The organism is Lysobacter terrae, from assembly GCF_054782215.1.
The window spans coordinates 1-57,238 of record NZ_BAAGSX010000002.1 but is presented as its reverse complement, the minus strand read 5'-3'; the positions used below and the strand labels follow the sequence as shown (position 1 = coordinate 57,238).

At 68.0% G+C, this 57,238-nt stretch carries 47 protein-coding genes, 1 pseudogene and 1 riboswitch; of the genes and pseudogenes, 22 read left to right on the top strand and 26 right to left on the bottom strand.

Translation table 11 applies throughout. From position 1 onward, the window contains the following. The first annotated feature begins 36 nt into the window (after positions 1 to 36). Complete coding sequence (gene groES / locus ACYVJ8_RS08200; protein WP_187713004.1) at positions 37 to 324, top strand: co-chaperone GroES; 288 nt, start codon at positions 37 to 39, stop codon at positions 322 to 324. Positions 325 to 382: 58 nt separating this feature from the next. Then, positions 383 to 2,023 carry a chaperonin GroEL gene (gene groL, locus ACYVJ8_RS08195; RefSeq protein ID WP_460711202.1) on the top strand — a complete coding sequence of 547 codons (1,641 nt, stop codon included), beginning with the start codon at positions 383 to 385 and terminating at the stop codon, positions 2,021 to 2,023. Positions 2,024 to 2,136: 113 nt separating this feature from the next. Here groL and ACYVJ8_RS08190 read toward each other — a convergent pair whose 3' ends face one another. Then, complete coding sequence (locus ACYVJ8_RS08190) at positions 2,137 to 3,237, bottom strand: TIGR03118 family protein (protein WP_460711200.1); 1,101 nt, start codon at positions 3,235 to 3,237, stop codon at positions 2,137 to 2,139. Between the two features lie 66 nt (positions 3,238 to 3,303). Between ACYVJ8_RS08190 and ACYVJ8_RS08185 the strand changes: the two genes are divergently transcribed. From ACYVJ8_RS08185 to ACYVJ8_RS08165, 5 genes are all read left to right on the top strand, one after another. Next, the gene (locus ACYVJ8_RS08185; RefSeq protein WP_460711198.1) at positions 3,304 to 4,077 is read left to right on the top strand and encodes an RNA polymerase sigma factor; all 774 of its coding nucleotides are present in this window, start codon (positions 3,304 to 3,306) and stop codon (positions 4,075 to 4,077) included. Next, positions 4,074 to 4,730 (top strand): zf-HC2 domain-containing protein, encoded by a 657-nt coding sequence (locus ACYVJ8_RS08180; RefSeq protein WP_460711196.1) that lies wholly within the window; start codon positions 4,074 to 4,076, stop codon positions 4,728 to 4,730. The genes ACYVJ8_RS08185 and ACYVJ8_RS08180 overlap by 4 nt, the downstream gene beginning before the upstream one ends. Further along, positions 4,727 to 5,974: a S8 family peptidase gene (locus ACYVJ8_RS08175; RefSeq protein ID WP_460711194.1), complete on the top strand. Its 1,248-nt coding sequence runs from the start codon at positions 4,727 to 4,729 to the stop codon at positions 5,972 to 5,974. Before ACYVJ8_RS08180 ends, ACYVJ8_RS08175 begins: the two co-directional genes overlap by 4 nt. A 69-nt stretch (positions 5,975 to 6,043) precedes the next feature. Further along, complete coding sequence (locus tag ACYVJ8_RS08170; protein WP_460711613.1) at positions 6,044 to 6,694, top strand: TorF family putative porin; 651 nt, start codon at positions 6,044 to 6,046, stop codon at positions 6,692 to 6,694. Between the two features lie 130 nt (positions 6,695 to 6,824). Next, positions 6,825 to 7,127: a hypothetical protein gene (locus ACYVJ8_RS08165; protein ID WP_460711192.1), complete on the top strand. Its 303-nt coding sequence runs from the start codon at positions 6,825 to 6,827 to the stop codon at positions 7,125 to 7,127. An 80-nt stretch (positions 7,128 to 7,207) separates the two neighbouring features. On the opposite strand, the gene mddA is transcribed toward ACYVJ8_RS08165, so the two are convergent. From mddA to ACYVJ8_RS08145, 4 genes are all read right to left on the bottom strand, one after another. After that, positions 7,208 to 7,996, bottom strand: a complete 789-nt coding sequence (gene mddA / locus ACYVJ8_RS08160) for a methanethiol S-methyltransferase (RefSeq protein WP_460711190.1) — start codon at positions 7,994 to 7,996, stop codon at positions 7,208 to 7,210. A gap of 19 nt (positions 7,997 to 8,015) precedes the next feature. Beyond that, entirely contained in the window at positions 8,016 to 8,288 is a 273-nt protein-coding gene (locus ACYVJ8_RS08155; RefSeq protein ID WP_460711188.1) for a DUF4242 domain-containing protein, read from the bottom strand. Between the two features lie 62 nt (positions 8,289 to 8,350). Then, a complete protein-coding gene (locus ACYVJ8_RS08150) occupies positions 8,351 to 8,713 on the bottom strand; it encodes a DUF4242 domain-containing protein (protein ID WP_460711186.1) in 363 nt (120 codons plus the stop codon). 106 nt (positions 8,714 to 8,819) lie between these two features. Next, complete coding sequence (locus ACYVJ8_RS08145) at positions 8,820 to 11,435, bottom strand: ATP-binding protein (protein ID WP_460711184.1); 2,616 nt, start codon at positions 11,433 to 11,435, stop codon at positions 8,820 to 8,822. Positions 11,436 to 12,344: 909 nt separating this feature from the next. Between ACYVJ8_RS08145 and ACYVJ8_RS08140 the strand changes: the two genes are divergently transcribed. Further along, complete coding sequence (locus ACYVJ8_RS08140) at positions 12,345 to 13,772, top strand: S8 family serine peptidase (protein ID WP_460711182.1); 1,428 nt, start codon at positions 12,345 to 12,347, stop codon at positions 13,770 to 13,772. A 105-nt stretch (positions 13,773 to 13,877) separates the two neighbouring features. Beyond that, positions 13,878 to 16,664: a bifunctional [glutamate--ammonia ligase]-adenylyl-L-tyrosine phosphorylase/[glutamate--ammonia-ligase] adenylyltransferase gene (gene glnE / locus ACYVJ8_RS08135; protein ID WP_460711180.1), complete on the top strand. Its 2,787-nt coding sequence runs from the start codon at positions 13,878 to 13,880 to the stop codon at positions 16,662 to 16,664. On the opposite strand, the gene ACYVJ8_RS08130 is transcribed toward glnE, so the two are convergent. Then, positions 16,661 to 17,644 (bottom strand): mitochondrial fission ELM1 family protein, encoded by a 984-nt coding sequence (locus ACYVJ8_RS08130; RefSeq protein ID WP_460711178.1) that lies wholly within the window; start codon positions 17,642 to 17,644, stop codon positions 16,661 to 16,663. The two genes, glnE and ACYVJ8_RS08130, sit on opposite strands and share 4 nt — an antisense overlap. Before the next feature lie 120 nt (positions 17,645 to 17,764). Here ACYVJ8_RS08130 and ACYVJ8_RS08125 point away from each other — a divergent pair, with 120 nt between their 5' ends. The 6 genes from ACYVJ8_RS08125 (at position 17,765) to ACYVJ8_RS08100 (ending at position 22,996) form a co-directional block, all read left to right on the top strand. Beyond that, positions 17,765 to 18,355 (top strand): malonic semialdehyde reductase, encoded by a 591-nt coding sequence (locus ACYVJ8_RS08125; protein WP_460711176.1) that lies wholly within the window; start codon positions 17,765 to 17,767, stop codon positions 18,353 to 18,355. 76 nt (positions 18,356 to 18,431) lie between these two features. Further along, positions 18,432 to 19,022: a YceI family protein gene (locus ACYVJ8_RS08120; RefSeq protein ID WP_460711174.1), complete on the top strand. Its 591-nt coding sequence runs from the start codon at positions 18,432 to 18,434 to the stop codon at positions 19,020 to 19,022. A gap of 16 nt (positions 19,023 to 19,038) precedes the next feature. Then, positions 19,039 to 19,740 carry a pirin family protein gene (locus tag ACYVJ8_RS08115; RefSeq protein WP_460711172.1) on the top strand — a complete coding sequence of 234 codons (702 nt, stop codon included), beginning with the start codon at positions 19,039 to 19,041 and terminating at the stop codon, positions 19,738 to 19,740. Between the two features lie 563 nt (positions 19,741 to 20,303). Then, positions 20,304 to 20,513: a zinc-finger domain-containing protein gene (locus ACYVJ8_RS08110; RefSeq protein ID WP_460711170.1), complete on the top strand. Its 210-nt coding sequence runs from the start codon at positions 20,304 to 20,306 to the stop codon at positions 20,511 to 20,513. A gap of 73 nt (positions 20,514 to 20,586) precedes the next feature. Beyond that, positions 20,587 to 21,696, top strand: coding sequence for a glycosyltransferase family 4 protein (locus ACYVJ8_RS08105; RefSeq protein ID WP_460711168.1), 1,110 nt, complete (start codon positions 20,587 to 20,589; stop codon positions 21,694 to 21,696). Next, positions 21,677 to 22,996, top strand: coding sequence for an O-antigen ligase family protein (locus tag ACYVJ8_RS08100; RefSeq protein WP_460711166.1), 1,320 nt, complete (start codon positions 21,677 to 21,679; stop codon positions 22,994 to 22,996). The genes ACYVJ8_RS08105 and ACYVJ8_RS08100 overlap by 20 nt, the downstream gene beginning before the upstream one ends. Before the next feature lie 37 nt (positions 22,997 to 23,033). On the opposite strand, the gene lpxL is transcribed toward ACYVJ8_RS08100, so the two are convergent. Next, on the bottom strand, positions 23,034 to 23,987 hold the full coding sequence (gene lpxL, locus ACYVJ8_RS08095) for an LpxL/LpxP family Kdo(2)-lipid IV(A) lauroyl/palmitoleoyl acyltransferase (protein ID WP_460711164.1): 954 nt from the start codon (positions 23,985 to 23,987) through the stop codon (positions 23,034 to 23,036). Between the two features lie 78 nt (positions 23,988 to 24,065). On the opposite strand from lpxL, the gene waaA reads away from it, so the two are divergent. Both waaA and ACYVJ8_RS08085 read left to right on the top strand, forming a co-directional pair. Continuing rightward, positions 24,066 to 25,370, top strand: coding sequence for a lipid IV(A) 3-deoxy-D-manno-octulosonic acid transferase (waaA, locus tag ACYVJ8_RS08090; protein WP_460711162.1), 1,305 nt, complete (start codon positions 24,066 to 24,068; stop codon positions 25,368 to 25,370). A 3-nt stretch (positions 25,371 to 25,373) separates the two neighbouring features. Then, entirely contained in the window at positions 25,374 to 25,883 is a 510-nt protein-coding gene (locus tag ACYVJ8_RS08085; protein WP_460711161.1) for an isopentenyl transferase family protein, read from the top strand. Positions 25,884 to 25,965: 82 nt separating this feature from the next. Here the strand turns inward: ACYVJ8_RS08085 and ACYVJ8_RS08080 are convergent, their stop codons facing one another. The 3 genes from ACYVJ8_RS08080 to ACYVJ8_RS08070 form a co-directional block, all read right to left on the bottom strand. Next, a complete protein-coding gene (locus ACYVJ8_RS08080) occupies positions 25,966 to 27,303 on the bottom strand; it encodes a TolC family outer membrane protein (protein WP_460711159.1) in 1,338 nt (445 codons plus the stop codon). A gap of 39 nt (positions 27,304 to 27,342) precedes the next feature. Next, positions 27,343 to 27,999, bottom strand: coding sequence for a protein-L-isoaspartate O-methyltransferase family protein (locus ACYVJ8_RS08075; protein ID WP_460711157.1), 657 nt, complete (start codon positions 27,997 to 27,999; stop codon positions 27,343 to 27,345). 138 nt (positions 28,000 to 28,137) lie between these two features. Beyond that, positions 28,138 to 28,803 (bottom strand): TetR/AcrR family transcriptional regulator, encoded by a 666-nt coding sequence (locus tag ACYVJ8_RS08070; RefSeq protein WP_460711155.1) that lies wholly within the window; start codon positions 28,801 to 28,803, stop codon positions 28,138 to 28,140. Positions 28,804 to 28,967: 164 nt separating this feature from the next. Here ACYVJ8_RS08070 and ACYVJ8_RS08065 point away from each other — a divergent pair, with 164 nt between their 5' ends. Together ACYVJ8_RS08065 and ACYVJ8_RS08060 are read left to right on the top strand one after the other, a co-directional pair. Next, positions 28,968 to 30,062, top strand: coding sequence for an efflux RND transporter periplasmic adaptor subunit (locus tag ACYVJ8_RS08065; protein ID WP_460711611.1), 1,095 nt, complete (start codon positions 28,968 to 28,970; stop codon positions 30,060 to 30,062). A 121-nt stretch (positions 30,063 to 30,183) separates the two neighbouring features. Further along, positions 30,184 to 33,351 (top strand): efflux RND transporter permease subunit, encoded by a 3,168-nt coding sequence (locus ACYVJ8_RS08060; protein WP_460711153.1) that lies wholly within the window; start codon positions 30,184 to 30,186, stop codon positions 33,349 to 33,351. Between the two features lie 78 nt (positions 33,352 to 33,429). Here the strand turns inward: ACYVJ8_RS08060 and thrC are convergent, their stop codons facing one another. The 16 genes and pseudogenes from thrC to ACYVJ8_RS07980 form a co-directional block, all read right to left on the bottom strand. Next, entirely contained in the window at positions 33,430 to 34,716 is a 1,287-nt protein-coding gene (thrC, locus tag ACYVJ8_RS08055; protein WP_460711151.1) for a threonine synthase, read from the bottom strand. Continuing rightward, a complete protein-coding gene (locus ACYVJ8_RS08050; RefSeq protein WP_460711149.1) occupies positions 34,713 to 35,645 on the bottom strand; it encodes a homoserine kinase in 933 nt (310 codons plus the stop codon). Before ACYVJ8_RS08050 ends, thrC begins: the two co-directional genes overlap by 4 nt. A 59-nt stretch (positions 35,646 to 35,704) precedes the next feature. Continuing rightward, a complete protein-coding gene (gene thrA, locus ACYVJ8_RS08045; RefSeq protein ID WP_460711147.1) occupies positions 35,705 to 38,215 on the bottom strand; it encodes a bifunctional aspartate kinase/homoserine dehydrogenase I in 2,511 nt (836 codons plus the stop codon). An 81-nt stretch (positions 38,216 to 38,296) separates the two neighbouring features. After that, positions 38,297 to 38,446, bottom strand: a complete 150-nt coding sequence (locus tag ACYVJ8_RS08040; RefSeq protein WP_460711145.1) for a hypothetical protein — start codon at positions 38,444 to 38,446, stop codon at positions 38,297 to 38,299. Positions 38,447 to 38,538: 92 nt separating this feature from the next. Further along, positions 38,539 to 39,627, bottom strand: a complete 1,089-nt coding sequence (leuB, locus tag ACYVJ8_RS08035; protein WP_460711143.1) for a 3-isopropylmalate dehydrogenase — start codon at positions 39,625 to 39,627, stop codon at positions 38,539 to 38,541. Next, positions 39,617 to 40,237: a 3-isopropylmalate dehydratase small subunit gene (gene leuD / locus ACYVJ8_RS08030; RefSeq protein WP_460711141.1), complete on the bottom strand. Its 621-nt coding sequence runs from the start codon at positions 40,235 to 40,237 to the stop codon at positions 39,617 to 39,619. The genes leuB and leuD overlap by 11 nt, the downstream gene beginning before the upstream one ends. Beyond that, positions 40,237 to 41,673, bottom strand: coding sequence for a 3-isopropylmalate dehydratase large subunit (gene leuC, locus ACYVJ8_RS08025; protein WP_460711139.1), 1,437 nt, complete (start codon positions 41,671 to 41,673; stop codon positions 40,237 to 40,239). Before leuC ends, leuD begins: the two co-directional genes overlap by 1 nt. 26 nt (positions 41,674 to 41,699) lie before the next feature. Beyond that, entirely contained in the window at positions 41,700 to 43,271 is a 1,572-nt protein-coding gene (locus ACYVJ8_RS08020) for a 2-isopropylmalate synthase (RefSeq protein WP_460711137.1), read from the bottom strand. 185 nt (positions 43,272 to 43,456) lie between these two features. Continuing rightward, positions 43,457 to 44,416, bottom strand: a pseudogene (locus tag ACYVJ8_RS08015) (threonine dehydratase); the annotation flags it as partial. A gap of 27 nt (positions 44,417 to 44,443) precedes the next feature. Then, positions 44,444 to 45,370, bottom strand: coding sequence for an aminotransferase class IV (locus ACYVJ8_RS08010; protein WP_460711135.1), 927 nt, complete (start codon positions 45,368 to 45,370; stop codon positions 44,444 to 44,446). Further along, positions 45,361 to 45,597, bottom strand: coding sequence for an ACT domain-containing protein (locus ACYVJ8_RS08005; protein ID WP_460711133.1), 237 nt, complete (start codon positions 45,595 to 45,597; stop codon positions 45,361 to 45,363). The genes ACYVJ8_RS08010 and ACYVJ8_RS08005 overlap by 10 nt, the downstream gene beginning before the upstream one ends. Next, positions 45,581 to 47,344 carry an acetolactate synthase 2 catalytic subunit gene (ilvG, locus tag ACYVJ8_RS08000; protein WP_460711131.1) on the bottom strand — a complete coding sequence of 588 codons (1,764 nt, stop codon included), beginning with the start codon at positions 47,342 to 47,344 and terminating at the stop codon, positions 45,581 to 45,583. Before ilvG ends, ACYVJ8_RS08005 begins: the two co-directional genes overlap by 17 nt. Beyond that, complete coding sequence (gene ilvC, locus ACYVJ8_RS07995) at positions 47,344 to 48,360, bottom strand: ketol-acid reductoisomerase (protein ID WP_460711129.1); 1,017 nt, start codon at positions 48,358 to 48,360, stop codon at positions 47,344 to 47,346. The genes ilvG and ilvC overlap by 1 nt, the downstream gene beginning before the upstream one ends. Positions 48,361 to 48,391: 31 nt before the next feature. Further along, the gene (gene ilvD, locus ACYVJ8_RS07990) at positions 48,392 to 50,170 is read right to left on the bottom strand and encodes a dihydroxy-acid dehydratase (protein ID WP_460711127.1); all 1,779 of its coding nucleotides are present in this window, start codon (positions 50,168 to 50,170) and stop codon (positions 48,392 to 48,394) included. A gap of 104 nt (positions 50,171 to 50,274) precedes the next feature. Next, the gene (locus tag ACYVJ8_RS07985) at positions 50,275 to 50,448 is read right to left on the bottom strand and encodes a hypothetical protein (RefSeq protein WP_460711125.1); all 174 of its coding nucleotides are present in this window, start codon (positions 50,446 to 50,448) and stop codon (positions 50,275 to 50,277) included. Positions 50,449 to 50,582: 134 nt separating this feature from the next. Further along, a complete protein-coding gene (locus tag ACYVJ8_RS07980; protein WP_460711123.1) occupies positions 50,583 to 51,326 on the bottom strand; it encodes a TylF/MycF/NovP-related O-methyltransferase in 744 nt (247 codons plus the stop codon). A gap of 61 nt (positions 51,327 to 51,387) precedes the next feature. Beyond that, a riboswitch (TPP riboswitch) is annotated at positions 51,388 to 51,483 on the top strand. Between the two features lie 56 nt (positions 51,484 to 51,539). On the opposite strand from ACYVJ8_RS07980, the gene thiC reads away from it, so the two are divergent. The 3 genes from thiC to ACYVJ8_RS07965 all read left to right on the top strand — a co-directional run bounded on the left by thiC (position 51,540) and on the right by ACYVJ8_RS07965 (position 56,992). After that, positions 51,540 to 53,417, top strand: coding sequence for a phosphomethylpyrimidine synthase ThiC (gene thiC, locus ACYVJ8_RS07975; RefSeq protein ID WP_460711121.1), 1,878 nt, complete (start codon positions 51,540 to 51,542; stop codon positions 53,415 to 53,417). A gap of 238 nt (positions 53,418 to 53,655) precedes the next feature. Then, complete coding sequence (locus tag ACYVJ8_RS07970; protein ID WP_460711119.1) at positions 53,656 to 55,920, top strand: winged helix-turn-helix domain-containing protein; 2,265 nt, start codon at positions 53,656 to 53,658, stop codon at positions 55,918 to 55,920. A 154-nt stretch (positions 55,921 to 56,074) separates the two neighbouring features. Then, positions 56,075 to 56,992 carry a helix-turn-helix domain-containing protein gene (locus tag ACYVJ8_RS07965; RefSeq protein ID WP_460711115.1) on the top strand — a complete coding sequence of 306 codons (918 nt, stop codon included), beginning with the start codon at positions 56,075 to 56,077 and terminating at the stop codon, positions 56,990 to 56,992. Positions 56,993 to 57,238 lie beyond the last annotated feature (246 nt).

Sequence of the window (57,238 nt, the reverse complement as noted above, 5' to 3'; positions counted from 1 at the left end):
TTTCCTAAACAATCAACCAGTTACGTGAGGGTTGCCATGAACATCAAGCCGCTGTTCGACCGCGTGGTCATCAAGCGCATGGAAGAAGAAAAGCTGTCCGCGGGCGGCATCGTGATCCCGGACTCCGCCACCGAGAAGCCGATCAAGGGCGAAGTCGTCGCTGTCGGCGACGGCAAGGTCTTCGACAACGGCAATGTCCGCGCCCCGAAGGTCAAGGTCGGCGACAAGGTCCTGTTCGGCAAGTACAGCGGCACCGAAGTGAAGCTCGACGGCACCGAATACCTGGTGGTGAAGGAAGACGACATCTTCGCGGTCATCGTCTGATCGCGCTCGCTTCCGCTTCTTACTTTTTTCGATTGAATTCTTTTTGAGGTAATCCGCAATGGCTGCCAAGGAAATTCGTTTCGGTGAGGACGCGCGCACCAAGATGCTGCGCGGCGTCAACGTGCTCGCCAATGCCGTCAAGGCCACCCTCGGCCCGAAGGGCCGCAACGTCGTGCTCGAGAAGAGCTACGGCGCTCCCACCATCACCAAGGACGGCGTGTCCGTCGCCAAGGAAATCGAACTGGCTGACAAGTTCGAGAACATGGGCGCGCAGATGGTGAAGGAAGTCGCTTCCAAGACCTCCGACAACGCCGGCGACGGCACCACCACCGCCACCGTGCTGGCGCAGGCGCTGATCCGCGAAGGCATGAAGGCCGTTGCGGCCGGCATGAACCCGATGGACCTCAAGCGCGGCATCGACAAGGCCGTGCACAGCGCCGTCGACGAACTGAAGAAGATCTCCAAGCCGTCGTCGACCAGCAAGGAAATCGCCCAGGTCGGCACCATCTCCGCGAACAGCGACGCCAACATCGGCGACCTGATCGCGCAGGCGATGGACAAGGTCGGCAAGGAAGGCGTGATCACCGTCGAAGACGGCTCGGGCCTGGAGAACGAACTCGACGTCGTCGAGGGCATGCAGTTCGACCGCGGCTACCTGTCGCCGTACTTCATCAACAACCAGCAGTCGATGCAGGCCGAACTGGACGATCCGTTCATCCTGCTGCATGACAAGAAGATCTCGAACGTGCGCGAACTGCTGCCGGTGCTCGAAGGCGTCGCCAAGGCCGGCAAGCCGCTGCTGATCGTCGCTGAAGAAGTGGAAGGCGAAGCGCTCGCCACCCTCGTCGTCAACACCATCCGCGGCATCGTCAAGGTCTGCGCCGTCAAGGCGCCGGGCTTCGGCGACCGTCGCAAGGCGATGCTGGAAGACATGGCCGTTCTCACCGGCGGCACCGTGATCTCCGAAGAAGTCGGCCTGCAGCTCGAGAAGGCCACGATCAAGGATCTGGGCCGCGCCAAGAAGATCCAGGTCTCGAAGGAAAACACCACCATCATCGACGGCGCCGGTGAACACACCGGTATCGAAGCCCGCATCAAGCAGATCAAGGCGCAGATCGAAGAGACCTCTTCGGACTACGACCGCGAGAAGCTGCAGGAGCGCGTGGCCAAGCTGGCCGGCGGCGTGGCCGTGATCAAGGTCGGTGCCGCCACCGAAGTCGAGATGAAGGAAAAGAAGGCCCGCGTTGAAGACGCGCTGCACGCCACCCGCGCTGCCGTCGAAGAAGGCATCGTCCCGGGCGGCGGCGTCGCGCTGCTGCGCGCCAAGGCGGCCATCGCCAACCTGAAGGGCATCAACGAAGACCAGAACCACGGCATCGCGATCGCGCTGCGTGCAATGGAAGCCCCGCTGCGCGAAATCGTCACCAACGCCGGCGAAGAGCCGTCGGTCATCCTCAACAAGGTGATCGAAGGCAAGGGCAGCTTCGGCTACAACGCCGCCACCGGCGAATACGTCGACATGATCGAGGCCGGCATCCTGGATCCGACCAAGGTCACCCGCACCGCGCTACAGAACGCCGCGTCGATCGCTGGCCTCATGATCACGACCGAAGCGATGGTCGCCGAGCTGCCGAAGAAGGACGAACCGGCGATGCCGGGCGCCGGTGGCATGGGCGGCATGGGCGGCATGGACTTCTAAGTCGCCTTTCACGATGTACAGGCTGCTCACGCAGCCGCTCCAAATGGAAAGCCCCGCAGCGATGCGGGGCTTTCTTTTTGCGAGATGGACAACGCGCCGTAGCGCCGGCTGGATTAGTTGTTGATCACATCCAGACGCCCATACAGACCGTGTTCCTCATCATCCGGTCCGGCGGCGAAGAACAGCGTGTTCACCGGCTGATTGTTGAGGCCGTTGCCGAACGCCATTCCCCACAGCCCATCGATCTGGATCTTGTGAAGGTTCCGGTCCAGCAGCTGGCCGAGGCTCGCGAAGGTCACCGGGTCGTACGCATTGATGCATCCGTCGCCGAAGTTGCCGACCAGCAGTGCGCCGCCGAAGTGGCCGAAACCGGCCGGCGCCAGGGCCACGCCCCAAGGCGCATTGAGCGCGCCGCGGGTGGCGACGCGCCGGATCAGCCGGCCCTTGGGTGTATAGACGTCGACATAGCCGCGTCCCGGTCCGGTCACTTCGTCGCTCATGCTCGGATCCTGCTTCGCATAGGTCACATAGATGTTGCCGCCGATCGCATGGATGCCGAAGGGCGCGTAACCCGCAGGAATATTGGGATCCTTGAACGCGCCGGTGGCCAACGTGACCGGATTGAAGCTACCGTCGAACACGTCTACCCGCGCATGGAAGAAATCCGCGGCGTAAAGCCGCAGACCGCTGCCATCTGCGCTGAGCGCGAGGCCCTTGTAGTTGGCGTGCGAAGCCGAACGATCGACGACGCGGACGGCATGAGTCAGATCGACGTTCGGTGCCCAGCCGGCGATCACGCCGTTCTCGGTGGCGAACATGAAGCGGCTGGGGCCGGATGCGCCGTTCTTGCTGACGATGAATTCGCTGGAGCCGCTGAAGACGATGCCGGTGGGTTCTCCGGGTTCGCTGCTGCCGGCGGGACCGGGGATCTGCACGATCAACGATTGCGGATTGCCGTTGCCGTCGTACAGGGTCGACACGCCCGCGTCGGCATCGGCGACCCAGACGAAACCGAAGGGGTTGAATGCGACGCCCCACGCGTTGATCAGATTCGGATCGGTGTGCGCGGCGGGGACCGCGCCGTCGGACACCAGATTGCGCTGCTGGAAGCGCACGCTGCCCTGGGCGTCGGCATTGGGCGCGGCGAGTACCAGGGCGGCGGCGAGAGCCAGGGGAGCGCCCAAGCGGGCGCAAAGATGGGCTAGCGACTTCATGGTCAGGCTCCTCATGAGAAATGCCGCGGCCCGGGCAACGCGCCGCAGCACCGGTCTATGCCGCGCATGCGGACTCTGGTTCACCCTCACGAAATCGATACACCCGGTGGCACCGTAGAGGCGCAGAATCCGTATCAACCGGCGGTGGCGCTGCAGGGCCGCCCGGTCGAGTGCGACGACTCGACCATTGAACCGGCCGCTACCGTCGAGGTATGCACGGATATGAATCTGATGGCCGCCACGCGATGGTCCGGGACGCGATCCGAAGCCGGTAAGACGCCGTCGCTGCGTGCCGTGGACGAAGCGGCCTTGCTCGGCCGTGTCGCCGCCGAGGAAATCGACGCCTTCGAAACGCTCTACCGCCTGTATTACCCGCGGCTCGCGCGCTTCCTGCACGGCATGACGCGGCGGCCGGCGCTGGTCGAGGAAGTGCTTGACGACACCATGCTCGTGGTCTGGCGCAAGGCGTACACCTACGATGCGACGTCCAAGGTCTCCACGTGGCTGTTCGCCATCGCCTATCGCCAGGCGCTCAAGGCGCTGCGTCGCGTCGACTGCGTGCTGGCCTTCGACGAAGCCGACATCGCCGAGCCGGCACAGTCCGGACCCGAAGGCGAACTGCAGCGGCGGCAATTGCACGCGCATCTGGACGGCGCCCTGGACGCGTTGCCGCCCATGCATCGCGCCGTTATCGAACTCACCTACTACCACGGCCACAGCTGCCGCGAAATCGCGGAAATCATGGGCTGCCCCGTGGCCACGGTGAAGACGCGCATGTTCCATGCGCGGCACAAGCTGCGGGCATTGCTCGACAGCGACCTCGATCGTGAAGTGCTATGAGCGGCCATGTCTTCCCGTTTTCGGCACAGACCCACGACGAGGCGCAGCGCCTGCTGCCCTGGCTGGCCAACGGCACCCTCGAGGCCGAGGAACGCACCTGGCTCGAACGCCACCTGGAAGCATGCGAAATCTGCCGCGAAGAGTTGCAGGAACTACAAGGACTGCGTTCCAACCGTGCGGCCGCCGCTGCCGAAGATGCGGCAGCGACCGGCAACGCGGACGCCGCCTGGCGCAAGATGCGCCGCAAGCTGACGCACGCGCAGCGCCCGCCTGCATGGGGTGAAGCGGTGCGTATGTACTGGCGTGGCGTGCCCGCCTGGTTCGCGGGTGCCGTGGCCGCGCAGGTGGTGTTGATGCTGGCGCTTGGGGTGCTGCTCTATCGTGCGCCGCCCGCGTACCACACGCTCACCAGTGCGCCATCCGCCGCCCGTGCCTCCGGCAATCTGATTATCGTGTTCGATCCGCAACTCAACGAAGCGCGCATGCGGCGCCTGCTCGCGGCCAGCAGTGCACGCATCGTCGATGGGCCGAACGACGCGGGCGCCTATGTCCTCGCCGTCCCGCCCGCCCGCATTGATAGCGTGCGCGATGCGCTGCGCGCGGCGCCGGGCGTGGTCATGGTCGAAAACCTCAGCACGGCACCGTCGCCATGATCCGCATGCTGCTGATGCTGTTGCTGGCCGTGTGCGGCATGGGCGTGGCGCAAGCCGCCGACGCTGATGAGGACGCACAACAGGGCGTGCAAGTCCTGCTGATGCTGCGCACGCCCACGCCGCATTACCGGCCCGATACCTATGGCGGTGCCTATCAGGCGCCGGGGCGGACCGCGCGACGCGCCCTGGCGCGCCGCCTGGCTCACGCACAGGGGCTGGCATTGCGCGAAGACTGGGCGATGCCGCTGCTGGGCCTGGACTGCTTCGTTCTCGACGCCGCCGATCAGGCCAGCGCCGCACGTGCGATGGTGGCGCTCGCACGCGATCCTCGCGTGGAATCGACGCAACCGTTGCAGCGTTTCCGCACGCTCGCCACGGCCGCGCCGCGTGCGCGAGGCGACCCCTTCTACCGCGCGCAACCGGCCGCGACCCGCTGGCATCTGGCGCAACTGCATCTGCGCACGACCGGCGCGGGCGTGAATGTTGCCGTCGTCGATACCGCCGTCGCCGCCCATCATCCGGACCTGCTCGGGCAGGTCGCGGTGCAGCGCGACTTCGTCGTCGGCGATGGCGTCGTCGCGCGCGAACACAAGACGGCAGAGCGGCACGGCACGGAAGTGGCCGGCGTGATCGCCGCGCGCGCCGACAACGGCCTGGGCATCGTCGGCATTGCCCCGCAGGCGCGCCTGTTGGCCCTGCGCGCCTGCTGGGAGCTCAGTGCGGACTTGTCCGAATGCAACAGTTTCACCCTCGCCAAAGCCTTGCAGTTCGCGATCGAACACCACGCCGACGTCATCAATCTCAGTCTGGCCGGCGCTCCCGATCCGCTGCTCTCGCGCCTGCTCGATGCCGCGCTGCGTCGCGGCATAGTGGTCGTCGCCGCGTTCGATCCGGGATTGCCACGCGGGGGCTTCCCGGCCTCGCATCCGGGCGTGCTGGCGGCGACGGACGTGCGCGGCGCCCATCCGACCGATGCTTACTGGATTCCAGCAGCGGGCACGCCCGCTCCGGTGCCCGACGGCGGATGGGCGCTGGTGGATGGCTCATCCATTGCCGCCGCGCAGTTGAGCGGTCTGGCCGCGCTGGCTCGACAGCGCGCCCCACGGATGAGTGCGGTGCAGCTGCGCGCCTGGATGCCGCAACGCTCGGCGGTCGATGCCTGCCTCGTCATCGGCCAGGCCGAGGATGCCTGCGTTTGCAACTGCACGATCGCCTCGGCGACCATGGTCACACCCCGGCCTTGAGTCGAATGCGTGTTGCGATGGCCGCGTTGCAAATGGGCCCGTTGCAAATGGGCAGTCGTGGCGCTCGCCATGCTCGTGGCTGCGCCCGCCTGCGCGCAGGTATCGGCCAGCGTGAGCGCATGGTCCGACTACCGCTATCGCGGCGCCTCGCTCAGTGATGATGCGCCGGCGCTGCAGGCGCACGTCGGCTACGACTTCGCCAATGACGCCTTTGCCGGCCTGCTGGTGTCGAGCGTCCGCGTCGACGAGTCCGGCAGCACCGAAGCGATGGCCCTGGCGTATGCGGGGCGGACCTGGTCGCTGCGCGGCGATTGGCACGTCGAAGCCGGCATTCAGTACGTAGCGTTCACCCGATCGAACGAGTACGACTACGCCGAAGCGTACGCGGGACTCGGCCGCCGCGATGCCAGCGTGCGGCTGCATTACGCGGACGACTACTTCGGTTACGGACCCGCCTGGTATGCGGAGTACGACCTTCGCCATGCCTTCTCCGAGCACTGGCACTGGACCGCGCATGCCGGCCTGCTGCGCAACGATGCCGGCGACGGCGCCAGGCAGCGGCGGGATGGCTCGCTGGGCGTGGGCCTGGTGCGCGGCGGCTACGAGTGGGAGTTGCTGTGGAGCGTGGCCCGTGGCGGATCGCCCATGCTCGCCTACTACGGAGTGCCTGGCTACGGTGCCGACGACGGGCCGCTGCTGCGCGTGACTCGCAGCTGGTAGCGCATTCAACTTCGATGCCGGTGCTGCGCACGGGCACGACTGTAACTTCTACCCAGGCTTGCCAAAGAGTAAAGCGAGCAGCTCGTATCGACGAGCGCGCCAAATACGCTGCAAGACAGGGAGAAGCCTCATGAAGCGTGAATTGACGGCAATGCTGTTTTTGTTGGTCCTCGCCCCGGCCGCCAGCATGGCCGCCCAGCACGGCGGTGCGGCGATCGAAGTCAAGCAGCTGGCGAGAGAAACCGGCCTGGACGTGCGGGATGTGCAGATGGTCCTGGGGGCACGCACCGCATTCGCTGCTTATCGGGTTACTTACGATCGGGTCGCAACGCGCTTCGAGCGGGCTGTTGGAAAGGAGCGCTACCGTGACCTGATGGCAGGACGCGAAGTCACCTTCGACGACGGCGTCCGCGTTCAGTTGGCCGAACGATAGGTAATCCGCGCATCTGCGCCGCCTGGACAAACAGACACGCAACGGCGCACCGCCCCCTCGCGGAGGCGGTGCGTTGAAGGTCACTGCTGTGAAACCTTCGCGCCCATCCCCGGCGCATGCGCGGCGTTGGTACGGCGCCGGCGCTTCGGCCACGGCAGCAGCATCGGCACCCGTCGCTGGTAATCGCGATAGGTGTCGCCATAGAGCGCGACCAGATCGCGTTCCTCCAGGAACTTCACCGCGACCAGGATGTAGCCGGTCGTCATCATCGCGAACAGCAGGTGGCCCAGCGTCATCGTCGGTGTAGCCCAGAACGCGACGAGAAAGCCCAGCATCAATGGATGCCGCACGATGCGATAGAAAGCGCGGGTTACGAACGGCTCGTCGATGGCGTGGCGCTTGCGGGCGTAGAACCACACCTGGCGCAGGCCGAACAGGTCGAAGTGGTTGATGACGAAGGTGCCGCTCAACACCAGCAGCCAACCCAGCGCGGATAGACCGTACAGCGCCCAGCGCAGAACGTCGGCATGCACGTCCCACACCGTCTGCGGCAACGGTCGCCATTGCCAGAACAGCAGGGCCAGCGCCAGGCTGCTGGCCAATACGAAGGTGCTGCGCTCGATCGGTTCCGGCACGAAGCGGGTCCACCAGCGTTTGAATGCCGGACGGGCCATGACGCTGTGCTGCACGGCGAACAGGCCGAGCAACGCCAGGTCGATGCCGAGCGCGATGAGCAAAGGTGAATCGGTGCCGCTGTCGATGTGCTTGAGTGGACCGAAACCGGCGACGAACACGATGGCGTACAGGAATGTCGCCAGGAATACCGCGTAACACGCGGAGCCGTAGAGCAGGGCAATGGGGCGGGACATGGCGGAAGCCCTCGATGGGTCAGCGGTAGAAGTACGGATCGAGCACCCGCACCTCGGTGATGCTCTCGACCGGCAGGTTGTTGTTTGCGGCCGCGCGGCGTATCGCCTCGGGTGTGGGGCCGTCGTAGACGCAGTACGTGCGGGTCTTGTCGGCGCTCACGTAGGAGTGGACCCAGGTCACCTCGTCCCGGGCGTTGGCCGCGACGACACCAAGGCAGGCCTGCGCGCCGTCGTCGTTCACCGGGATATGCAGGCCGGCGGGAAAAATGCGTTCGATCATGTAGCGGGGCATAGTCGTATCTCCAGCAGGATGGTTCGCGCGGCCCGCAGGCCGCGTGGAAGGTGCGCGTCGGGTTACTTGGCTTCCAGCGTGACCGGGACTTCGGTGACGGAATCCACCGGCAGATGGTTCGCGTCCGCGGCCAGGCGGATGGCGTTTTCGGTCGGGCCTTCGTAGATGCAGAAGGTCTTGGTGCGGTCGCCGTTGGCGAAGGACATCAGCCACTTCACGCCGAAGCGGGCATTGGTCTGGTTGACCTTGGCCTTGGTCGTGGCATCGAGGCCGTCGAGGGCGCCCTTGGGGAAGGAGCGCTGGACGACGTAGCGGTGATTGGGGGATGCGGTCGCATTGCCGGCCAGGGCCAGGCCGGACATCGCGGCGCCGTACGCGGCGATGCAGGCCAGCAGCAGCGTGGGCTTCATCGAGAAGGTTTTCATGGGGGTCTCCGTCGTTGGGGAGCAGCGGAATGCTGCGATCCAGAGGCTACGGAGACGGGTGCGGCGCGGCTTCGGCAGGCTTGCCCAGATTGCGCGCGGCGATTGCCTATTTTTGCGAGCCGGTTTTTTTCGAGCCAACCCCGGCGGCGAGCGCGGCGGCCATCGCCTCGGTCCGCGTGCTCACGCCGAGCTTGAGGAAGATGGCGGCGACGTGGTGGTCCACGGTGCGCACCGAGCGACTCAGGCGCTGCGCGATCTGAGCGTTGCGCAGGCCATCGCAGAGCAGGCGCAGCACTTCGATCTCGCGCGCGGTCAGTGCGTGCGGATTGGATTGGGTGGAGGCGCGCTGGCCGCGCGGCACACCGCGCACGCCGGATTCGCGCAGCTCCCGGCGCAAGCGGGCGGCCATCGGTGCGGCACCCAGCTGCTCGAATTGCGCCAGCGCGCTGCGTTGCGCGTCCGCGTCGCCTTCGGCCAGCGCCCGCGCTTCTTCGTAAGGGCACCCGAGCGCGCGCCACGCCGCTGCGGCTTCCTGCCACTTGCCGGCGAACTGCAACGCGAAGGGTTGCGGACAGTCCTCCGGGATTTCGCTTTCGATTTCCGCCTGATGAAGGTGATAGGCGATCTCCGCGGCGATCCAGCTGCGGTAATGGTGCTGCTTGCCCAGCGATACCAGCGGCGCGATCGCTTCGACACAGGCCGTGCGGTCGTCGCGCAGCAGCGCGGCCTCTATGCGCGAGACGACGACGGGGCCGATGCGCAGCAACGATTGTGTCGGCAGCGCGAATGCCAGCGCTTCGTCGAGCACCCGCACCGCATCCGGATCGCCGCGGCGGACGCGGACATGGCCCAGCACGTTGAGCGCGACGATGCGGTTGATTGGCGCGAGATCGTTCGCCTGCAGGATCTGCGCTGCCTGCTCCGCGGCCCGGGTCCAATGGCCGGTCGCGAACCACGCCTCGGCCTGGTAGGCAGCCATGTAGCGAGCCCACGCGTCCAGATCGCGCGTATCGCAATAGTCGATGCCGCGCTCGAGCCAATCCAGTGCCTCGGGAAACTGCTTGCGCATCACCGCGTCGAAGGACAGGTTGACGTAAGCGCGTGCGGCGTGTTCCTCCAGGCCCTTGGCCAGGGAGATGGAGAGGCTGCGTTCCAGCTCTGCGCGCCCACGTTCGTCGTCGCCGGCGTCGAGGCGCGCGGTGCCGATGTTGTTGAGGGCGTGGACTTCGATTTCCTCGTCGCCGACGCGCGCGGCCAGTTCCAGTGCGCGCGTGCCCCAGACGATGGCCTCGTCGCTGCGGCCTTGCAGCATGTGCAGTTGCGCGCAGTTGCTGTAGGCCATCGCGAGTTCGCGGCCGGGCGGCAGGGGCTTGAGTACGGCGATGGCCTCTTCCGCGTAGCGCTCGGCGACGGCGGTCTGGCCGTTGTACCAGGACAGGCGCGACAGCCAGCGGATCGCGTCGCCTTCCTTCAAGCGGTCGCCCAAACGCTGCCACAGCGCGCGTGCGGTATGGCGCGCAACCAGTGCGTCTTCGACCTGGTCGGTGAGGTAGCTCTCGTAAGAAAGTCGGTCCAGCAGCGTGGCGCGGGTCGCCTCGGGCTGTTTGTCCGCATAGTTCAGTGCCGTGCGCAGATGCGCCGCCGCTTCGCGATGCGCGCCACGGCGTTGCGCTTCTTGCGCGGCTTGCGGTGCGAGGCGCAGGACGGCTTCGGCATCATTGGCGCGGTCGGCGTGGTGCACGCGCCAGGCGAGCGATACGCGCGAGGGTTCGGCGTGTTCCAGCGCGGCCACGACCTGCGCGTGCAAGCTCTGCGCGCGCAGATCGGACAGCGATTGCTCGATCGCCACGCGCGCCAGTTCGTGGCGGAAGGTCAGCGCATTGCGATCGGCGATCAGGAGTCCGGCGTCCAGGCACTCTTCCAGCGCGCTCAACGGCGGCGCCAGGACCGTTTGCATTAGCCAGTTGTCGATGCGCCGCGGCACGATCGAGGCCAGTTGCATCACTTGCTGCGCCATCGGGCTCAGTCGCGCGAATCGCGCCAGCACGAGGTCCTGCACGCCTTGCGGCACGCCGTCGCTGCCGTGCTGGAGCAGTTCGCTGACGAAGAAGGGATTGCCTTGCGTCAACGCGTGCAAGCCTTCGTGCGAGCGCAGCGCGCTCTTCGCCATCGATTCGACCGCTGCGGCGGAAAGGCGCGGTACCTGCACCCGCAACGCGCGCGCGGCGGGCAGTTCGCCCATCAGTCGCCGCAGCGGATGATGAGCCGTGACTTCGTCGTCGCGATAGGTCACCAGCAGCAGGCATCGCAGGTGTTCCAGCCGGCGGCCGAGGAACTTGAGCAGGTCCAGGGTCGCCTCGTCGGCCCAGTGCGCGTCTTCGACCACGAACAGCGTGGGCACCGTCGACGCCTGCAAATCCGCCAGCACCGCTTCGAACAGTTGCGCGCGTCCGGCTTCCTGCGCCAGCAGCGGTTTGAAGCCGACCGCATTGGCGCGTGCGATGTCGTGCAGGGGTGCGAGCGGGTGCGGGGTCTGCAAGGCGTCGCAGGCGCCCCACCACAGGGCGGCCGTGCCGCGGCGATCGCGCAGTGCGGTCGCGAGGCTGGTCTTGCCGATGCCGGCTTCGCCACCCACGAGCACCATGCGTCCGCTGCCGGCCGCCGCTTCGTGCAGCAGTCCTTCCAAGCTGCCCAGCAGTGAATCGCGTTCGAAGAGATTCATGGGCCTGTCCGCAGGCGAGGCCGCATGACAGCACGCAGCGTGGATGCGCTCAAGCGCTGTCGGCACGCCTGCGTCGGTCGGCCCGCGAGGCAGTGAAAGGCTGGGTGATGGGCAGGTTTGATGAACTGGTCAGTATCGTTTTGCACTGCAGCGTGCAAAGAGAATAACGGTTCCTTCACGATCGGCTCGCATCCCGACGTGGGGGAGGGAGCAAAGCCCGCTACCGGTTCAGACCGATAGCGGGCTTTTTTATTTCCTGCGTTTCCATTGGAAGTTCTTCCGCTTCCGTTGGTCGAGCGGTGAGCAGTAAGGGCGGGCAGGCGGCGCCGGAGGACAGTCGCGACACGCCGTGAATCCGTCCATGGAGGCTTGTCAGCGGCATCCATGCCGCTGACAGTCGCGCCTGCCCACCAGCACCGCCTGCCCCTCACACATCTCGGGCGCGTTGGCAAAAAGCGAAGGCAACTCGCTGCGCTCGCCTCCCCTCATCTGCCCTTCGGGCATCTTCTCCCCGCACGCGGGGAGAAGAAGTGCGTGTGACCGAAGCGGCGATCTGCACGTCGCGATAAGCGCTGCCCGATGCGATGGGGGTGCGGAGAGCGGACCAGGATGGTCCGCGGCCCCGACTAAAGGCAGGGATGCCGTCCGGAGGGGCGGAGCACCCCCATCGCATCGGGCAGCGCGTCCCACCGAAGCGGGCGTTGGCGTTACAGACGCAGCAACATCGCACGCCCTTAACTCTTGCGTACGCATCCTCGCCGCGGGGTCGCGAAAAGCGGGGATGGGGCAAATCCTTTCTTTAGCCTGTCCGGTCGGATGGGATTTTCACGTGCCACTTTCTTGGGGCGTGGGGATCTGTCGATGGGCCGCGACGCCAAGCGCCTCCCACCCATCACTGAGGGAAAAAACATGAGCAACCTTTCCCGGGCCATAGCTTTGGCCCTTGGCACGCTTGGCTTTGCGGCTTCCGCGCAGGCGGCCACCTTTGTCGTCACCGCGAAGACCCAGAGCTTCGACAGCGTGCTCGCACGCAAGATCGAAGCCGCGGGCGGCACCATCACGGCACGGCTGCCGCAGATCGGTGTCGCGATCGTCGAATCCAGCGATCCCAACTTCGGCACGCGCGCCGGCAAGGTGCAGGGCGTGCGCTCCGCGGTGCAGGACATCACCCTGCAGTACGACATCCCTGAAGCGGTCAGCGAGCCCGGCGAGGACATCAACAATCCGCCCAATTCGGGCGACAACGACAGTCGCTTCGATCTGCAGTGGGGCAGTGCCGCGATCGACGTAGCCGGCGCATGGAATGCCGGCTATCGCGGTGCGGGCGTGCGCGTGGCCGTGCTCGATTCGGGCATCGCCTGCGTGCATCCGGACATCGCCGCGAATCTGCTGCTGTCCGAATCCACTTCGTTCGTTCCCAATGAGAACGTCTGCCTCAGTCACGTCAACGCGTTCAACCACGGCTCGCACACGGCCGGCACGATCGCTTCGCCGGACAACGGCACCGGCACGATAGGCGTGGCGCCGCAGGCGAAGATCATCGCGGTCAAGGTGTTGTCCGAAGTCACCGGCAGCGGCAGCTTCGGCGGCATCATCCAGGGCATCGTGTATGCGGCCGACCATGGCGCGGACGTGATCAACATGAGCCTGGGCGTGCGCGGCGGTCTGCCGGTCAATGGCCCCGGCGCGAACGACACGGCCGAACTGGTCAACGCCACCAAGCGCGCCGTCGCCTATGCGCGGGCGCAGAACGCGATCACGATCGTCTCGGCCGGCAACGACGGCCGCGATCTCGACCACGACTCCGGGGTGAAGATCTGCGATACCGACGGCTGCTTCGTCGCCAACCTGCGCGCCTTCCCGGCGCAGCTGCCGAACGTGTTGTCGGTGGCGGCTACCTCGCCGGTGGGCTGGGCGCTCAACACCGCGAGCGCCAATCTCGATCCGCCGGCCAGCTACACCAACTACGGCCAGTCCGCGATCTCGTTCGGCGCGCCGGGCGGCGACTTCAACTATCCGGGCAACGAGAACTGCACCGTCGCCGGCCTGACACGTCCGTGCTGGGTGTTCGACGGCGTCTTCGCGGTGGGCGGCTATGCGCAGCCGGTGCCGGGCGGTCCGGTGTTCGCGTCGTACAGTTGGGCGTCGGGCACGAGCATGGCGGCGCCGCACGTCTCCGGCGTCGCTGCGCTGATCATCGGCAAGCATGGCGGCGAGCTCGCGCCGTCCGAAGTGGAGCGGATCCTGCGCGCCTCGTCGGATGACCTGGGCAAGACCGGCACCGACGACTTCTACGGCGCCGGCCGTGTCAATGCGGCCAAGGCCGTGCAGTACTGATCGTCATAGCGGTGACTCACTGCGGCCGCCTCCGGGCGGCCGCAGTTTTTTGCGCGCGTGCCAGGCCACGCATATGAAAACCGCGCGCATGTAAAAATCGGCGCAATGAAGGACGCCCATCCCCACGCCATCGGCGAACGCGCGATCCAGCGCCTGCGCAACCTGCCGGCCTGCGCCGGGCTGCTTGAAGACGCACAGGTTCGCGACCAGGTGCGGCGCCTGGCGATCGCCAGCGACTTCGCGATCGACACGCTGCTGCGCCAGCCAAACCTGTTGCACGACCTGCTCGCTGCGGTGAAGCCGGCGCCGCCGCAGCTCACGCCCGAAACCCGTGGCGACTGGCCGACGCTGTTGCGGCGCTATCGCACCGCCGTGTCCACGTGGCTGATCTGGCGCGACGTGCTGGGCATGGACGACGTGCCGGACACGCTGGCCGGTGCCACCGTGCTGGCCGAGGACTGCCTGCAACGCGCGCTGGCCGCGCTGGAGCACGACTTCATCGAACGTCACGGCGTGGTGCGCGATCGCGATGGGCAGCCGCAGCGTCTGGTCGTCTACGGACTGGGCAAGCTCGGCGGCGGCGAACTGAACTTCAGCTCCGACGTCGACCTGGTCTACGCCTACGACTGCGATGGCGAGTCCGATGGCCCGCGTCCGCTCGCGGCGGAGACCTATTACGCCCGCCTCGGCCAGCAGCTGGCGAAGCTGCTCGACGAAGTCACCGCCGACGGCTTCAGCCATCGTGTCGATCTGCGCCTGCGTCCGTACGGCAATGTCGGGCGCGTCGCCTGGTCGTTCGCGGCGATGGAGCAGTACTTCCAGCACGAAGGCCGCGACTGGGAACGCTATGCGTGGCAGAAGGCGCGCCCCGTCGCGGGCGATATCGCCGCCGGCGAACGTTTCCTCGAAACGCTGCGACCCTTCGTCTATCGCCGCTATCTCGATTACGGCGCCCTCGACGGCCTGCGCGCGATGAAGGCGGCGATCAGCGCCGAAGTCGCGCGCAAGGAACTCGCCGACGACATCAAGCGCGGTCCCGGCGGGATTCGCGAGATCGAATTCCTGGTGCAGGCGCTGCAGCTGATCCGCGGCGGCCGCGAGCCGCAGTTGCGCGAGTGCCGGCTGCTGCCTGCCTTGCAGGCACTCGTCGATGCCGGTCATGTCAGCGCGGAGGCGGGACGGGCGTTGGCGGAGGCCTACCTCTTCCTGCGCCGCATCGAGAACCGCCTGCAGATGCTCGCCGATGCGCAGACGCACGCGTTGCCGATACGCGAGGAGGCCCGCGAGCGCATCGCCGCGGGTCTGGGCTACGCCGATTGGGAGGCGCTGCGCGCCGCACTGGATGCACAGCGCGCGCGGGTCACGGCGGAATTCGAAGCCTTGCTGGCGCCGCGACGCGGCGCGCAGGCGCCCGATGCGCTGGCGACGTACTGGCATGCGCTGCCGGAGGCGGGCGACGCGGGCGTGCTGGCGTCGGCCGGCTTCGATGCGGCGGCCGAGGCCGATGGCTGGCTGCGCGACCTCGCGCGCAGTCCCGGCGTGAAAGGACTGTCGGATTCCGCGCGCGCGCGCCTCGACCGCGTCCTGCCGGCCTTGCTGCAAGCCGCCGCGGGTTCGCAACAGCCGATGCTGGCCTTGCGGCGCCTGCTCGCGCTGTTGCAGAACATCCTGCGCCGCAGCGCCTATCTCGCCCTGCTCGACGAACAGCCCGCGGCGATGCAGCGTCTGGTCGACGTGGTCGCGCGCAGCGCGCTGCTGGCGGAGCGCCTGGCGGCGCATCCCTTGCTGCTCGACGAATTACTCGATGCGCGCGTGGCGGGCAGCCTGCCGGATCGCGAAGCGCTGCTGGCCGCGAGCGCGGCGGTCGCCGGCGACGATGCCGAAACCGTGCTGCACGAACTCAACGAAGTGCGCCAGTCCTTGAGCTTCCGCATCGCCATGGCGGTGCGCGATCGCCGCCAGCCGGCCGCGGCCAGCGCGCAACGGCTCGCGTGGCTCGCCGATGGCGTCGTCGCGCGCCTGCTGGCGCTGGCCTGGAGCGAAGTCGGTAGCGCGCATGGCGTGATCGAAGGCGCGCGGTTCGCGGTGCTCGGCTATGGCAGCCTGGGCGGCGAAGAGCTGGGCTTCGGGTCCGACCTGGATCTGGTGTTCCTGTACGACGCGCCGCCGGATTCGCATTCCGATGGCGCGCGATCGCTGGATGCGACGCGCTGGCTCGCGCGGCTGGCGCAGAAGATCGTCGCGCTGCTGGGCGCGGTGACCGCCGCCGGGCGCCTGTACGACGTGGACGTGCGCCTGCGCCCGGACGGCGCCAAGGGCTTGCTGGTGTCGTCGCTGGCCAGCTTCGCCGACTACCAGCGCGAACGCGCCTGGACCTGGGAACATCAGGCGCTGGTGCGTGCGCGCTTCGTCGCCGGCGATGCGCAGCTGCACGGCGACTTCGATGGCGTGCGCGCACAGACCCTGGCGTGCGCACGCGATGCCGCGCAGGTGCGTGAGGACGTGGTGTCGATGCGCCGGCGCATGCGTGCCGAACTGGACCGCAGCGACGCGTCGGCGTTCGATCTCAAGCAGGGCGAAGGCGGACTGGTGGATCTGGAGTTCCTGCTGCAGGCGCTGGTGCTCACGCACGCGCATGCGCGGCCCGAACTGCTGTCGCCGCGGCATACCCCGGGATTGATCGAAGCGATGCAGGCCGCCGGCGTGCTCGGCGCGCAGGGCTCCGCTTTGCGCGAGGCGCATGCCGTGCTGCTCGCGCGTGGCCTGGACTGCACGCTCGATCGCCGCCAGCGCCGGTTGCCCTTGGACGACGAGATCGAGGCGGCGCGCGCGGCGATCCGCGCGGCGACGCTGGCGCACGGCTTGGATTTCGCTGCGGTGGGCCGAGCTTAGAGGCCGAGCCGCTGCCGCACTTCCGCGGCGACGCGTGCGGTTTCGCGCAGCGGGACGACCGGGAATGGCGCCAGTTCGCCATCGAAGGCGCGCACGCGACCCATCGCCACCAGGCTGTCGACGAAGCGACGCGGGCGACCCTGCAATGCGTCGATGCCCAGCGCGAACACCGGCACATTGGTGGCCGCCGCTTCCGACAGCATGTTGACCGAGTCGGCGGTGCACACGATGCGGTCGGCCCAGCCGAGCAGGCCGGCATAGGGATTGGCGCCGTCGCGCTCGTCGCACCACACGTCGTGCGGCAGCGTCGACAGCTTCGCGCGCAACATCGCGCTTGCGGCTGCAGGCGTGCGGCGCGATGCGGTCGCCAGGACGCTACCGCCCTCGGCGGCGACCCGCTCGGCCAGGCGGTCCAGATACGCCCCCAGCGCCGCCGTATGCAGCCCGCCGTGCGCGCTCGCACCGCCGACCAGCACGGCGGTGCGCGGCCGCGGCAGGGACGTGAACACGGCGAATTGCTGGCGTCCCGCCGCCAGCCAGAGGTCGTCCACCGGATGCAGGCTGCCTTGCAAAGTCACTACGTTGGGGCCGTGCAGTTCGTCGTGCGCCGGTGCGACGACGAGGTCCCAGTGGCGCGCGTCGATGCGCGGGTCGAGGATCTGCACCGCGCGCGTGCCGCGTTCGCGCAGCAGTCGCGTGGCCAGGGCCGCCTGGCGGCCGCAGCCGATCGCGACGGCGGGCGGATTCGCAGACACCTGCCGGTAGGTCTCGCCGAAGGCGTGCGATGCCGCCGGCCAGCGTCGCGGCGCGAACCAGCGCCACGGCGCGCGCGGCTGCAACGCCCATTCGCGCGTTTCCGTCAGCCCAATGGCGATCGCCAACGCCCGCGCCTGGCGCACGTTGCCGGCATGGCCGTCGCTGAGGATCCAGGCGTTCTGGCGCAGCGGCGGTGCGGTGTATCCCGGCGTGTCGTCTTGCATGCAGGAGTCAGTCCCAATTACAGGTCCGGCCGGGGTCGCCGCGGTTCGATTCACGCGCCAGACTCTACACTTCCCCGTCCGTGGCCGAACGACCACGCCCGATTGCCTGGAGATCGATTGATGCATTCCGCCTTGCCGGCCGACGCGCTGGACCAGCTGTTCCGCACCGCGCGCACCCACAACGAAATCGGCGGCGAGGTCGACGACGCCCTGCTGCATCAGCTCTACGACCTGCTGAAGTGGGGCCCGACCACGGCCAACTCGTGCCCGGCGCGCTTCGTGTTCGTGAAGTCGGCGGAAGCCAAGGCCAAGCTCGGACCCGCGCTGGACGAGGGCAACTACCGCAAGACCCTGGCCGCGCCGGTCACCGCCATCGTCGCCTACGACATGGCCTTCTTCGAGAAGATGCCTTACCTGTTTCCGCATACCGATGCGAAGAGCTGGTTCGACAGCAAGCCGGAGGCGGCGATCGAGACCATCTGCCTGCGCAACGGCAGCCTGCAGGGCGCGTACCTGCTGCTCGCCGCGCGCGCGCTGGGTCTGGACTGCGGCCCGATGTCGGGCTTCGACAACGCCAAGGTCGATGCGGCGTTCTTCGCCGGCACGAGCTGGAAGTCGAACTTCCTGGTCAACCTGGGCTATGGCGATACCGCCAAGCTGTTCCCGCGTTCGCCGCGCCTGGCTTTCGACGAGGCCGCGCGCATCGTCTGAGTTTCATCAATCCAGTGGCGCGGTGCGCGCCTCTGTCCCTTCACGGCCTTCCCCCATGTCATCAAGGAACCGAATCATGCTCAAGCCGCTGACCCTCGCCGCCGCGCTGCTGTTCGCCGGCCATGCCTTCGCCGCGCCCGTTAGCTACAAGATCGACCCCAACCATACCAACGTCCTCGCCGGCTGGACCCACTTCGGCTTCTCGCATCCGACCGCGCGCTTCAACGATGTCGACGGCGTGATCGTCTACGACGCGGCCGATGTGGCGAAGTCTTCGGTCAAGGTCACCCTGCCGCTGTCCGGGCTGGCGAGCGGCGTACCGGATCTGGACGAGCATCTGCGCAGCGACGATTTCTTCGACGCCGCCAAGTACCCGACCATCACCTTCAACAGCACCAAGACCGAAGCGGCGGGCGACAACAAGCTGCGCGTCAGCGGCGATCTCACCGTGCACGGCGTGACCAAGCCGGTGGTGCTCGACGTCACGCTCAACAAGGCCGGTGTGCATCCGCTGGGCAACCGCGCTGCCGTTGGCTTCGACGCCAGCACAACGATCAAGCGCAGCGATTTCGGCGTGGCGAAGTTCGTGCCGAACGTGAGCGACGAGATCACCATCCGCATCACCACCGAGGCGATGGTGCCCAAGCCGGCGACCGGCAAGAAGTAAGCGCAAAGGCGGCATCGTGATCATCGATCGTCCTTCCGACGCACGCGGGCGCGGCGGTGCCGACTGGCTCGACAGTCGGCACACGTTTTCGTTCGCGCGCTACTACGACCCGGCGTGGATGGGCTTCGGCCCGCTGCGCGTGATCAACGAAGACCACGTCGCGGCCGGTGCGGGCTTCGCGCCGCATCGCCACGCCAACATGGAAATCCTCAGCTACGTGTTGTCGGGTGCGTTGGCGCATCGCGACGATCAGGGCGGGGGCGGCACGATCCGCGCGGGCGAGCTGCAATGGATGAGCGCGGGCCATGGCATCGAGCACAGCGAGTACAACGCGAGCGATGCCGAGCCGGTGCACTTCCTGCAGATGTGGATCCAGCCCGATCGGCTCAACGCCAAGCCTGCCTATGCCCAACGCGCGGCGATAGGCGAGCAGGCGGATGGGCGGTGGTTGTTGCTGGCGTCGCTGGACGGTGTGGACGGCAGCATCGCGATTCGTCAGGACGCAAAGTTGTACGTGACCCGGCTCGCGCCGGAGGCGACGCTCCGGCACGAACTCGATCTGCAGCGGCGTTACTGGCTGCAGGTGATACGCGGCACGGTGGAGGTCGCGGGACGTTCGCTCAGCGCCGGCGACGCTATCGGCTTGACGGAAGAGGGTGGCGTCTTGTGGTTGTCCTGTGTGCAGGCGGCCGAGGTGCTTCTTTTCGATTTGCCGTAGGCGCGCGCTTTCCGGGCGGGCAGTCGGCGCCGGTGGGTAGTCGTGACACGCCGTGAATCCGTCCATGGAGGCTTGTCAGCGGCATCCATGCCGCTGACAGTCACGCCTGCCCACCGGCACCGCCTGCCCCTCATACATCTCGGCGGCGGCGAGAAAAACAAAAGCAACTCGCTGCGCTCGCCTCCCCTCATCTGCCCTTCGGGCATCTTCTCCCCGCACGCGGGGAGAAGAAGAGTGCAGACACCGAAGAGGCGATCTAAACGTTTGCGGTGAGCGCTGACCGGCGGCGGGATGAGGGTGGTTAGCTCCTGCTTTGCCTTTTTTCCGACAACCCGTGATGTGTGGGGGGAGGGCGGTGTCGGTGGGGCTGCGTGACTGTCAGCGGCATGGATGCCGCTGACAAGCCTCCATGGACGGATTCACGGCGTGTCACGCAGCCCCGCCGGCGCCGCCCTCCCGCCGATGCGCCCACCGCTGTTGCTTCATCCCGGAAACCCAGCGACGACGCGCCCCAAGCCAACGGCAGCTACAATGCCAACCCTCGCTACACCAAGTCGCCCGCCATGACCGCAGCCCCTCTTCATCCCACCCAGGCCAACGCCGAGAAGCGCTACGTCGTCACCCGCGCCGACCTCCCGCTGAGCTGCCCGCTGCCGTCCATGGCCCTGTGGAACTCGCACCCGCGCGTTTACCTGCCGATCGAAGCCGAGCGCGAATGCCAGTGCCCCTACTGCGGCGCCCATTTCGTCCTCGCCGACGAGCCCGAGCGGTAACCCGCCACATGCCGTCACGCCGCGGAGTTCGCGACCGAAGCCGCGGCGCGGCTAGTTCGGACGCCTGCGCCGCATGCGCCGCCTGACCGTCGTCCAACTGCTGCCCGCGCTCGAATCGGGCGGCGTCGAACGCTCCACCCTCGAGATCGCGCAAGCGCTGGTGCAGGCCGGACATCGCGCACTGGTGGTGTCTGCTGGCGGCCGCCTGGTGCCGAAGCTGCAGGCACTAGGCGCCGAGCACGTCACCCTCGACATCGGCCGCAAGTCCCTGCTGACCCTTCGCCATGTGCCCGCACTGCGCGTACTGTTCGTACGCGAACGCGTCGACCTGGTGCACGCACGCTCACGCCTGCCGGCGTGGCTGGCAGTGCTCGCGCTGCGTGGCGTGCGCAGCTCACGCCCGCGCTTCGTCACCACCGTGCACGGCTTGAACTCGCCGTCGCGCTACAGCGCCGTGATGACCCGCGGCGAACGCGTGATCTGCGTTTCCGAAACTGTCCGCAATTACGTCCTGCGGCACTATCCGAACACCGATGCATCGAAGCTGCGCGTGATCCAACGTGGCATCGATACCGCAATGTTCCCCCGCGCTCCCCATCCGGACGCGGAAGCGCGGGCTTGGGCGTCCCACCAACACCCCGCCCTGAGCGGCGACGGACCGCTGCTGCTCATGCCCGGACGCGGCACCCGCCTGAAGGGCCATGCCGATGCGCTCGCCCTGCTCGGCGCAGTGCGCGCGAGTGGCCTGGACGCGCGCCTGTGGCTGCCCGGCGCGCGCGAAGCAGGACGCGAGCAATACATCGCGGAACTGGAAACCGAAGCGGCACAGGGCGGCTACGCGGACGCGGTCGCATTCACCCCGCCCACCGACGAAATCGCCCGCGCCTACGCCGCGAGCGATCTCGTACTGCAGCTCTCGCGCAAACCCGAGTCCTTCGGCCGTACCGTGATCGAAGCCTTGTCCGTCGGCCGCCCGGTGCTGGGCTGGGCGCACGGCGGCGTAGGCGAATTGCTCGCGCAATTGCAGCCGCAAGGCGCCGTCACGCCGTTCGACGCCGAAGCCCTCGCGCGTTCTGCCCGCGAATTGCTGGCGCAGCCACCGCTGCCTCCGGCTACCATTCCGCACACCTTGCGCGCGATGCAGGAGTCCACGCTTGCCGTCTATGCCGAACTCTGTGGCTGAAGCCCACCCCGCCACCGCGCAAGAGCGGACGGGCTGGCGCTGGGCGCCCGCCTGGATCCTGACCTACGTCGCCTTGTGGCCCGCGCCGGGTTGGGCCGAAGCCGTGTTGGGGCTGGGCGCACTGGTCGCCATCGCCAAGCTGGTGCTGTCGCGCTTCCGCGGCGGCGCGCAGTTGCTCAGCAACCACGCCTGGGCGCTTACCAGCGTCTTGTTCTGCGCGTATTGGCTGCCCGAGCTGATCTCCGCGGTCGACGCCATCGATCGCGCGCACGCCTTCGCGCAGACGGCGGAAGACCTGCGCTACCTGCCCTTCCTGTGGCTGGTCGCCTCCGCCGTCGCCAATGCGCGCGGACGCCGCATCACCTTCACCGGCCTGGCCGTGATCGTCGGCGTGTGGACGCTGGACGCTCTCCTGCAGGCCGTGACCGGCACCAGCCCGCTGTTCTTCGGCATCGACACGATCAAGCAGGCGATCAGCCACCACTCGATGTGCACCGCGGCGGAAACCGCGGCCGCCGATCGCCTCAGCGGCGTGCTCGGCCCGTGCAATCTGAAATTGGGCCAGGTCCTCGCGAGCCTGTCGCCGTTCGCGCTGTACGCCGCCGGCCGCCGCTTCCACACGCTGGGCTGGCTGCTGGCCGCGGCGGCGATCGGCGTGGTGATGCTGCTTGCGGGTTCACGCGCCTCGTGGATCACCTTCGCGCTGGTGCTGGTGCTGTCGGGATGGCGCCTGCTCGGCTGGAAGAAGCTGTTGGGTGTATTCGCCTTCGGTGCGATCGCACTCGCGGTGATGGCGGCCGGCGTCCCGCAGGTGCGCGAACGCATCCAGCGCACGCTGTATGCATTGAACGCGGATGAGAGCGGCGTCGACAGTGCACTCTCGGGCCGCGGCCGCATCTGGGGCGCGGCGGTGTGCATGGTGCGCGAGCATCCGATCAACGGCGTGGGCGCGCGCGGATTCCGCGAAGCCTTCCCGGCCTGCGATCCGGATCCGTCGCAGCCGCCCGCCTGGGGCAGCGGCCCGGCCTTCCATGCGCACCAGATCGTGCTGGAAGTGCTCAGCGAAACCGGCTTCATCGGTTTGTTGCTGTGGCTGTCGGGCGTGGCCCTGGCCTGGCGCGCGTGGCGCTACGCCGACGATGCGGCGCGCGACGACGCGCGTCCGGCGATGCTGGCGCTGGCGGCGACGGTATTCCCGTTCAACACGCACCTGGCGTTTTATTCCAGCTTCTGGGGCGGACTGACCTTGCTGCTCGCCGCGCTTTACGCGGGCAGCCTGTTGTCGCGCGACGCGAAGTAGGAACGAAAGCGGGAATAGACAGCGGAGCTCCCGCTGCTCATTCCCGCCTTTTCTTGTACGGCGACACCATTCCCGCCGGACGCCGCTTGAAGCGGCGGTGGATCCACAGGTACTGGCTGGGCGCCTCGCGCACCATCGCCTCGATGCTGGCGTTGACTTGCGCGCTGTCCGCGACGGCGTCGCTGGAGGGGAAGTCGGCCAGCGGCGCGGCCACCCGCAGCACGTAGTCCGCGCCCTCGCGGCGATGGAAGAACGGCACCACGGCGCAACCACTCAGCCGCGCGAACTGATGCGTGGCCGTGATCGTCGCGGCCGGCACGCCGAAGAACGGCGCGAATACCGTGTCCTTGCCGCGCATGTCCTGATCGGGTGCATACCAGAGGAAGCCGCCCTGCTTCAGGTGGCGCATCGCCGGGCGGATCTCGTCGTTGCTGAACATCGCGCAGGCGTAGCGCAGGCGGCCGCGCTTCACCGCCCACTCCAGCACCGGACTGCGCAGGCGCCGGTACATGCCCGCGAGCGGGATGTGGTCGCACATCAGCCGGCCGCACAGCTCCAGGGTCATGAAGTGTCCGGAGACGAACAGCACGCCGCGCTTCTGCGCCTGCAAGGCCTGCACGTGCTCCAGTCCCTCGATGCGTACGGTGCGGCGCATCGGTTCGGCCGAGCCCCACCAGGCACGTGCGAATTCGAACAGGCCGATGCCGACGTCGCGGAAATGCGCGCGCAACAGGCGTTCGCGCGCGGCTTCGTCCAGCTCGGGGAAGCACAGCGCGATGTTGATGCGCGCCGCGCGGCGGCGGTCGGCGATCAACAGGCGCGCGAGCACGCCGATCACGCGGCCCAGCGCGCGTTGCAGCGGCCACGGCAGGCGCGCCGCGCAGACCATGGCGAAGTAGCCCAGCCACATCGGCCAGTGCTGCGGGCCGCGCGGCGGCGAACCGGGGTCGGTGGGGCTGGCCGCTCGGGCCGGCGGGAGCGCTTCGGACATGCGGCGATTCTAATGGCGATCCCTACTGGCGATCCTAATGAGGACGCTCCTGATAGCGAAGGACGCTATCCTTCGCCGATGCCGCCAGTGACGAAGCCTGACCTCATCGAGCGCCTGTTGCGCGTCCTGTATTCGGCGGCCCTCTATCTGCTCGCGCCGATCACGGTGTATCACCTGATCTGGCGCGGCTTCCGCCAGTCCTCCTACCTGCAGCGCTGGTCCGAGCGCTACGCGCTCTACGACGATCCGCCGCACGCGCGCACGCTGTGGGTGCACGCCGTGTCCGTGGGTGAAGTGAACGCCGCCATTCCGCTCGTGCAGGCGCTGCGCCGCGGTCGCCCCGACCTGCGCCTGCTGGTGACCACGATCACCCCGACCGGGTCCGAGCGCGTGCGCGCGCTGTGGAAGGACGAGGTCGAACACGTCTACCTGCCGTACGACCTGCCGGGCGCGGTCGGCCGCTTCCTCGCGCACTACCGGCCGATCGCCGCGCTGATCATGGAAACCGAGCTGTGGCCGAACCTGCTGTTCGGCTGCCGCGATCGCAACGTGCCCAGCTACATCCTCAATGCGCGGCTCTCGGCGCGTTCGCTGCGTGGCTATCAGGTGCTCGCGCCGCTGGTGGGCCGCGCGCTGCGCACGGTGCAGGCGGTGGCCGCGCAGTCGCACGCCGATGCGCGGCGCTTCGTGCGGCTGGGCGCGCGCGAGGAGCAGACGCTGGATACCGGCAACCTCAAGTACGACGTCAGCGTGCCCGACACCGTCGCGGAGTTCGCGGAGGAATGCCGCACGCATATGGCAGGTCGCCCGGTGTGGATCGCCGCGAGCACGCACGAAGGCGAGGAGGCCGACGTCATCGCCATGCACCGGCGCCTGCGCGGCCAGTTTCCGGATCTGTTGCTGCTGTGGGCGCCGCGGCATCCCGAACGCTTCCGCGCCGTGGCCGAACTCGCGCGCAGCACCGGCTGGAACGTGTCCACGCGTTCGCGCGCGCGCTGGCCGCAAGCGAACGACGCGGTATTCGTCGTCGATACCTTGGGCGAGCTGGTGAATTTCTATGCCTGCGCCGACGTCGCCTTCGTCGGCGGCAGCCTGCAGGCGATCGGTGGCCACAACTTGTTGGAACCAGCTGCCACGGGGACCGCGATCGTGACCGGGCCGCATCTGCACAACTTCGCCGAAGTCGCGCATCGCCTCGATCAGGCCGGCGCGTTGAAGATCGGCGCCGACGTGCCCGCCGTGGAGCGCGCGCTGGCCGAGCTGCTGTCCGACGCCGCCGAGCGCGCACGCATGGTGGACGCAGGCCGCGCGCTGGTGGAAACCGGGCGCGGTGCGCTGGGCCGGACCATGGCGCTGCTCGAGCCCGTGTTGAGCCGCGCCTGAGCGATGCAGCGCGTCCTCGTCGTCGGCGCGGGTGGAGCGGGCAAGTCCACGGTCGCGGTGCGACTCGGGCAACTCACGGGCTTGCCTGTCGTGCATCTGGACCGCGAGTACTGGCGATCCGGTTGGGTCGAGCCGGAACGCGCGCAATGGGAAGCCACCGTCGATCGACTGATCACGGCCGATCGCTGGATCCTGGATGGCAATTTCGGCGGCACGATGGAGCGCCGCATCGCCGCGTGCGACACCGTCGTCTTCCTCGATCTGCCGCGCCATCTTTGCCTGTGGCGCGTGCTCAAGCGGCGTCTGCAGCATCGCGCCAAATCGCGAGTGGACATGGCGCCGGGCTGCGACGAGCGCCTGTCGCTGCATTTCCTGTGGTGGATATGGAGCTATCCGTGGCGACGGCGGCCGGCGTTGCTGCGCCGCCTGCAGCAGCTGCGGGCTGGGCAGCGTGCGGTGATTCTTCGTTCGGATGCGGAGATCGAACGATTTCTGGCGGCGTTCACGCCGTAGCCGGCCGCCGCGGAGAAACCTGATCTTCGAAAACGACGAAGGCGGCCTTTTGGCCGCCTTCGTGCGCGCTTTTCGCTACGACTTACTGCACCGGGTTCTGCAGTGCCGCTTCGGTGTCGACGGTGAGCAGGCGGTTGATCTCCTGCACGTCATCGATATCGAGCGTGCCGGCGGCCTGTTCCAGCAGCAGGCGATTCTGCAGGAAGTTGTACTTGGCCTGCGCAAACGCCTGCTGTGCGGTGAACAGGGTGCGCTGGTTGGTCAGCACGTCGAGGACGGTGCGGGTACCGACTTCCAGGCCGACCTGCGAAGCGTCGTAGGCGGCGCGGGCCGAGACCAGCGCCAGGCGGCGTGCTTCCACTTCGCTGATGCCCGCGACGACGGTCTGGTAGGCGTTGCGCGTGTTGCGGTCGAGCGCGCGCTTGGTCTGCTCCAGATCGTCCTGGGCGATGTCGCGGCGCGCCAGCGCCTGACGCACACCGGATTGCGTGGCGCCGCCGGAGTAGATCGGCACCGACAGGGTCAGGCCGATCTGACCGCTACCGTCGCTGCCACTGAAGCGGCTGCCGGCGGCGTCGCGGCCCCAGGCCGTCGTATCGTCGTAGGAGCCGTTGAGGTACAGCGTCGGGTAATGACCCGCGCGCGCGGTACCGACGTCTTCTTCGGCCGACTTCAGCTGGAATTCCTTCGCCTTCAGCGCCGGGTTGTTGTCCACCGCGCTAGCGACCCACTGGTCGGCGCCGGAGGATTCCGGCAGCGCCGGCTTGAAGTCTTCCGGCAGTCCCTTCAAGTGCGCGACCGGCTGGCCGGTCAGTTCGTGCAGGGCCTGGTAGGCGTCTTCGACCGCGTTGCGGGCGAGGATGGTGTTGGCGCGGGCGCCGTCGTACTGCGCGCGCGCTTCGTGCACGTCGGTGATCGGCGCCAGGCCGACTTCCAGACGCTTGGAGGCGAAGTCGAACTGCTTCTTCAGTGCGGTTTCCGATGCCTCGGCGGCGGCGAGCACTTCCAGCTGCACCAGCACGTTGAAGTAGGTGGCGGAGGTGCGAATGATCAGGTCGTCGCTGGCGGCGTCGAGCTGGAAGTCGCTGGCCTTGCTCAGCGCGTTGGCGCTGCGCAGGCTGGTGAACCTGGAGTGGTCGTAGACCATCTGCCGGACCGAGACCCCGAGGTTGCGCGAGGTGGATTTCGCATCGCCATCGGCGATCACCTGGCCGATCGAGGCATCGCCGTTGACCTGCGGCAGCATCGCCGCGCGCGCCTGCACCGAGCCCTCGCGGGTGACGAGGCGGCTGGATTCGGCGGCGGAGAACTGCGTATCGCCTGAGCGCGCCAGATCGTAGGTCTGCAACAGGTCCTCAGCATGGGCTGCGGCGGGCAGCAGGGCGAAGGCTAAAGCGAGAACAAGCGGATGGCGGCTCATGCAGGGGTCCTTTTAAACGGCTCGTTTCAAGACGGCTCGTTACAGCTCGAACGTGGGCGCCGGCGCAGCGCCGGCGAGGTAGGGGAGGTCGGTCTCAAACAGCGATTCGATGCGCGGAGCGCCCGATTGGTTGCGCAGCAGCACCGCTTCCATCGCCGGCGAACGGCCGCGGACGATGAACATGCGGCCGTTGGGCTGCAGCCATTCGACGAAGCGCGGGGGAATCGAAGCCACCGCGCCGGTCACGCAGATCGCGGCGAAACGGCGGCTGCTCTCCCACGAGAACGCGTCGGCGGTGATTACGTTGACATTGCCCGCGCCGTGCGCGGCCAGGCGCGCGCGCGCCGCATCGGCGAAGTCGGCGCGGCGCTCGAGGCTGACGACTTCGCGTGCGAGGCGGCCCAGGCAGGCGGCGAGGAAGCCGCTGCCGGTGCCGATCTCCAGCACGTCGTCGCCGGGCGAGAGTTCCAGCGCCTGCAGGGCGCGGCCTTCGACCACGGGCTTCATCATCGACTCGCCATGGCCCAGGGGCAGGGGCAGGTCGGTGTAGGCCAGGGCGCGGTGCGCGGCCGGCACGAAGTCCTCGCGCGGCAACGTGGCCAGCGCATCGAGCACGCGCGGATCGAGCACGTCCCAGGGTCGAACCTGTTGTTCGACCATCAGTTCACGGGCCTTGGCGAAATCGATCGTGCTCATCGGGGAGGTTCTGTACGGAATGACGGGGGCGACAATTCTAACGACTGGGACTGCCGGCCGCCGGGCGAAAGGATCGCCGTGGGGTCGTTTCCCTACTTAGTGCCAGAAGTAACCAAGACTGATGTACGGGCCTCGCCCTCAGCGCTTGCGTGCCGGCGCAGCCTGGTAGGCGCGCAGGAACATATCGACCGTGGCCTGCACGTGCGCCTCAGCTTCGACCGGATCGATCTCCTCGATGCAGCCGCACAGCAGGAGCATGTGCATTTCGCCCTTGAGCATGCACAGGAATTGCGAGGAGGCGCGCTGCACGTCCGGGATATCCAGCGCACCAGCGGCGATCTCGTCCCGAAGGAAGGAGGCCAGGGCCTCCTGCACCAGGCGCGGCCCCGCATCCCAGAAAAGCTGGCCCAGCTTCACCGGCGGCGGCTGCGAGGTGACCACGCGATGGATGGCCAGCGCCTCTTCACTGTTGATCAGGGCGACGAATGCGCGGCCGATGCCGAGCAATTGCTCGCGCAGCGACGACTTCGGATCTACCGCGAACAGGCCCTGCTCGAGCTGCTCCTGGCATTTGGCGCTGATGGCCTCGGAAAACAGCGTCTCCTTATCGCCGAAGTGACTGTAGACAGTGAGCTTGGAGACCCCGGCCTCCGCGGCGATCTGGTCCATGCTGACCCGCTCGAAGCCGTGCGCCGTGAACATGCGCTTGGCGGCGTCGAGGATCGCGGCGCGCTTGCCCAGGTCCTTGGGACGGCCGGGGGCGGTGGGCTTCGGGGCGGGGGTGCGGGGAGAAGCAGACTTCATGGGGCTAGATACTAGACTAACGAGTTTTATAAATATACAGTACCCGGGAGTTCACTAATCCCCCGGGTCTGAGGTCGGTCGCCATGAGTACCAGTTTCCTCCCGAACAGGACATCGCAGGCAGCATTCCGCGCCCTGCCGCTGGCCGCGCTGCTTGCTGTTTCGATGCTTGCGCTGGCCGGTTGCAGCAGCGAGGCCAAGACCCCCGAAGCCGCGCGCCCGGTGTTGGTCGCCCATCCCGACGGTGGCGCAGAAGCCGCGCTGACCGCCTACGCCGGCGAGATCCGCGCCCGCGAGGAAAGCCCGCTGTCCTTCCGCGTCGGCGGCAAGCTGATCAGGCGCGACGTCGACGTCGGTGCGCATGTGCGCAAGGGCGACCTGCTCGCCGTGCTCGATGTCGGCGACCTCGCCGCCCAGGCCCGCGCCGCCCAGGCGCAGCTGACCGCCGCCGAGGCCGAGCTCGCCCGCGCGCGCGCCGATCAGTCCCGCTTCGCCAAGCTCGCCGGGCAACAACTGGTGAGCCGCTCGACCCTCGACGCGCAGAACGCCGCCGCGACCGCCGCGCAGGGCCAGGTCAATGCCGCGCGCGCCAATCTCGACGTGGCCCGCAACCAGGCCGCCTATACGCAGCTGCGCGCGCCGCATGACGGCATGATCGCCAGCCGCGCGGCCGAGGCCGGCCAGGTCGTCGGCGCCGGCCAGACCGTCTTCACCATCGCTGCCGACGGCGGGCGTGAAGTCGCCATCGCATTGCCCGAATCGCACATCCGCGAATTCACCGTCGGTCAGCCCGTCGCCGTCGAACTGTGGAGCGCTCCTGGCCAACGCCTGCCCGGCACGATCCGCGAGATCGCACCGGCTGCCGATCCGCAGGCCCGTACTTATGCGGCACGCGTGAATCTGGCAGGCGAGGCCGCGAAGGCGGTCGACTTGGGCCAGAGCGCGCGCGTCTATGTGCAGGACAGCGGCGCGCGCGCCGCGCTCACCGTCCCGCTCTCGGCGATCCAGCGCGGTGCCGGCGACGCCACCGCGGTGTGGGTCGTCGATCCGGCGACCAGCAAGCTGCGGTTGACCGCGGTGCACCTGGGCACGTTCGGCGAAACCGTCGCGCCGGTTTTGTCCGGCCTGAAGCCGGATGCGTGGATCGTCACCGCGGGTGGTCATCTGCTGCGCGAAGGGCAGGCGGTGGCGCCCGTCGATCGGGAGAACAGGCCCATAGCGATGAAATCGACGAAGCCCGCCGCACTAGCCGCGCGCTGATCTCTACTCCCCTTCTCCCCGCAACGCGGGGAAAGGGCAAAAGCTGCCCCTCATCCGCCCTTCGGGCACCTTCTCCCCGCAAGCGGGGAGAAGGGAGCAGTGACACCATGGAGCGCAACCGATGCGTCGTTTCAACCTCTCCGAGTGGGCGCTCAACAACCGCACGCTCGTCGTCTACGCGATGCTGCTGCTGGCGCTGATCGGCGCCTGGTCGTACCGCAATCTGGGTCAGTCGGAAGATCCGCCCTTCACCTTCAAGGTGATGGTGGTGCGCACGCTGTGGCCGGGCGCCACCGCCGATGAGGTCTCGCGCGAAGTCACCGAGCGGATCGAGAAGAAGCTCATGGAGACGGGCAAGTACGAGTTCATCCGCTCGTACTCGCGCCCGGGCGAATCGCAGGTGATGTTCGTCGCGCGCGATTCGTTGAAGTCGAAGGAAATTCCCGACGTCTGGTACCAGGTGCGCAAGAAGGTCGGCGACATCCGCGCGACCCTGCCCGAAGGCGTGGTCGGACCGTTCTTCAACGACGAGTTCGGCGACACCTTCGGCAACATCTATGCGCTCACCGGCAAGGGCTTCGACTACGCCGTGCTCAAGGACTACGCCGAGCGAGTGCAACTGGAACTGCAGCGCGTGCCCGACGTGGGCAAGATCGACCTGATCGGCCTGCAGGACGAAAAAATCTGGATCGAGGTCAGCAACACCAAGCTGGCCACCCTGGGCATCCCGCTGGAGGCGGTGAAGAGCGCGCTGGAGCAGCAGAACGCGGTGGTGCCGGCGGGCTTCTTCGAAACGCCGGGCGAACGCGTGCAGCTGCGCGTCACCGGCGGCTTCAAATCGGTCGAAGAGATCCGCGATTTCCCGATCCGTGCCGGCGGCCGCACCGTCCGCCTCGCCGACGTCGCCACGATCACGCGCGGCTTCAGCGATCCGGCCGCGCCGCGCATGCGCTTCATGGGCGACGACGCGATCGGGATTGCCGTAGCGATGAAGGACGGCGGCGACATCCTCAAGCTCGGCAAGACCCTGGAAACCGAATTCAAGCGTCTGCAGCAGTCGCTGCCGGCGGGCATGGAACTGCGCAAGGTCTCCGATCAGCCCGCGGCGGTGCACGAATCCGTCGGCGAGTTCGTGCGCGTACTCGCCGAGGCCGTGGCGATCGTGCTGCTGGTGAGCTTCTTCTCGCTCGGCTTCCGCACCGGCATGGTGGTGGCGGTGAGCATTCCGCTGGTGCTGGCGATGACCTTTGCGGTAATGCACTACTTCGGCATCGGCCTGCACAAGATCTCGCTGGGTGCGCTGGTGCTGGCACTGGGCCTGCTCGTCGACGATGCGATCATCGCGGTGGAGATGATGGCCATCAAGATGGAGCAGGGCTTCTCGCGGCTGAAGGCGGCGAGCTTCGCCTACGAGACGACCGCCTTCCCGATGCTGACCGGCACGCTGGTGACCGCGGCGGGCTTCCTGCCGATCGCGACCGCGGCCTCGTCGACGGGCGAATACACCCGCTCGCTGTTCCAGGTGGTGACGATCGCGCTGATCGTGTCCTGGATCGCTGCGGTGCTCTTCATCCCCTACCTGGGCGATCGCATGTTGCCCGATCTGCACCAGCCGCACGGCCCCAAGCCGGGCTCGCTGGGCGCGCGCTGGAATGCGTTGCGTACGCGCGCGGCCAATCGCTGGCCGGCATTCGCCAGTGTGCTGGCGCCCGCGCAACACGATCACGAACACGACCCGTACGCGTCGAAGTTCTACGTCACCTTCCGCAACCTGGTGGACACCTGCCTGCGGCATCGCTGGCTGGTGCTCGGACTGACCGCAGCGGCGTTCGTGGCATCGATCCTGCTCTTCCGCTTCGTGCCGCAGCAGTTCTTCCCGGATTCGACCCGCGTCGAACTGATGGTGGACATGGAGCTGGCCGAGGGCGTCTCGCTGCGCTCGACCGAGGTGCAGGCCAAGAAGCTGGAAGCGCTGCTGCGCAAGCGTGCCGACATCGACAACTACGTCGCCTACGTCGGCACCGGCTCGCCGCGCTTCTATCTGCCGCTGGACCAGCAGCTGCCGCAGACCAACTTCGCCCAGTTCGTGGTGCGCGCCAAGGACACCGAGGCACGCGAGGAACTTCGCGACTGGCTGATCCGCGACGTCGTCCCGCAATTCCCCGAGCTGCAGTTGCGCGTGACCCGCCTGGAAAACGGCCCGCCGGTCGGCTATCCCGTGCAGTTCCGCGTCTCCGGCGAGCACATCGACCGCGTGCGCGCGCTCGCCAAGCAGGTCGAGGCGAAGGTGCGCGAGAACCCCAACGTCACCAACGTCAATCTCGACTGGGACGAGCCGAGCAAGGTGGTGAAGCTGGTGATCGACCAGGATCGCGCACGTGCACTGGGCGTGACTTCGGCGGAAGTGGGCCGTTTCCTGTCGGGCTCGCTGTCCGGCCTGCACGTCAGCACCTATCGCGAAGGCAACGAGCTGGTCGAGATGCTGATGCGCGGCCCCGATGAGGAGCGCGCGCGTCTGGATCTGCTCGGCAGTCTCGCCGTGCCGACCGCCAACGGCCCGGTGCCGTTGTCGCAGATCGCCAAGCTCGAATACGTATTCGAGGACGGCGTGATCTGGCATCGCGACCGCCTGCCGACGGTCACTGTGCGCGCCGACATCCGCAACAAGCTGACCGCGCCGACGGTGGTCGATCAGATCGTGCCGACGCTGAAGGAGATCCGCGCGCAGTTGCCCGAAGGCTATCTGCTGCAGACCGGCGGCACCGTCGAGGACTCCGCGCGCGGCCAGAACTCGATCAACGCCGGCATGCCGCTGTTCCTCCTGGTGGTGGTGACGCTGCTGATGCTGCAGCTGCGCAGCTTCTCGCGCACGATGCTGGTGTTGCTGACCGCGCCGCTGGGCCTGATCGGCGTCACGATGTTCCTGCTGGTGTTCCGCGTGCCGTTCGGCTTCGTCGCCATGCTCGGCACGATCGCGCTGGCCGGCATGATCATGCGCAACTCGGTGATCCTGGTCGACCAGATCGAGCACGACATCGCCGCCGGCAACGATCGCTGGCACGCAATCATCGAAGCCACGGTGCGCCGCTTCCGCCCGATCGTGCTGACCGCGCTGGCAGCGGTGCTGGCGATGATTCCGTTGTCGCGCAGCGCGTTCTTCGGCCCGATGGCGGTGGCGATCATGGGCGGCCTGATCGTGGCGACGGTGCTGACCTTGTTGTTCCTGCCGGCACTTTATGCGGCTTGGTTCCGCGTGAAAGCCGGTGAAGCTCAGCCCAGTCACGCTTAGCTCTTTTCGCGGCCGGGCCATCCGGAGGCTCTCTCCCCCTCCTGGACTTTCGGATGGCTCGGTTCGCGACCTTACCTGCTACGGGAGCAGTTCTTCGCGCAGTGCCTCGTAGCTGGCTTCCAGCGCCTGTCCGTGCGCTGGCCGCATCAGCCACTGCGCCAGAGCCGGAGGCGGCTCGACTGCCCGGCCCACGAGCGGCTCGACGATGCTGTCGAACTTCGCTGGGTGCGCCGTAGCGACGACCGCCCACGGCTTCGCATCGCCGGCATCGCGCAGCCGTTCCAGCACACGCAAGCCGACCGCGGTATGCGGGCAGGGCACGACGCCATGCCGTTGCGGCGCGGTGCGGATCGTCTCGCGGATCGCCGCATCGTCGACACGGTCGGCGCGCAGCGCTGCGCGCAAGTCGCCATCGTCGCGGTGCCACCAGCGCAGCCGCTCGAAGTTGCTCGGCGCACCTACGTCCATCGCGTTGGCCAGCGTCGCCACCGTCGCATGCGGGACGTAGTCCTCGCCGGCGAAGTAGCGCGGCAGCACGTCGTTGGCATTGCTGGCCAGGACGATCTCGCCGATCGGCAATCCCATGCGTCGGGCGAGCCAGCACGCGAGCGCGTTGCCCAGATTCCCGGTCGGAACGACGAAGTTCAGCGGCCGCCCGTGCGCGGCCTGGAATTCGAGCGCGGCATGCGCGTAATACGCCGTCTGCGGCAGCAGGCGCCCGAGACTGATGCTGTTGGCCGAGCTCAGCGAGACGCGTGCGCGCAGCGACTCGTCGCCCAGTGCCTGCTTCACCAGCCGCTGGCAATCGTCGAACGTGCCGGCGACGCGATACGTGCGCACGTTGTCGCCGAAGCATTCCAGCCCGTGCGCCTGTCGCGGCGAAACGCGGCCTTCGGGATACAGGATGACGACGTTGAAGCCGCGACGGCGATGAAAGGCGGCGCCCACCGCGGCGCCGGTATCGCCGGACGTGGCGACAAGAATGGTGGTGGCCGGCGCGGCCGGGTCGCGCAAGCGCGCCAGGCATTCGGCCAGGAAGCGCGCGGCGTAATCCTTGAACGCGGCTGTGGGGCCGTGGAACAGCTCCAGGAGAAAGTCGCCATCCGCGCGCAAGGGCCGCAGCGGCGCCGCAAAGTCGAATGCAATGCGACAGATCGCGGACAAGTCCTCGCGTAAGCGCGAGTCGAGGAAGTAAGGCGCGAGTACCGCGGTCGCCGTTTGCGCAAGCGTCGTTCCCGCGCGATCGATCGCCACGGGCGGAACCGACTCGGGTACGTACAGACCGCCATCGGGCGCCAGCCCCGCGGCCAGCGCGACATCCAGCGGCGTCGGCGCGACGCCGCCACGCGTGCTGACGAACCTCATGCGATCAGCTCGGCGCGCGGGCCGTTCACCGGCGAGACGTAGGCGTCGCTCGCCAACCCGGCGCCGGCGAATGCCACCTGCATCGCATGCGCCGCCCACGAGGCTTCGTCCGGATTGTCGAACCAGCCGAACACCGTCGGCCCTGCGCCGGAGATACTCGCGCCCAGCGCACCGTGCGCCAGCGCGGCCGCCTTCACGTCGGCGAAGCCGGGGATGAGCGCGGCCCGGCGCGGTTCCACCAGGACATCGCGCAGGCCTTCGGCGATCAGGGCGCGATCGCCGCGCGCGAGCCCGGTGAGGAACACCGCGAGGTGTTCGCTCTGCCGCACGAAATCGCCGATCGCGTAGGGCGCGGCCAGGGCCGCGCGCGCGTGGCGCGTTTCCAGGACGAAGTGCGGATGCACCGCCGCGCAGTACAACTCCGGTGCGGTCAGCGGGATCGCGCGTGACGGCGTCGCCAGCACCACGCCACCGAACAGCATCGGCGCGACGTTGTCGCCGTGCACGCTGCCGCTGGCGACCGCTTCGCCGACCAGCGCGAGCGGATACAGCTCGTCGCGCGTCAGCGGCGCATCCAGCACCGCATTCGCCGCGATCAGGGCGGCCACGCACGACGCGGCCGAACCGCCCAGCCCGGAGCCAAGCGGAATGCCCTTATGTAGACGCAGTTCGAAACCATGCGCGATGCCGTGACGCTGGCGCAATTCCATCAGTGCGCGGCCGGCGGTGTTCTTCTCGGCTTCCAGCGGTAATTGCGCGGCGCCTTCCACGTCGCCTTCGATCGCAGCGATGCGCACCACCGGTTCGTCGATGCGCCGCACGTGCGCGCGGTCGCCCAGGCCGGTGATGGAGTGGCCCAGGAGATCGAAACCAACACCGATGTTGCCGACGCTGGCGGGAGCGAAGGCGGAGGCATGTCCAGCGGTCATGGAGGCAGCGGAAGGAGAGGAAGCAGGAGCGGAAGCGAGGAGGGCGGAAGCGACGAGAGTCACGGACGCGCCCCCAACGCCTGCGCGATGGCAAGGATATCGCCGAATACACCCGCGGCCGTCACGTCCGGGCCGGCGCCGGGACCCTGCACCACCAGCGGATTGCTGGCGTAGCGGCGGGTGCGGAACTGGATGAGGTTGTCGGTGAGCTGGCTGTGCAGGCTGGCGTGGCTGGGATCGGGCGACACCAGGCCGACGCTCGCGTGGCCTTCGCGATCGAGACGAGCGAGATAGCGCAACGCCCGGCCTTCGCTGCGTGCGGCGTCCAGACGCGCCTGCAAGGGGGCATCGAGTTCGTGCAGGCGGGTAAGGAATTCGTCGCGGCTAACGTCACGCAGCGCAAGTGGCACCAGGCTCTCGATCTCCACATCTTCCAGGGACAGCTCGCGGCCGGCTTCGCGCGCTAGGATCACCAGCTTGCGAGCGACGTCGACGCCGCCGAGGTCGTCGCGCGGGTCGGGCTCTGTGTATCCCAGCTCGCGGGCTTCGCGCACCAGTTGCGAGAACGGCACGCTGCCGTCGAAGCGATTGAACAACCAGGCCAGCGTGCCCGAGAAGATGCCTTCGACTTCGGTGAGTTCGTCGCCGGTGTCGAGCTGGCTGCGCAGCGTCTGAATCACCGGCAGGCCGGCGCCGACGGTGGCCTCGTAGCGGAAGTGGCCGCCGTGGCGGGTCGCGTCGCGGATCGCGCGATAGCGCTCGATCGGCCCCGCGCCGGCCTGCTTGTTGGGCGTCACCACATGGATGCCGGCGGCGAGCCACTCCGCGTAGTGCGCGGCGACGTCGTCGCTGCCGCTGCAGTCGACGATCATCGCGTGCGGCAGATGCTCGGCGCGTACGTGCGCGGCGAAGCGGGCGAGGTCGAGCGGCTGGCCGAGTTCCAGCGCTTCCACCGCCTCGCCCGGATCGAGCTTGCGCGGCGCCAGGTGCATGCGCCGGCTGTTGGCGATAGCGCGCAGACGCAGATCCAGACCTCCCGCGCCGGTAAGGGCAGCACTGCCGCCGTAGCGCGAAGCCGCCTGGGCGAGCTGCGCGAGCAAGGCGCGGCCGACGTTGCCCGGGCCGATGATGCCCACCGACAAGGTCTGCGGCGACAACCAGAATGCGGAGTGCGCCGCGCGCAATCCGCGCGTCGCGTCTTCGGCGGCGATCGCGACGGAGATGTTGCGCTCGCTGGCGCCCTGCGCGATCGCGCGGATGTTCACCCGTGCCTGTGCGAGGCCGTTGAACAAACGTGCCGACACGCCGGGCGTACCGACCATGCCGTCGCCCACCGCCGCGAGCACCGACACGCCCGGGGTGATGCGCACGCCTTCGACCTGGCCATCGGCGATCGCATCGCGGAACGCCGCCTGCACCGCCATGCGACCCCGTTCGGCCTGGTCCGCGCGCAGCACGCAGCAGATCGAATGTTCGGAAGAGCCTTGCGAAATCATCGTCACCGAAACGCAGGCCGTATGCAGCGCCGCGAACATGCGCTCGGCGGTGCCGGGCACGCCGATCAGGCCGGCGCCGGTGAGTTCGAGCATCGCCATGTCCGCGACCAGGCTCAGGCCCTTCACCGGCGATGCCGCGGGCGCGGACTGCGCGGCGATCAGCGTGCCGGGCGCCTCGGGATTGAGCGTGTTGCGGATGCGGATGGGCAGGCCCGCCTGCATCGCCGGCGCCATCGTCTGCGGATGCAATACCTTGGCGCCGAAGTAGGCGAGTTCGCAGGCCTCCGCGTACGACATCGACTCCAGGCACACCGCGTCCGGGACCAGCCGCGGATCCGCGCTGAGTACGCCGTCGACATCGGTCCAGATCGTCAACTCGCTGGCTTCGAACAACACGGCGAAGATCGCCGCGGAATAGTCACTGCCGTTGCGGCCCAGGGTGGTGATCGCGCCGCCGCCGTCGCGGGCGATGAAGCCGGTGACGATGCGGTTGGGCTGCGGGTTTGCCAGTTGCCACGATGCGAGTTTGTAGCGGCTGCCGGGCCAGTCGACGCCGACGCCGAGTTCGCCCGCATGGACCTGCAGCACATCGCGCGCGTCGAGTACGGCCCAATTGCGCGCGGCAGGGCCGAGCGTCGCGTGCAGCATGCGCGAAGACCAGACCTCGCCGACGCCCTGGATCGCCGCAAACCACTCCGGCTTACGCGAGGGCGCGGACAGGTCCGCGTGCAATGCGTCGAACTCGTTCTCCAACCAGGCCACCAAACCGTGCGTGCCGCCCGCATCGAGTTCGCCGGCCGTCGCAAGGTGCCGTTCGCGCAATGCGCGGAGGGCGTCTTCCCACGGCTGCTTGGCCAGCGCCTGAGTCGCCAGCGCGGTCAACGCATCGGTGACGCCCTGCATCGCCGAAACGACGACGACCTGCGCAGGGTCGTGTGCCGTCAGCAGCGACGCGACATCGCGGAAGCGTTCCGTGGTGGCGAGACTGCTACCGCCGAACTTGTGCGCGTGGCAGACGGCGGCAGACGCGGCGGGGCGCGGCTTGGCGGGCGCGGGCGGCGGAGAGACTGACATGCAAGGGCTCCTGATAAGCCCCGCAACGGCCGGAGGGGTTGCCCCGCATCCGGACCGGATGCGGGGCGGGGTGATGGATTCTCAGTCCACGACGCCCAACCGCATCCGCCACGGGGTACCGGTGCCGGTACCGGTCGTGGTGGTAGTGCGGGTGGTAATCGCCTTTGCGCACGCGTCGACGTGGGCCGCGATGCGGCGGGTCGTGTCGGCGTGGGCGAAGGCGGCGTGCATGGGCTCAGTGATAGCGGCTGGGTTCGGGCGTTGTCAAATGAAAGTTTCTGGAGAGATCTTCTTCAGTCAACGGCGAGGAATGCCTGCTCCGGTCAATCGCGCAGATCCGGCACCTGGCAGGGCAACTGCAACTGCTCGACGACCGCAGCCGTTGCCGCGTGCGTGCCGATCGCCGGCTTGCCACCGGCGAGGTCGGCGGTCAGATGTCCGGCATTCAGCGCAGCGGAGACGGCCTGTTCGATGCACGCGGCCTCCGCGTCCAGTCCCAGCGAATGCCGCAGCAGCAGCGCGGCGCTGAGGATCGTCCCGTAGGGATTGGCGATACCGCGGCCGGCGATGTCGGGCGCCGAACCGTGGATCGGTTCGTACAGGCCGACCCGGCCATCGCTCAACGACGCCGATGGCAGCAAGCCCAGCGAGCCGGCCAGCATCGACGCCTCGTCGGTCAGGATGTCGCCAAACATGTTCTCGGTGACGATCACGTCGTAGGCGCGCGGCTTGGCGATCAGGTGCATCGCCATCGAATCGACTAGCTGGTGTTCCAGCGTGATGTCCGGGAACTCGTCGCGCGCCACCTGGGTCGCGACTTCGCGCCACAGTCGTGAGGTCTCCAGCACGTTGGCCTTGTCTACGGAGGTGACGCGGCCGCTGCGCTGCAAGGCCAGCCGGCAAGCGTGGCGCACGATGCGGCGGATCTCGGCCACGCTGTATTCGCATAGATCGCTCGCGCTGTCCGGCGTGCGCTGCTTCTGGCCGAAGTAGATGCCGCCGGTGAGTTCGCGCACCACGATCAGGTCCACGCCCTGCAGCAGATGCGGCTTGATCGGCGACGCGCCCAGCGCCGCCGCGTGCGGCTTGACCGGGCGCAGGTTCGCGTAGAGGCCCAGCGCTTTGCGGATCGCGAGCAGGCCTTGCTCGGGACGGACTTTCGCCTGCGGATCGGACCACTTCGGTCCGCCGACCGCGCCGAGCAGCACGGCGTCCGCGGCCTGCGCCGCGGCCAGCGTGTCCGCCGGCAATGCTTCGCCGGTGGCGTCGATGGCCGCACCGCCGATGAGCTTCTCGGTGAAGGTGAAGCTGTGGCCATAGCGCGCGGCCACGGTACGCAGCACCGCTACGGCCGCCGCAGTGACTTCAGGGCCAATGCCGTCTCCGGGGAGGACGAGGATGTCAGCGCGCATGGGAAACCTCAGCAGGAGCGGAACGTTGCAAGGAAGAAGCGGCCTCGGCCTCGTAGCGCTCGATCGCGGGCGCTTGCCTGAGCAGATAGCCAAGCTGATCGACACCGTCGAGCAGGCAGGTCTGCGCGAACGCATCCAGCGGGAACTCGAAGCGGCGGCCATCGGGCAGGGCGACGCTGCGCGTGGCGACATCGATATGCAGCGCGATGCCCGGCTGGTCGAGCAGCTCGTCGACGATCGCGTCGTCGAGCACGATCGGCAGCAGCCCGTTCTTCAGCGCATTGCTGCGGAAGATGTCGGCGATCTCGCTGCTGATCACGGCGCGCACCCCCAGGTCGAGCAGGGCCCAGGGCGCGTGCTCGCGCGAGGAGCCGCAGCCGAAGTTGCGCCCGGCCACCAGGATCTGCGCGCCGGCATTCGCTGCCTGGTTGAACGCAAACTCGGGATCGGGCGAGCCGTCCGCCAGCGTGCGCCAGTCGTTGAACGCGTGCCGGCCCAGCCCTTGCCGCTGCGTCGTAGTGAGGAAGCGCGCGGGAATGATCTGGTCGGTGTCGATGTTGCGTTCGCGCAGCACGATGGTGCGCGAGGTGAGTTCTTTGAAGGGTTTCATCAGGCGGCCTCCGTCTGCCGGCGCTCGTTGGACTCGCGTTCGAGGAACGCGCGCGGATCGGTGATCTCCCCCGCGACCGCGCACACTGCGGCGATCAACGGCGAGGCGAGCACCGTGCGCGCGCCTTTCCCTTGGCGGCCTTCGAAGTTGCGATTGCTGGTGGAGACCGCGAGCTGGCCCGGACCGACCAGGTCGCCATTCATCGCGATGCACATCGAGCAGCCCGGCTCGCGCCACTCCGCACCGGCGGCGCGCACGATGCGGTCGATGCCTTCGGCTTCGGCTTCGCGCTTCACCTGCTCGGAACCGGGCACCACGAGCATGCGTACGCGCGGATGCACGCGCCGGCCTTGCAGCACGTCAGCGGCCGCGCGCAGATCGCTCAGGCGCGAGTTGGTGCAGCTGCCGATGAAGACCACGTCGACCGGCCGACCAGCGACCGCCTCGCCGGCTTCCCAGCCCATGTACTGGCGCGCCTTGGCCTCGTCACTGTCGTCGTTGGCCGGGACGCGGCCATCGAGCGCCGTGACCTGGCCCGGGTGCGTACCCCAGGTGATCGTCGGCCGGATGTCGCGTGCGTCGATGCGGACTTCGCGATCGAAGCGTGCGCCATCGTCGCTGTGGAATTCGCGCCAATGCGCCACGGCCGCATCGAACTCGGCGCCTTGCGGAACCCGTGGCCGGCCGCGTAGATACTCGAACGTAGTGTCGTCCGGCGCGATCAGGCCCGCACGCGCACCCGCTTCGATCGACATGTTGCAGACCGTCATGCGCTCGTCCATGGATAGCGCGCGAATCGTCGAGCCGCGATATTCGATGACGTGGCCGGTGCCGCCGTTGACACCAATCGCGCCGATCACATGCAGGATCAGGTCCTTCGCGGTCACGCCGGGCCCAAGCTCGCCGTCGATGGTGATCGCCAACGTCTTGGGCTTGCGTTGCAACAGGCACTGCGTGGCCATGACGTGGCCGACCTCGCTGGTACCGATGCCGAACGCGAGCGCGCCGAATGCGCCGTGGGTGGCGGTGTGGCTGTCGCCGCAGACGATGGTCATGCCCGGCTGGGTCAGGCCCAGCTCGGGCCCGATCACATGCACGATGCCGCGGTGCGCGCTGTCGAAGTCGAACAGCTCTACGCCGAAGCGCGCGCAGTTGCCGCGCAGCGTTTCCACCTGCTGGCGCGCTTCATCATTGGCGTAAGGCAATGCGCCGTCCGCGGCGGCGGGCAGGGTGGGCGTGGCGTGGTCGAGCGTGGCCTTGGTGCGTTCGGGCCGGCGCAGGTTCAGGCCGCGGGTGTCGAGTTCGGTGAAGGCCTGCGGCGACGTGACCTCGTGGATCAGGTGCAGGTCGATGTAGAGCACCGCGGGCGCCGCGTCGTTTTCCGGCGCCACCAGGTGGGCGTCCCACAATTTGTCGAAGAGGGTTCTCGGAGTCATTGGACTTTGGCTCTGCTTTGAAGGAGTCATGCGCCCACTGCCGCGCGTGGCTGCGCCTTGTGTCCGCGCAGCACGCGGTTGGCGACGTCGAGCCAGGCGACCGCGCTGGCCTCCAGCACATCGCGGCTGGTGCCCTGGCCGGTCATCACCTCTTCGTCGACACGCGCGCTGAGGTTGGCTTCGCCACGCGCGTCGGCGCCGACGCCCATGCTGTGCACCTCGTAGGTTTCCAGCACGAAATCGACACCGGTCGCCTGTGCGAGCGCGGCGAACAGCGCGGCGACGGGGCCTTCGCCCTCGGCGCTCTGGATGACGTGGCGGCCATCGGGATCGGACAAGTCGACATGGGCGCGCGTGCGCTGGCCGTAGTCGGTAAGGCTCAGCGCGGACACGCGCCAGCCAGGGCCGAAGCGCTCGCCTTCGACCAGCCGCTGCAGGTCGCGATCGCTGATCACGTGCTGGGTCTGGGTCAGCGCCTTGGCCTCTGCGATCACCTGGTCGAGCTGCGCATCGTCCAGCACATAGCCCAGGGCACGCAGCCGGTCGGCGACGGCTGCGCGGCCGCTATGGCGGCCCAGCACCAGCTGCGAAGCCTCCCAGCCCACGTCCTGCGGACGCATGATCTCGTAAGTGTCGCGGTGCTTCAGCATGCCGTGCTGGTGGATGCCCGACTCGTGCGCGAAGGCATTGGCGCCGACGATCGCCTTGTTGCGCTGGACCTGGTTGCCGGTGATGCGCGAAAGCAGGCGCGAGGTCGGCAGCAGGCGGCGCGTGTCGATGCGGGTGTCGGCCGCGTAGTAGGCGCCGCGCACCTTCAGCGCCATCACCAGTTCCTCCAGCGCGGCGTTGCCGGCGCGCTCGCCGATGCCGTTGATGGTGCACTCGACCTGGCGGGCGCCGCCCTCGATGGCGGCCAGGGAATTGGCGACCGCCAGACCCAGGTCGTTGTGGCAGTGCGCGCTGAAGACGACGTGTTCGGCGCCTTTGACGTTCGCGCGCAGGTATTGGAACAGCGAGCGGATTTCCGCCGGCGTGGTGTAGCCCACCGTATCGGGCACGTTGAGCGTGCGGGCGCCGGCTTCGATGGCGGCGTCGAAGACTTCGACCAGGAAGTCGCGCTCGGTGCGCAGCGCGTCTTCGGCCGAGAACTCGACGTCGTCGACATGCTTGCGCGCCAGCGTGACGCCCATGATCGTGTGTTCGATCACCTGTTCGCGGCTCATGTTGAGCTTGTGCTGGCGGTGCAGCGGGCTGGTCGAGATGAAGGTGTGGATGCGCGGCGCCGCGGCATGCTGCAGTGCGCTGGCGCAGGCCTCGATGTCGGCGGGATGGCAGCGCGCCAGCGCGGCGATGCTGGCGCCGCGCACTTCGCGGGCGATGGTCTGCACTGCGTTGAAGTCGGCGGGCGAACTGTTGGGGAAGCCGGCCTCGATCACGTCGACGCCGAGATCGGCGAGCGCGTGCGCGAACAGGATCTTCTGCGCGGCGTTCATGGTGAAGCCGGGCGATTGTTCGCCGTCGCGCAGGGTGGTGTCGAAGATGCGGATGGGAGCGGGCGCGGCGTCGCGCGCTACGTCGCCGGAAGTGGAGTCGTTCACGTCAAGCAGTCCTCTTTTGGCGTGGGTGCGGAAAGGGAAGGAGTCGGGGCGGTGCGGGGAATGGCTGCAGCGACGGCGATCGCGCGCGGCGCGCTCGGCATCGGAGCAGCCTGTCTAAGTCGTGCCTGCATGCCCGCTTTGGCGGCGGCTTCGTCCAGCACCGGTGTAGTCAGGCCAGAGGCTGCGAGCGGTTCCTGCACGCGCCGGCGCGGTTTGCGCGGCGGACGCGGGCGTACATCGCACAACAGCTTCGCCAGCACTCCGGCATCGACGTTGCCGCCCGACACCACCGCGCACTTGCGCTTGCCCGCGACCCGCCGGCCCGCGGCCAGCGCCAGCGCGCCGGCGCCCTCGGCGATGACGTGTTCTTCCAGGGCGAGCCGGACCAGGGTTTCGCGCAGTTCGGCCTCGCGCACGATCACGACATCGTCGAGCAGCGCGCTCAGGACCTGCTGCGTCAACACGCCGGCCTGCCTGACGCGGACGCCATCGGCCAGCGTCACCGCCGGATCGCGCAGGGTGAAGTCGTTGCGCAACGCACGCGCCATCGCATCGACGTTCTCGACCTGCGCGCCGATCACGCGCACTCCCTGCGACTTCAGCGCCAGCACCACGCCGGCGGCGAGACCGCCGCCGCCGATCGGTACCAGCACCACGTCCGGCATCAGCGACGCCATTTCCAGGCCTACGGTGCCTTGGCCCGCGATCACGTCGGGATCGTCGAACGCGGAGAGCAGGCGGAAGCCGTGCTGTGCGGCGAGTTCGGCGGCGAAGGCCTTGGCCTCGTCGTAGCTGTCGCCGTGCAGGCGCACGGTGGCGCCCCAGTGCGCGACGCCGGCGATCTTGGTCTCCGGTGCGGTGCGCGGCATCACCGTGATCGCCTGCAGGCCGAGCCGGTAGGCCGCCCACGCCAGCCCCTGCGCGTGGTTGCCGGCGGAGGCCGCGATGGTCGGGCGCGTATCGCCGCGTTCGCGCGCGGCCAGCAGTGCATTCATCGCGCCGCGCACCTTGTAGGAACCGGTGCGCTGCAGGTTTTCCAGCTTCAGCCAGCAGCCGAAGCGCTCGGCGTAATGCAGCGGCGTGGGGTTGAGATAGCGGCGCAGCCGCGCCTGCGCCGCCAACACGTCGGCGGCACTCACGGGCAGGGTGGCGGCTACGTCTCCTTCCATCGCTCAGACCTTCGTCAGCCAGTGGGCATGACGCGGCTCCTCGCCACGGACCACGCGCTGGTATTGCTGCGCCAGCGCCTGGGCGAAGCGATGATCGTTGAAGCGACAGCCGTCGAGCTCGTCCACGGGCGTGATCTCCGCGGCGGTACCGCAGACGAAGACCTCGTCGGCATCGAGCAGCTCGTCGTAACGCACCGGCCGCGACGTCGCCCCGGTCAGCGCGATCACGGTGTCGCGGGTGATGCCGGCCAGCGCGTCGCGGTGTTCGACCGCGGTGACCTCGCCGTCGCGCACCATGAACACGTTGGCGCCGGTGCACTCGACCACGCGGCCTTGGTCGTCTACGAATAGCGCCTCGTTGAAACCGCGCTGCTTGGCTTCGTGCTTTGCCAGGATCGAGTTCACATAGGCGCCGCACAGCTTCAGCGGCGGCAGCGAGGTCGCGGGATTGCGGCGCCAGCCCGAAGTGCCCAGACGCACATGCGCATTGCCCAGGTGAACATTGGTCGGGAAGGTCGCGACCATCAGGTGCTTGCTCAGCGGCGCGACGTCCAGGCCGATCGAACCGATCCCGCACCACGCCAGTGGCCGTACGTAGGCGTCGCGTTGGCCGTTCCGGCGCAGCACCTGCAGGGTCGCCTCGGTGGCTTCGGCGACGTCGAACGGAATGCCCAAGAGCTCACAGCCCTTGCGCATCCGTTCCAGGTGCTCGCGCAGGCGGAACACGGCGCTGCCGCCATCGACGGTCGCGTACGCGCGGATGCCTTCGAATACGCCGCTGCCGTAGTGCATCGCGTGCGTGGTCAGCGGCGCGCCATCGTCGGTCGCGTCGATGAAGCGGCCGTCGAACCAGATCTGCGGCGCGTCGGCGCGCGCTTCTTCCACCGGTCCGTCGGATCGCTCGTCCTGGGCCCGAAGAGTCAGCGACATGGCGACACCTCCACCGCGAGGCAGTCGTACAGCTTCGCCAGCTGCTGCTGCAGGGATTCGGGCGCGCGGTCGCCCTCGACGGTCATGCGCAGGTGCCAACGGTCGCCGTCGGGTTGCGCTTCGCCATCCACGCTGACGGGTTGGAAACCGCGGCGTTCGGCGGTGCCCAGCACGCGGGCGAGGGCACCTTCGGCTTGGCGCAGGGTGAGATCAAGCTGGTAGCGCACGGGCGTCCTCCTGTGGGGTGGCGGGTGTGGATGCGACGGCGTCGGTGGCGTCGCGGTGTGGATCGAGCCTGCTGTCATCCAGCATTTCCGCGTTGTTGCGATTGGGCGGGACCAGCGGCCATACGTTCGCCGCCTGATCGATGGCGACGTGCAGCAGCGCCGGGCCCTTCGCGTCCAGCAGCGCCTGCAGTGCGGTCTCGACGTCGTCGGCGCGTTCGACGTGCAACGCCTCGATACCGAAGGCCTGCGCGATGGCGGCGAAGTCGGGGTTATCGGACAGATCGATCTCCGAATAGCGCTTGTCGAAGAACAGCTCCTGCCATTGCCGCACCATGCCCAGGGCCTGGTTGTCGAGCAGCACGATCTTTACCGGCAGGCCATAGCGGCGCAGCGTGGCGAGCTCCTGCACGTTCATCAGGAACGAGCCGTCGCCGCTGACGCAGATCACGCGCGCCTGCGGGTCCTGCATCTGCGCGCCGATGGCCGCGGGCAGGCCGAAGCCCATCGCGCCCAGTGCACCGGAAGTCAGATGCCTGCGCGGATCGTCGAAACGCCAGTGCTGCGCGACCCACATCTGGTGTTGGCCGACGTCGCAGGCGACGACCGCATCGGGCGCGAGTTCGGACAGGCGCTTCAGCAGCGCGGGGGCGTAGACGCTGTTACCCGGCGCGTCGTAACGCGCGGCATGCTGACGTGCACGTTCCTGGCAATGCGCCCGCCATTGCCGGCGCGCGGCGCCGTGGCGGCCGTGCAGGTGTGCGGCGCAGGGCAGGGTGAGCTTGGTCAGCGTGGTGGCGATGTCGCCGCGCACGCCGGCGTCGGCATGGCGCAGCTTGCCGATCTCGCAGGCGTCCAGGTCCATGTGCACCACGCGCGCATGCGGTGCGAATTCGGCCAGCTTGCCGGTGGCGCGATCGTCGAAACGGGCGCCGACGACGATCAGCAGATCGCTTTCCTGCACGGCGAGATTCGCCGCGCGCGTGCCGTGCATGCCGAGCATGCCGAGGTTGAGCGGATGCTGCGCCGGCAGCGCGCCCAGTCCTTTCAACGTCAGCACGGTCGGGATCTGCGTGGCGTCGACGAAGGTGCGGAAGGACGACAGCGCGTGGCCCAGCACGATCCCTCCGCCGCCGTAGAGCACCGGCCGCTCAGCCTGCGAGATCAGCGCCAGTGCGGCGTGCAGCGACGCATCCATCGGCGCCTGGACATCGTCGATACCCAATGAGGCGTGTGGGGACAACAGTGAAGCATCGGCGAGCTGCACATCCTTGGGCAGATCGATCAGCACCGGCCCCGGCCGGCCCGAGCGCGCCAGACGGAACGCCTCGCCGAGCATGTGCGGGAGGTCCCCGACGCGGCGCGCGATGAAGCTGTGCTTCACCATCGGCATCGTCATGCCGAAGACATCGAGCTCCTGGAACGCATCGGTCCCCATCAGCGTGGTCGCCACCTGGCCGGTGATGACCACCATCGGCACCGAATCCAGCATCGCGTCGGCGATGCCGGTGACGAGATTCGACGCCCCCGGCCCGGAGGTTGCGACGCAGACGCCTACGCGTCCGCTGGCCCGTGCATAGCCGTTCGCGGCGAAGGCCGCACCCTGTTCGTGGCGTACCAGGACGTGCTTGAGGTCCGGTGCGCCGTGAAGGGCGTCGTAGAAAGGCATGATCGCGCCGCCCGGATATCCGAACAGCGTGTCCACGCCTTCCGCGACGAGAGCCTGCACCAGCCAGCGGGCGCCGTTCATCAGGCGGCCTCGCTCTGGGTGCTGGTTGCGGCCGCGGGTTTCGCCGGAGCGGCTTGCGACGAGGCCAGCCACTTCATGTTGGCGCGCAGCTTCTTGCCGACGGCTTCGATCGGATGCTCGAGGTCGCCCTGCTTCAGCGCCTTGTAGTGGGCGTTGCCGGCGGCGTACTCGGCGATCCACTGGCGCGCGAAAGTGCCGTCCTGGATCTCGGTCAGCACCTTCTTCATCTGCGCGCGGGTGTTGGCGTCGACGACGTAGTCGCCGCGGGTGAGCGCACCGTACTGCGCGGTCTCGCTGATGAACTCGTGCATGCGGGTGATGCCGCCTTCGTAGAACAGGTCGACGATCAGCTTCAGTTCGTGCAGGCACTCGTAGTAGGCGACCTCGGGCTGATAGCCGGCTTCGACCAATGTTTCCCAGCCGGCCTGCACCAGCTTGGTGGCGCCGCCGCAGAGCACGGCCTGCTCGCCGAACAGGTCGGTTTCGGTTTCTTCCTTGAAGGTGGTCTTGATCGCGTTCTGGCGCGCGCCGCCGATGCCGGCGCAATAAGTGAGCGCGAGCTGCTCCGCTTGGCCGCTCTTGTCCTGATGCACGGCATAGACCGAGGGCACGCCGCGGCCGATCTCGTACTCGCGGCGCACCAGGGCGCCCGGACCTTTCGGTGCGACAAGCACCACGTCGAGATCCTCGCGCGGCGTGATCTGGCCGTAGTGCACGTTGAAGCCATGGGCGAACAGCAGGCATGCACCCGGCGCGATGTTGGGTTCGATCACTTCGCCGTAGAGCTGCGGCTGCACCATGTCGGGAGTGAGCACGGCGACGAGTTCGGCGCCCTTAACGGCTTCGGCGGGCGTCTTCACGGTGAAGCCGTCGGCCTTGGCCTTGAGCTCGGTGGGGCCGCCCGGACGCAGGCCGATGGTGACGTCGAAGCCGGAGTCGCGCAGGTTGAGCGCGTGCGCGCGGCCCTGGCTGCCGTAGCCGACGATGGCGATGCGGGGTTTGGCGGTGCTGGTCATGGTGGTGTCCTGTGGTGATCGGTGAGTGGAGTCAGACGAGGATCAGTTCGTCCGCCAGGTCGGCGTCCGTTGGAGCGTGTTCGTGGTAGTCGGCCGTGGCCGGCGCGACGGCAGCGGGCGCGTGCGACAGCGGGCCAGGCGCGGTGACCGCACCGCGCGAAGCCGAGCCCACCGCGAGCGCGTACTTCGCGAGCACGCCAGTGGTCACACGTGGCGCCATGCGCGCAGCGGGACGCGTGGCGAGATTCGCGTCGACGTCGATACGCCGCTGCGCGACGTCGATGCGCACGCGGTCGCCTTCGCGCAACTTTGCGATGGGGCCGCCGCGCGCGGCTTCGGGTGCGATGTGGCCGACCATGAAGCCGTGCGTCGCGCCGCTGAAGCGGCCGTCGGTGATCAGCGCGACGTCGTTGCCCAGGCCCTGGCCGACGAGTGCGGCGGTGACGGCGAGCATCTCGCGCATGCCGGGGCCGCCGGCGGGGCCTTCGAAACGGATCACCACGACGTCGCCCGCGTGGATCTGCCGCGCCTGTACCGCAGCGAAGGCCGCTTCTTCCGAATCGAAGACGCGGGCCGGGCCTTCGAAATGTTCGCGGCCGTGGCCGGCGAGCTTGAGGATGCAGCCTTCCGGCGCAAGATCGCCGTAGAGGATCGAATAGCCGCCGCGGGGTTTGAGCGGCGAGGCGATGGGACGCACGACATCCTGCGCGGTGTCGGGCATGGGTACCCGATCGAGTTCGGCGAAGAAGCTGCGGCCGGTGACCGTCGGAATGTCCTCGAGCAAACCGGCCGCTCTCAGTTCGCGCGCCACCAGTGCCGTACCGCCGTGCTGGAACATCTCCGCGGCGGTGTAGCGCCCGCCGGGTTTCAGGTCGGCGATGACCGGCGTGCGGGCGGCGGCTTCGAATTCCTCCAGATCGAATGCGACGCCCGCTTCGTGCGCGATCGCCAGCAGATGCAGCGCCGCATTGGTGGAACCGGCGGTGGCCGAGACCGCGCGAGCCGCGTTGCGCAGCGCGGCGGGAGAGAGGATGTCGCGCGGTCTCGGGCCGCCATCACGCAAGCGTTGCATCACCAGCTCGCCGCAGGAACACGCGGCGGCGGACTTGTCTGGGTGGACGGCGGGAATGTCGTTGAGCTGCAACGGCGACAAGCCGAGGAAGGTCAGCACCATCGCCATGGTGTTGGCGGTGAACTGCCCGCCGCACGCGCCCGCGCCCGGGCAGGCGTGCGATTCGATGCGATGCAGTTCGGCGTCGTCGATCTTGCCCGCCGCGTGCGCGCCGACGGCTTCGAAGACGTCCTGCACGGTGAGTGCGCGATCCTCTGCAGCTGCCGTCGTCTGCGCGGCCCGCTTCGGGCAATGCCCCGGCATGATCGTGCCGCCGTAGAGGATCACGGTGGGGAGGTTGAGCCGCGCTGCCGCCATGGCCGCGGCCGGAATGGTCTTGTCGCAGCCGACCAGCATCACCACAGCGTCGAGACAGTGGCCGTTGACGGCCAGTTCGATCGAGTCGGCGATGGTCTCGCGCGACACCAGCGACGCGCGCATGCCTTCGCTACCCATCGCGATGCCGTCGGTCACCGCAATCGTGTTGAACTCGATCGGCGTGCCGCCCCAGGCGATGACGCCCTCGCGCACGTGCTGTGCCAGATCGCGCAGCGTGAGGTTGCACGGCGATACGTCGGACCAGGTGTGCACGACGGCGACCAGCGGCTTGGCGATCGCCGCGTCGTCGAGTCCGGTCGCGCGCAGCATGGCGCGTGCCGGAGCGCGTGCGGGGCCTTGCTTGATGGCGTTGCTTCTCACGAACTGGATTCCCCGGTGGAAATTCAGGTCGTAGAAAACAAAGACCCCGCGCCTTTTCAGGCGCGGGGTCTTTGGAATCTAGACCTGGGTTGGTGGTGTCTTACTTACACAAACCCATACTCCGCGCTGGCTGGCCCGGTAATAAGTACGAGTACGGTAATAAGCGCGAGGGTCTCGAGCGTTACGTAACCGATACGAGCGGTTCCGACACGCAGCAGCGCCGCCGAGTCGTGAGACTTGGCGATGGCGGTCTGCGGGTGGTTGTTGCGCTGCGTCATGGGGCTAGAGGATCACGCCCGTCGCGCTCATGTCAACCGCGATTTCGTGCGACATCGCAAAAATTCATAAGGAATCGCGCACGAATTTCGTTGCGCATGAAACCAGTCAGTTCGCGAGTTGCCTCGTCACGCGCTCAGAAGCGGCGGAAATAGCCGTTGGAGTACTCGTTCGCATACAGCACCGAGACGCGCTCGGGCTTGTCGGCGAAGAACTCGTCGGTGGCGCGCTTCACACCGGGCGACGCGTAGGTTTCGCGGATGCCTTCGCGCGGAAAGATTTCCGGGTCGTAGTAGACGCCGAACATCGCGATCGCGCCCGGCGACATACGCGCGTAGACGTGCGGCAGCACCTGTGCGGTCGACGTGTACAGATCGCAGTCGATCAGCGCGAAGCTGATCGTGTCCGGCAGTTGTGCCGGGATGGTGTCCTCGAACCAGCCCGAGTGAATCTGCGGCCGCGCCGCGAGCCCCGCGCGATGGAAGGTGTCCTCGAACTGCGCCAGCGGCGCGGTCATGTCGCCCTGGTGGTAGATGCCGTCGGTCGCGTCGTCTTCGGTCGGCACGGGCAAGCCTTCGAAGCTGTCGTAGACGTGGAACCGCTTGCTCGGGCTGCCGGCCGCCGACAGTACCGACTGGATCACCACCGAGGACTCGCCGGCCGCACAGCCGATCTCGACCAGGTCGCCGGGCACGCCGTAGGCGCAGGTCTGGCTGGCGAGGTGGAACACGTTCATGCGCGACTCGACGTTGCCGAAGCCCCAGTGGTAGGGCGGGTCGGACACCCTCAGCCGCGTACCCAGGCGGGCGAGCAGCCCGTTGGCGAGTTGGTGGCGGCGTCCGGGGGGCCGGTTCAGGCGGCTAACGACGATGTCATCCATGAGGGCGGAACTCGGCGAGGGATGTGCCGCAGGGTACCGGCGGGGCCGTGTGGTCTAATACCACCCGAAGCGGGGGTACCGGCGGTGGCCGGTTGAGACAGACCCTTCGAACCTGATGCGGTTGAGACCGCCGTAGGGAAGCTTCGCCGGACCGGCTTTGGTCCGTGCGCCGCCGCTTCGTCGTGCCCACGCAACGAAACCGGACGAACACGTATGAACGCGGTGCCCTCCCAGCTCCTCCAGCAGGCCGAACAACTGTCGGCCGACGTCACCCGCCCGATTCCGGGCTCGCGCAAGATCCATGTCGAGGGCTCGCGTCCCGACCTGCGCGTGCCGATGCGGGAGATCGCGCTGACGAAGACGCCGACCATGTTCGGCGGCGAGGACAACGCCCCGTTCGCCGTGTACGACTGCTCCGGCCCGTACACCGATCCGGAAGCGCGCATCGACCTCGCCGGCGGCCTGGCCCCGCTGCGTGCGCAGTGGATCGCAGAGCGCGGCGATACCGAGTTGCTGTCGTCGCTGTCGTCGGAATTCGGCCGTGCGCGCGAAACCGATCCCAAGCTCGATGCGGTGCGTTTCCGCTCGCGCCCGCAGCCGCGCCGAGCGCTCAGCGGCGCCAACGTCTCGCAGATGCACTACGCGAAGAAGGGCATCGTCACGCCGGAAATGGAATACATCGCGATCCGCGAGAACCAGCGCATCGAGGCGATCCGCGAAGCGCACCTGCTGCGCCAGCATCCGGGCGAACACTTCGGCGCCAACATCCAGAAGCTGATCACGCCCGAATTCGTCCGCGACGAAGTCGCGCGCGGCCGCGCGATCATCCCCAACAACATCAACCATCCCGAAAGCGAGCCGATGATCATCGGCCGCAACTTCCTCACCAAAGTCAACGCCAACATCGGCAACTCCGCGGTGTCCTCCGGCATCGCCGAGGAAGTGGAGAAGCTGGTGTGGGCGATCCGCTGGGGCGCCGACACGGTGATGGACCTGTCCACCGGCAAGCACATCCACGAAACGCGCGAGTGGATCATCCGCAACTCGCCGGTGCCGATCGGCACCGTGCCGATCTACCAGGCACTGGAGAAGGTCGACGGCAAAGCCGAAGAGCTCAACTGGGAGATCTTCCGCGACACGCTGATCGAACAGGCCGAGCAAGGCGTCGACTACTTCACCATCCACGCCGGCGTGCTGCTGCGCTACGTGCCGCTTACCGCCAAGCGTGTCACCGGCATCGTCTCGCGCGGCGGTTCGATCCTGGCCAAGTGGTGCCTGGCGCACCACAAGGAGAATTTCCTCTACACGCACTTCGAGGAAATCTGCGAAATCATGAAGGCCTACGATGTGGCCTTCTCGCTCGGCGACGGCCTGCGTCCGGGTTCGATCGCGGACGCCAACGACGCGGCGCAGTTCGGCGAGCTGGAGACGTTGGGGGAGTTGACCCAGATCGCGTGGAAGCACGACGTCCAGACCATGATCGAAGGCCCCGGCCACGTGCCGATGCAGTTGATCAAGGAGAACATGGACAAGCAGCTGCGCGAGTGCGGCGAGGCGCCCTTCTACACGCTGGGCCCGCTGACCACCGACATCGCGCCGGGCTACGACCACATCACGTCCGCGATCGGCGCGGCGATGATCGGCTGGTACGGCACGGCGATGCTCTGCTACGTCACGCCGAAGGAACACCTGGGCCTGCCCAACAAGCACGACGTGCGCGAAGGCCTGATGGCCTACAAGATCGCCGCGCACGCGGCGGATCTGGCCAAGGGCCATCCTGGCGCGCAGGCGCGCGACAACGCGCTGAGCAAGGCGCGCTTCGAATTCCGCTGGGAGGACCAGTTCAATCTCGGCCTCGATCCGGAACGCGCGCGGGAGTACCACGATGAAACGCTGCCGAAGGACGCACACAAGGTCGCGCACTTCTGCTCGATGTGCGGCCCGCACTTCTGTTCGATGAAGATCACCCAGGACGTGCGCGACTACGCCGCCGAGCACGGTGTCGACGAAACGGCCGCGCTCGAAGAGGGCATGGCGGAGAAGTCGAAGGAATTCCTCGCCCAGGGCGCGCAGGTCTACCGCAAGGCCTGAATGCGGGAAAAAAGAGCGCCGGAGGACCGATTCCGGCGCCAAGGTTGACGCTAGTTGAGAGATGACGGCCGGATGACCGGCGTCAGGTCGATACCCGGCACGGCCGGGTAACCGATGAACCTTAGAATGTGGCGCGGGTCGAAATCTTCCCCGCATCGGCAAGCCCGTTTGCCGGATCGGTCGGTTCCATTGACCGCACTGGCACCGGCGCTTGCGCCTCCGCCATCATTCCGGATTCATGTCGACTTCTCCCTTGCCGCCTTCGAGTTCGCTGCTGTCCGCGCGGCTGCGCGTGGGCGAATGCGTCGTCGACATGCCGCTGCGCGAAATCCAGGCGCCGGGCGCACGTCGCCCGCGCCGGGTCACGCCCAAGGCCATCGCGGTCCTGGCGGCACTGATCGAAAACGACGGCCGAGTGGTGAGCCGCGACGCCCTGCTGGCGCAGGTGTGGGCGGGCACGCTGCCGACCGACGACGTCGTCACCCAGGCGATCACGCAGCTGCGCAAGTCCTTCGACGACGAACGCGGCAATCCGCGCTACATCGAAACCATCGCCAAGTACGGCTATCGGCTGTTGGCGCCGGTCGAGCGATTGGTGGAGTCGCCGCAGTCCATGCCGAACGCGCCGGCGGCCGCGCCCGCCGGCACCGCAGAAGCGAGCGTGCCCGCGCGGCCGTACTACGCGCCTGCGCCGAGAGATATCCGCGGTGACTGGCGTGCGATTGCCCTGGCGATAGGCGTGGTGGGACTGATTTTTGGGCTGGTGCTGCTGTGGTCGCTGCGGCGGGACCAACCGGCCGTCGCGGCGCAGCCTTCGCGCACCGCGACGACGCGTGCGCCCACGGCCAGTTACCGGCTGATCACCTCGGTGCCCGGCATCGAAAGCAGCCCGAGTCTGTCGCCCGACGCCGCGCTGGTGGCCTATGTCGCGACGCCGGCCGGCCAACGCAACAGCGCGATCATGCTGCAGACGACTGACCCGAGTACGCCGCGGCAGTTGAGCCATCCCGACGGCGATGCCGCCGACAGCGCGCCGGCGTGGTCGCCGAACGGGCGCGAGATCGCCTTCCTGCGGGTGACGCCGGGCCGCGATTGCCGCGTCATGGTGCTGCCGTCCAACGGCGGCAGCGAACGCAGCGTGGGCGATTGCGATCCGCACAGTCCGCCCAGCTTCGACTGGACTTTCGATGGGCGCGGCCTGGTGTTCGGCAGCCGCGGCACGCCGACCGGCGGCGTCGGCCTGCGCCTGCTGGATCTGGCCAGCGGCGAGTGGCGGTTGCTCGACTACGGCGCAACCGCGGCCGACATCGACTTCACTCCGCGCTATTCGCCGGACGGGCGCTGGATCGTGTTCGTCCGCAATTCTCCGGTCGGCGATCTCTACCGCATCCCCAGCACCGGCGGCACGGCGCAGCGGCTGACCCGCCTGCATGCGGACATCCGCGGCTGGGACTGGATGCCCGATGGCCGCAGCATCCTGCTGAGCCGCTGGAGCGGCAGCGAAAGCCGTCTGCTGCAGCTCGACCTGGACAGCGGGCTCACCCAGGACATGGGGCTCCACGACGCCATCGAGCCTTCGGTTGCCGCACGCGTTCCGGCCGTCGCATTTTCGGAGTCGCGCAACTACTTCGGCATTCATCGCGTGACGCTGGACGGCTCGCGCGCGGTCGAACGTCTGTTTCCTTCCTCGGGCCGCGACCGGTCGCCGGTGATCGCCCCCGACAATCATCAGATCGTCTTCAACTCCGATCGGTCCGGCGATTTCGGCTTGTGGTGGGCGGATCTGCGCCGGCCGGAGTCGCTGCGCCTGGTGGACGGTCTGCGCCCGGAGTCCTGGCATCCGCCCGACTGGTCGCAGGACAGCCGCCGTCTGCTGGTGGTCGGCGATGGCGATGGCGACACGGGCGTGGGCCTATACGAGGTCACGCCCTCCAGTGGCCAGGTCGTACGCCTGCCCAGTCCGCAGGCCGACGTGGTGCAAGCGCTCTACGTGCCCGGCGACGACAGCCACCTGCTGGTCCTGGCAGGCGGGGACAGCGGCCGCCTGCAGTTGAATCTGTACGACCGGCGGCCCCAGCCCTGGCAGCGGTTGGGCTCGGTGCCCGATGTGGCGGTGGCGCGTGTCGACATGATGGGCAGGCGCGTCCTGTTCACGCGGCCCGGCCGGCCGGGCCTGTGGCAGGCGGATCTGGCCCTGTCGGCGGGCAGCATTCGCCAGATCGACGAGCAGATTCCCGAAGTGGCCCGCTATCGCGCCTGGAACGTCGCCGCGGACGGCCGCATCTATTACTTCGAGCGGCAGCCGGACTGCGCTTCGGCCTTGCGCCGCGTGGGCGATGCGAAGGCCCTGCTCTGCGTGGACCGCAGCCGCCGCAGCGGGCTCAGCGGCTTCAGCCTGACCCCGCGCGGTGATGCGATCTACGTCACGCTTTCGCTCTGGGACGGCGGCGACATCGGCTTCATGCCGTTGACCGTGCCCGCCGAGCCGATCGGCTCGCAGTGACGCAAGTCCTTGTCCGGCTTGAAAAAAACGTCTTCGGAATTCCTTCGGAAAGGCTTTCGGCCAGATTTCGCACAACTCTCCGCCATTTTTCCTGAAGCCGCGCGGGACATGCGGCAAATCCACCAGCCAGTTCTGGCACAAATGAGGTGGACCGGTGGAAGCGACACAGTGGGCGGACCGCGGACAGATCCTGCAGCCTGAGATGGGCGACCCGGCCCAGGCCGGCTGCATCGCCGTCGCCCGGCTGGGCAGCGCGCAGTTGGAGAACGGCGGCTTCTCGATTTGGGTGCAGATCCGCGGCAACTCCTGGGTGGAAGCCCGCGAGGGCCGGTTCCAGCTCCAGCGCGGCGAATGGATCGCGCTGGAACGCGACTCGCGGCCGCTGGTTCAGAGCGACCGCCATGGCCTGTGCATCGGTCTCAGCCTCGGCAGCGACGTGCTGCGCGCCTTCGGGCGTCTGTCCGACGGCGCCCTGTATGCGGGCCGCGGCCGCCTGAGCCGTCGCGACGTGCGCACCGCGCTGCGTCTGTGGCGCGACACCGCGGCACGCACTCCCGCCGCCGACATCGCGCAGTTGCGTCCGCTGCTGCTCCATCTGATCGGCGCGCAGCGCGAACTCGCGGCGCGCGTGCCGCGTTGTCCGGGCCGTTCGCGCACGCGCAAGCGCCAGGTGTTCGGTCGCCTGCAGCGGGCGCGCCTGTATCTGGAAGGCAACAGCGATCGCATCGTGCGCATCAGCGAGTTGGCCGAACTCACCAGCTTCTCCAGTTGGTACTTCTCCAAGACCTTCCTGTCGCTGTACGACGAAAGCCCGCAGGCAGCCGCGGCGCGTCTGCGCATCGAACGCGCGGCCGAGTTGCTGGAGTCGACCTCGATGATGATCGGCGAAGTCGCCGCTGCATGCGGATTCGATAACTGCTGCAGCTTCGCGCGTGCGTTCCGCGCGCGTTTTGGCGTGTCGGCATCGCGCTATCGCCAGGGTGTGCGCACTGTTGCAGCTGCGACCGCCTCGCCAAATGCGGCAAACACAGCCATCGCGCACCGCAAAGCTTCTCTCCGCACCGGAACGTAAGTTGCGAAGGCGCTCTTAACGAGCGGCTAACGCACCAATAACGATCGCAACAAACGATCATCCGGAGAGAGAACAGATGACCCATCGCCACACAGCGATGCAGCGCGGCCTTTTGCCCGTCAGCATCGCGCTCGCCCTGGCACCGGCCTTTGCCGGAGCGCAGGAAGCGGCCCCCGACAAAGATGCCACCACGCTCGACCGCATCGAAGTCACGGGTTCGCGCATCCGCCAGTCCGACATCGAGAC

Coding starts and splice junctions, on each gene's coding strand:
- ACYVJ8_RS08130 (WP_460711178.1), bottom strand. CDS start 17,644: ATGCAAGACGACACGCCGGGATACACCGCACCGCCGCTGCGCCAGAAC.
- thrC (WP_460711151.1), bottom strand. CDS start 34,716: ATGAGGTTCGTCAGCACGCGTGGCGGCGTCGCGCCGACGCCGCTGGAT.
- glnE (WP_460711180.1), top strand. CDS start 13,878: ATGAAGGACGCCCATCCCCACGCCATCGGCGAACGCGCGATCCAGCGC.
- groES (WP_187713004.1), top strand. CDS start 37: ATGAACATCAAGCCGCTGTTCGACCGCGTGGTCATCAAGCGCATGGAA.
- ACYVJ8_RS08155 (WP_460711188.1), bottom strand. CDS start 8,288: ATGCCCCGCTACATGATCGAACGCATTTTTCCCGCCGGCCTGCATATC.
- ACYVJ8_RS08185 (WP_460711198.1), top strand. CDS start 3,304: ATGCGGACTCTGGTTCACCCTCACGAAATCGATACACCCGGTGGCACC.
- ACYVJ8_RS08140 (WP_460711182.1), top strand. CDS start 12,345: ATGAGCAACCTTTCCCGGGCCATAGCTTTGGCCCTTGGCACGCTTGGC.
- ACYVJ8_RS08125 (WP_460711176.1), top strand. CDS start 17,765: ATGCATTCCGCCTTGCCGGCCGACGCGCTGGACCAGCTGTTCCGCACC.
- ACYVJ8_RS08105 (WP_460711168.1), top strand. CDS start 20,587: ATGCGCCGCCTGACCGTCGTCCAACTGCTGCCCGCGCTCGAATCGGGC.
- leuC (WP_460711139.1), bottom strand. CDS start 41,673: ATGACTCCGAGAACCCTCTTCGACAAATTGTGGGACGCCCACCTGGTG.
- ACYVJ8_RS08190 (WP_460711200.1), bottom strand. CDS start 3,237: ATGAAGTCGCTAGCCCATCTTTGCGCCCGCTTGGGCGCTCCCCTGGCT.
- ACYVJ8_RS08100 (WP_460711166.1), top strand. CDS start 21,677: ATGCCGAACTCTGTGGCTGAAGCCCACCCCGCCACCGCGCAAGAGCGG.
- ACYVJ8_RS08150 (WP_460711186.1), bottom strand. CDS start 8,713: ATGAAAACCTTCTCGATGAAGCCCACGCTGCTGCTGGCCTGCATCGCC.
- ACYVJ8_RS08010 (WP_460711135.1), bottom strand. CDS start 45,370: ATGTCGCTGACTCTTCGGGCCCAGGACGAGCGATCCGACGGACCGGTG.
- ACYVJ8_RS08085 (WP_460711161.1), top strand. CDS start 25,374: ATGCAGCGCGTCCTCGTCGTCGGCGCGGGTGGAGCGGGCAAGTCCACG.
- ACYVJ8_RS08075 (WP_460711157.1), bottom strand. CDS start 27,999: ATGAGCACGATCGATTTCGCCAAGGCCCGTGAACTGATGGTCGAACAA.
- ACYVJ8_RS08120 (WP_460711174.1), top strand. CDS start 18,432: ATGCTCAAGCCGCTGACCCTCGCCGCCGCGCTGCTGTTCGCCGGCCAT.
- ACYVJ8_RS08175 (WP_460711194.1), top strand. CDS start 4,727: ATGATCCGCATGCTGCTGATGCTGTTGCTGGCCGTGTGCGGCATGGGC.
- lpxL (WP_460711164.1), bottom strand. CDS start 23,987: ATGTCCGAAGCGCTCCCGCCGGCCCGAGCGGCCAGCCCCACCGACCCC.
- ACYVJ8_RS08170 (WP_460711613.1), top strand. CDS start 6,044: ATGCTCGTGGCTGCGCCCGCCTGCGCGCAGGTATCGGCCAGCGTGAGC.
- thiC (WP_460711121.1), top strand. CDS start 51,540: ATGAACGCGGTGCCCTCCCAGCTCCTCCAGCAGGCCGAACAACTGTCG.
- ACYVJ8_RS08065 (WP_460711611.1), top strand. CDS start 28,968: ATGCTTGCGCTGGCCGGTTGCAGCAGCGAGGCCAAGACCCCCGAAGCC.
- leuD (WP_460711141.1), bottom strand. CDS start 40,237: ATGAAACCCTTCAAAGAACTCACCTCGCGCACCATCGTGCTGCGCGAA.
- ACYVJ8_RS08165 (WP_460711192.1), top strand. CDS start 6,825: ATGAAGCGTGAATTGACGGCAATGCTGTTTTTGTTGGTCCTCGCCCCG.
- ilvC (WP_460711129.1), bottom strand. CDS start 48,360: ATGACCAGCACCGCCAAACCCCGCATCGCCATCGTCGGCTACGGCAGC.
- mddA (WP_460711190.1), bottom strand. CDS start 7,996: ATGTCCCGCCCCATTGCCCTGCTCTACGGCTCCGCGTGTTACGCGGTA.
- ACYVJ8_RS07980 (WP_460711123.1), bottom strand. CDS start 51,326: ATGGATGACATCGTCGTTAGCCGCCTGAACCGGCCCCCCGGACGCCGC.
- ACYVJ8_RS08180 (WP_460711196.1), top strand. CDS start 4,074: ATGAGCGGCCATGTCTTCCCGTTTTCGGCACAGACCCACGACGAGGCG.
- ACYVJ8_RS07985 (WP_460711125.1), bottom strand. CDS start 50,448: ATGACGCAGCGCAACAACCACCCGCAGACCGCCATCGCCAAGTCTCAC.
- ACYVJ8_RS08110 (WP_460711170.1), top strand. CDS start 20,304: ATGACCGCAGCCCCTCTTCATCCCACCCAGGCCAACGCCGAGAAGCGC.
- ACYVJ8_RS08070 (WP_460711155.1), bottom strand. CDS start 28,803: ATGAAGTCTGCTTCTCCCCGCACCCCCGCCCCGAAGCCCACCGCCCCC.
- ilvG (WP_460711131.1), bottom strand. CDS start 47,344: ATGAACGGCGCCCGCTGGCTGGTGCAGGCTCTCGTCGCGGAAGGCGTG.
- leuB (WP_460711143.1), bottom strand. CDS start 39,627: ATGCGCGCTGACATCCTCGTCCTCCCCGGAGACGGCATTGGCCCTGAA.
- ACYVJ8_RS08040 (WP_460711145.1), bottom strand. CDS start 38,446: ATGCACGCCGCCTTCGCCCACGCCGACACGACCCGCCGCATCGCGGCC.
- waaA (WP_460711162.1), top strand. CDS start 24,066: ATGCCGCCAGTGACGAAGCCTGACCTCATCGAGCGCCTGTTGCGCGTC.
- ACYVJ8_RS07970 (WP_460711119.1), top strand. CDS start 53,656: ATGTCGACTTCTCCCTTGCCGCCTTCGAGTTCGCTGCTGTCCGCGCGG.
- ACYVJ8_RS08080 (WP_460711159.1), bottom strand. CDS start 27,303: ATGAGCCGCCATCCGCTTGTTCTCGCTTTAGCCTTCGCCCTGCTGCCC.
- ACYVJ8_RS08060 (WP_460711153.1), top strand. CDS start 30,184: ATGCGTCGTTTCAACCTCTCCGAGTGGGCGCTCAACAACCGCACGCTC.
- ACYVJ8_RS08145 (WP_460711184.1), bottom strand. CDS start 11,435: ATGAATCTCTTCGAACGCGATTCACTGCTGGGCAGCTTGGAAGGACTG.
- thrA (WP_460711147.1), bottom strand. CDS start 38,215: ATGTCAGTCTCTCCGCCGCCCGCGCCCGCCAAGCCGCGCCCCGCCGCG.
- ACYVJ8_RS08050 (WP_460711149.1), bottom strand. CDS start 35,645: ATGACCGCTGGACATGCCTCCGCCTTCGCTCCCGCCAGCGTCGGCAAC.
- groL (WP_460711202.1), top strand. CDS start 383: ATGGCTGCCAAGGAAATTCGTTTCGGTGAGGACGCGCGCACCAAGATG.